Here is a 57,671-nt window from a genome sequence, read left to right on the forward strand (position 1 = left end):
AAAACACATTAAATAAAATTTCCGACATTCTTTATAATCAAACCTCCAATATATTGTTGATACAAGACTACAATGACACTGATATATGTACGCTAAAGAAGAATATTAGAAGTATTCAGGATATGAGAATGAAAGAAAAATGGTTAGAGCTGCTTATAAAGCATGATAGGGGAGTTCCTGATTTATTAGAAAAATCATGGATACATTTCATATATGGCTATAATAATGATGAAATATTATCCATCAATGAATTAGAGCTTCAAGAATTATTGAAAAATATCATACAGAATTTAACCCGCGAAGACTTGAATCTGTATAATGGTTTAGTCGGATTAGGATTAGTGTTAATTAGACTCTCGGAGAATAGTAATTTAGAGTGGCAATAAATAACATGAAAAATATACCAAAGATAATACATCAAATATGGAGTGATAAATATAAGCCACTCCCTCCTTTTTGTTCCGTACTCGCAGAAACATGGAAAGAGAAACATCCTGATTGGATGTACATTTTGTGGAATGACAAGATGATGGATGAATTTGTTCAAAAAGAATATCCTCAATATTGTGACGCATACAATAACTTGACATTTGATATACAACGATGGGATGCTATTCGATTTTTCATCCTTAAAAAAATGGGGGGATTATATATTGACACAGATTATGAGTGCTTAGAGAATATAAAGCCATTGATTGAAAATGCACGTTTTGCCATAGCGCTAGACCCTGATTCTCACTATCATATGATTAATTTTCCACATATCTTGAATCATGCGCTTATGGCAAGTATTCCAAATCACCCTTTCTTGGAGAGAGTGATAAATGAAATCTTTTCAGAAAAAGTGTATAAGACGTCTCCAGAGAATAAATTTCTTTATGTAATGGAAACAACAGGACCACGAATGATATCCCAATTATATTACAGTATTAGTTTAGATGAAAAATCAGATATACTACTGCTCGAACCTAAATATGTCACTCCTTTTGACTTAACACAAATCAATATGCTTAAATCAGGTGTCGAAAATGAAGAATTGGAAGCCTGTTTAGATGAGGCATATGCTGTGCATTATTATTCAAATTCTTGGTTTTAGAAGTGAATTATTTTAAAGTATGGTGCGGTTATATCAAGTTGAAAAAATCTTAATGATACCGCATTTATGGAAAATTAAAGAAAAAAAGTCATTATGACTTTCTAGTATAGTTTTGAGTATAATACCGATAATTAGCCTAATGGAACAAAGACTACGATTAATAGTTGAAAAAATGAAAACCTCTCATGCGGATTTAGGTTTGTTGCAGGGCAAAATGGGGCATGCTTTGTTTCTCTATCAATATGCTCGACACGTTGATTATCGATATGAAAAGTATGCCGAAAAATGTATCGATGAAATTGTAGAAGGAATTCAGAAAATGAATGGCAGCTATGCTGATGGCTTAGCCGGAATAGGAGTTGGGATAGAATATCTGGTGCAAGAAGGTTTTGTAGAAGGGGATACCAATGAAATATTAAGTGACTTTGATGAAGTGATTTGTCACATTGTATCTTTCGCTCCAAACTTGATAGATATACGAATCGGAATAATCGGTTATGGAAAGTATTATCTTTCCCGATTGAATAATCCGAATAACAAGAATAAGGAAAATTCGAATACAAAGCATATTAAAGAACAGTTGCATAAAATAGTAGATTTGTTGTCAGACAACTATATGACATACGAAGACCTTTATTTCGTTATAAATTTTCTTCCAGATATAATAAATCAAGATATTAACAAGGGAAAAGCTCTTGTTTTTCTTAATTATACTGTCGATTTACTTGAAACGATGGTATATGAAGATACATTTTTCGGGAAACAGCTAGGGGCATTTAATCCGCTGACTGTAAGTGTATTATTATTTAATTCTTCCAAAAAGATTAATAATAGAGATTTAGCTGATCGAGCTCTGTTTTTTTTAGAAAAGTATGAACCTGAATATAGGATATATCTTGCAAAAGAATATGCTATCAAATGGGCTTTTTTATATTATACATTATGGAAGGCTTGCGATTGTGATATATATAAAGAGTCATCGGTTCAATGGTTAGATAAAGTTACAGACAACGAATTAAACTTTGAAAATGGAGACTTGATTATATCTGGTCTGATGCTATTATCTATGAACGAATCAATTAACAACGATTGGCTTGACTGGTTTCCTTTAATTTAAAAACTAATTTTATGAATAGTAATAGTATCATACAGTCACTTTGGATAGGGGCTAGACTGTCGGCAATGGAAATACTTTGCATTAATTCTTATCTGGCAAACGGGCATGAATTTCATTTATACACTTACAATGATATCTTAAATATTCCCAAAGGTACAATAATAAAGGATGCTAATGAAATAGTTCCTAAAAAAGACATGTATATTGACAACTTCGGCGGTTATGTCAACCTGTCAAATCAATTTCGATTCACAATGTTATATAAGTTAGGAGGCTGGTGGGTCGATATGGATACAGTATGTCTAAAGCCATTTGACTTTGATAAAAGCTTTGTGTTTTCATCTGAGATAATAGGTCCTCGTACAAGAGTGAATAATACATATATGAAGAGCCAGCCGGGTGCAAAATACTTAAAAGACTGCTTAGATTTTCTACTAGTCAGGGGACACGAACACATTCATTGGGGTGAATTAGGTATTACGCTTCTTTCTCGAATGATCTTTAGGAATCAGCTAGAACAATATATTCAGCAACCCGACTGTTTCTGTCCAATTCCATGCTATCGTATCGACCAATTAATTAGTGATTCAACTTGTGTCTTACCAGAAACGTCTTACGCTCTTCATTTATGGCATAATATGTGGAAAACACAACAAATTGACAAAGACGCTAAATTTCCTGAGAATTCATTATACGAGATGCTTAAAAAAAAGTATGATGTATTTGATCTGATTGAATAGATAAATATTTTCTATTTTTCATCTATTTTTCATGAACAAATTTGTATTCAATAAAAGAACCTTAATACCCTATTGATAATTCTAAAATATCAATAGATATTATACACAACAGCCTTGATGTTCTGATTATAAATATATTACAATTTTACATTTTAAAGTGCTTATCTTTAGTGAGTTTTGAACCCTATTTACTATTGTATCCAATATAGTTTTGCCTTATTTCTAAAACTATCATCTCCTATCTACATGCTTTCCTACCATTTAGGTCCCCCGCCTTTCTTGATTTTCGGAATAGCATTTTGCCTTTTTACTTCTACTTTTTGTTCTTTCGCCAATCGTGGATTACCCCACGATTCCTTATACTCCGAGTCAGAGTTCCTCTCTTTCCACAAATATGGATACGCAAATCCACCACCATACCATTTCACTTTAGCCTTTGTCATATAACCACTTTCTACCAAAATCTTATCTTGAATCCGCATTTCATACTTCCCATATTTGACAAAAGCATCCGGATTTTCATTGCTAAAAAAAGCTTTGTTCTTGTCATCATTCAAGAAAACATAGGATGAAAATTGTCCTTTTCCATCGTTTCGATTCATCTTTTCAAGATAGATATAACCTCCATTTTTCAGGATTTCCCATTGCTCAGAGGTCAGTTCAATACCACCGATAGTTAGCGTTTTTAGTTTCTTCTCAGCTTGTTGTTGTTCTTTTTCTGCCTGTTCCTGTTGTATTTTGAGATTCTTTTCAAACTCTTTTTTGAGATTACCGAAACTGAATTTTCGATCAATCTGTGAGCCTTTGAAAGAAACATTATCATAATTAAACGATATCCCTTCTATTTCTCCAGTTGTACGTTTGTGCTTAAATTTTACATTAATGCCCTTACTTTGCAGGTAATATTGAAATTCCTTTTCACTCGTACAATAGGGTAAAATTGCCTTGATAATATCGTGCAAAAGATACTTTACCGCATCGGGATTGTTTAGCTTCTCTCGTTTGACTCTATCTTTTCCCTCGCCGTAAGTCAAGTTATGTTTGTCTTTTAGCATCTTACAAGTCTTGATATTTCGTTTGTAATCCTGATTGACAGAGATCAGCTTGAGGTCGTTATCGATGCGGTTATAGACAATATGCAGGTGTTCATTATCGGCATTGTGATGCCTGACAATAATATACTGGGTGTTTTTGATTCCCATTTCCTGCATATATTCTTTTGCGAGTTGCACCATAAATTCATCTGCCATCCGGTCTTTATCTTCGGGTGAAAACGATATGGGAATATGCCCGACAGGCTGTTTTATCTCTTTCCTGCCGGAGCGTTGCATGGCAAAGCTGCGGAGAATATTCTTTGTATTATCCGCCCATATTCCTTCCGCTTCAAGGATGGTTGCCGTGTCATTCATCACATAAGAAACACAACCTTTAAACGATTTTCCCTTAATATTCTTAGCGATCATGCAGCAGCTTTTTTAGTTGTTCCAGTATTATAATTACATCCAAAGCAGTATTGGAATAACCATAAGTATTTGCCTGCCGTGCTATCTGATTCAGGTTATTTGCCATACCGGATAGCTTTCGCATCATGTCAAGTTCTTCCAAAGTGAAGCGGGATTTAATACCTCCTTTTAATGTCATTTCCCGCGCATATTGTGTAGCTTTCATACCCAGCTTTTCTGCCTTTTCCTTTATGGAATTGAAATCCGCTTCGGTCAATTTCAGATTAATCGAATTGGTTAGCTTCGCTTTTTCTTTCACGGGGCGACCTCTTTTGGTTTTATCCTTTTTCTTATTTTCCATAAATCATGCATTTAGAATTATGGAAAAATATTCGTTCGTTTCCACTCTTCAGTGACCTCAAAAACCGTGACCAACGGGAGCGGGTTTTGAAGCGAAAGGGAAATTCAAGGTACGCCGGATTTATCTTTTGCGTGGTCACAGCCCCGCAGGGCAAGGTATGCACGGAAGGAAGCCGGAAGAGCCGAAGGCGAATTTCGGGTTACTCGTGCGATTACCTTGCTCCTATGACGAAAAACAAAAAAAGAAGAGACGAAAGTCTCAAAGTTTTTTTGGGTGACGGCATCGTTAATCTCTAAAGTTGGGCTTAGGGCTAAGATGCCCCAACTTTGCAATACGGTCAGTGTATTGCCTATTGCTCTTCAAGGGTAGCTGGAGCAAATAAATGGTAGAAAGTGGATTAAATTTCTCATATCATTGTATAAATTAGATGTATCCGACATGGATACTTTGGCAAATATAGATTCTTAATTTGATAGTTATATCATTGACAATATGATGTGTATAGCTTTGCTTGGAGGTGCTTTTATTTGCCATATAGCCTGACAAACCAAAGTCACTCTTATTGCTCCTATTGGTAATATTACTATCTTTAGTGCATGTATAATGGTGAGCAAGACATAGAACCTACGGATGTGCCGGAATCCTTCCAACTTGTACAACAGAGTCTTAATGACTTTGTAGCAATCAATTATGAAACGGCACTTGGTCTGGTCTCACAGCCACAACTTACCGAGGCGGAAATACTCCACTATAAAAGTAAAGTGCTGGATATCATCCGCAACAATCCTCCTCTGGCAAGTTTGCCCAAATACCTTCGTGACGGAAGAGAAGACTATCTTTGGTACAGTGATTTTTATGATGAGATAAGTAAAGATGTTTATCATCGGTATCGTACATTTATAAAACCAATAGCTACAATAACTCCAAGCAACTATACTACAGAGTTAAGTAAAATCGATTTGCCTTACTTTAGAGAATTGGTAGATTTGGTTAGTCTCGAACGCTTATGTACAAAATATGAGAAACTTCTTCCAAAGCCTAAATTAGATATTCATCAGGAAGAACCACAAGTAAAGAAAACAGTTGTTATTAAGGACGCTAAACCCAAATCTACCAAACGTTCTTATCTACCCAAACTAGGCAAAGAACAATATGCATTATTAGCAGACTGCATAGAAGCTATCAAATTATTTCGCTCAAAAATAAAAATATCTGAACTAAAGAAACTTCTTTCAGGAAAACTCTCCGAGCCACTACAAGTGACCAACCAAAAGACATTGGTCTATCTTTTCGACCAACTAATGGAAGTCGGTTATATCAAAGACACATGGGTATCCGTTGCTGATGGCAATAAAGACTTTATATCCTTTCGCACAGAGGGTAACAAAGAGCGATACGGAGATAGTGCACACTATATTGGTATGCAACAACTACTCAACTGCCGTAACCGCAACAAGCGGGAAAGTATTGTCGGATTGGAAAATATAGAAGACCTGATCGAAGAGCTAAACAAATATACTCTTGAGTAGTTAAAAAAACTTATTCGCCTATATTTTCTATAAATATTTCTATCCTTTATTGAATTTGCATTATCTACTGTTATTCAGCACATTACATTATGCTTGTCGTATAGCCATTATTCCCCAATTACCCCTTACTGAGTATATATCCCAATTGAAACATTTTAATAATCAATAGTATACAAGCCTAACCTGTTAGGTAAAGCTGTTATGCTCACAGGGCAGGGATTGAGAATGGATTATACTTGCACTTGATTTCGGAAACAGCGATATACACAGCCGTATACCGCTTATCCTTTCGAAAGATGTAAGATTATGGGTAAAACCAATCGGATCAGAGATACTTGAGTGGGTCTGTCTTAATTCTATTTTAACAAGTCTTATTTTATAAACATTTAAAACAGATTTTTATGAGTGAAGATATCAAAAAAGATAAAACAGTAAATCAGCAACCTGATGTATCTGTTATGTTTGATAATAGCACATGAGTAGCTAATTCAGCCAGAGGCAAGCTTTCTCGCAAAAAAGACGAAGAAGAGTATACCAATCGATTTTTGGCAACACGAAAAATCAAGGATTATACTCCGGTCTATATCGATGTTCGGATGAAAGAAAAGCTGCAAATGCTTGTTGCCTCATTGCAACATATTGTGCCGGAGATCACTCCCACTATTTTGTTGTCAAATATTCTTGCCGATCACTTGTTGCAAAATAAGGAACTGATAACCCGTGCTGCCAATGAAGGACTCAAACGTTCCCTTGCCAGCACTTTTAATAGTGATAAGGAAGTATAAATTTAAAACTAAAAAAAATGGAGATTGTATGTGTTGATTTGCACACATGGGAATTGCTGAAAAAGCAGATTCACAGGCTCACTTCTGAAGCTAGTGCTTTGAAAGAGTTATATTGTACCAACCCCAGAGACGGCTGAATGGATTCGGCAGATGTCTGCCGTGCTTTGAGCATCTCGAAACGTACACTACAAACGTGGCGAAACAATGGCAAGATACCATTTGCAATGTTGGGTGGTAAAGTCTATTACAAAGAAGAGGATATTTCTGAATTGCTAAAAACCGATATGAAGTATACAAACAAATAGCGATGGACAAATTTATCAATTATGAGTCCGAAGAGTTCAAGGAACTCGAAGGGCAAATAGAGCAAGCCTTGAACGATGTACAGGATGTTCGTGATAAGCACCGTCCGACATTAGCAGATGAACGTTACCTGAGTGGCGAGGAAGTAATAGAATATCTTCATATATCACCTCGGACGCTTCAAACTCTGCGAGATAAGCGAATGATCTGTTATACAGCTATCGGAGGCAAGATACTTTATCCCGAGAAAGAGCTTCAAGAGGTGTTGCATGATAACTACCGATCGCCGGAACTGCCGTTTTAACAATGGAAGGGAGGAATAAAACAATAGATATGCAGATTCTAAGGAGAGGGAGTTGAAGTTGCTACTTACGCATAAAATGAAAACAAGCATTCTTGATGTTAATCAGGGATGCTTGTTTTGGTTTGAAGATATGCGTCATCGTCGGGTCAGTCGTTTTCGTTGCAGGATACTCCTTTACACTTCGAGCAGGGAAACAGGCAAGCCTCGGGGCGAAAATACTATCCATAGGATGGAGATTTTCGTTTCCGACCCGTAGGGCTTCGGGCTTGACTAGTTTGCCTTGTAAGAAGTGACTTTCTCCTGCAACAAAAGGGCTGACTCGATCCTTATTGTTCTTATTCTATTCCACCTTAGCCCATTTGGGGATGATATAAGTCGATGGATTAACAGGATTATTTTCTCTTTTTTTCCGGGGCAACATTTCTTTTTGCTTTTTGGTGATTCGTTTGATATTTCTGAAATCGGATTGAGGACGGTCTGTTTCCAATTTATACTTGTCTCCAATTTTATCTGTCAATACCGCCATATCTTTACTTATCTTGTCATTGGTAATTTTAGCGTAGATTTGAGTCGTGGTTATGCAGCTGTGCCCGAGCATCTGAGAGACCGTTTCGATGGGCACACCTTGCGAGAGGCACACTGTCGTTGCCATTGTATGGCGTGCAACATGCGACGTAACTCGCTTATTTACACCGCATAATTTAGCTATACGTTGAAGGCAACGATTCATATTGTCGCTGTGACTTGGTACAGGAAAAACAAAATTATTTTTAGCCACAAGACGATATTGTTCAATAAGTTGTTTGGCTATTGGCAATAATTTCACATAGAACGTAGCATTGGTCTTTTTACGTTTTGCTATTAGCCATAACTCGCCATCAAAAGAAGTTTGAATATCATCAAATGTCAATTTCTTAACATCCGCATAAGCCAAACCCGTAAATGCCTGAAAAACGAAGATATCCCGAATCTGGCGTTGTTTGTATCTTCTGAGTTCCACATTCATAAATCGCCGAAGCTCGTCTTCGGTCAGGTAGCCTCTATCTCGAGTCTGTGCTTTGAATCGGAAACTGGCAAAAGGATTGACGTGTATATAGCCTTTGCGTTGGGCTATCAGCATAATCTGTTTGAGTTTGGTGACAGCAGTGAGCAGGGTACTACCCATCAGTTTTCGCTCTTCAAGCAGATAATTGTAATAGTCCTCAATAAATTGTGGCTCTATCTCCTTAATCGGGATATCGGAAAGATTATACCTATCCCGAAGAAACATCTCTACTCTCCTGCGATTGATAAGCAGTTGTTCGTAAGACCCTTCAGTACGATCTTTACCTACACGTTTGGCATAACTTTCGTAAAACTCATCGGCAATAGAAAAGAAAGTTCGGAATTCATCCCCGAAACCCAAATAAGCGTTTTTAACTTTCTCGGCAGAAACAAAATTATCCTTATCACAGATATTTTGGTATTGCTTGCCGATTTGGGTTTTGATGTTGTCTAGCTTCTGATTGATTTTCTGAGCTTCGAGACTTTTGCCTGATGCTCGGTTTGCCTTGGTATCCCACAGCTCGGGCTTGATGTTTAGCTTACAGCTAAACTGAGCGATAGTGCTGTTTACAGTGATTCTTCCCATAACTGGGGCTTTGCCCTCTTTCAAATTGTTCTTTTTGAGGTAGAACAAAACCTTAAATGTACTTCTTGCCATAACTCTAATTTTTTAATTGCAAATTTAATTTACTTAGAGTTATCCGATGCTATGCAAAATTACGCAAACTATTGAATAAGTGACGAATAAACTCCAATTGAGCAAAGTTACCCAGGTAACGATTTGGTAACTGAACTCACCGTCATCTTTGCTTTTTTGTGCATTTATTCTCTTTTGGCTAAAAGAACCGTTTTACTTAATCCGCTGATTAAGATTTAATTACCTTCGTTTGCTTCCCCTTTTCTAAATAGCTGCTGTTTCTTTCAGATATTCATTGGTCTTCTGATTGCTGGGCATGGGTAGCAGCTGTTCATCAGAAGATCCTTCCTCAAAGCGGGGGTGATATTTCTTAATGATCTCCAAAGGAATATCCAACAATGGTATTTGTGATATATTACCTGTCTTTTGCCTGAAAATGATGATCCAATATTGATTGTCCCGACGCTCGATACCGGAGGCTGTCAATTGACAGATATCCCTGAATGAAAGCCCTGTCCAGCAGCTAAAGAGGAAAATATCCCTTACCTTGTTCAAACGCTCTGTCATAAAGGTTTTACGGGTGATTAATTCCACTTCGTCTTCGGTCAGGTAAACCGGGTATGTCTTTTCGATGTGAAACCGGAATAGATGAAAGGGATTAATCTGCAATAATCCGATTTTCTCTGCAAAGTTCAGGATTGCAGCAAAACGTTTCATATACTTGATTGATGTATTATTACCACAGTTATATTCTTTTCTCAGATAAGTATAGAAGCGTTCAAGAAATACCAGATCGATGTCCTGGATCAGGATGTCTTTCTTCTTATATCTCTTCCATAAGAATTCTTGTATACGCCTGTTTGTAAGCTTGTAGCAATCTGCAGTCGCTTTTGTTATATTCCTTCCGTTTTTAGAACGGAAGATCCTTACCTGTTCTCTGAACTGATAGCTCAGGAACATTTCATTGCCATTGCTTAAATACAGTTGCTTGAGCCTGATGGGAGAGACTGTTTGCTGCCTGGATGCCAGATCGAAATAAAGAGCTCTTATCCTGTCTTTTATTTCCTGTAAATGTGTATTAAGATTCAGAAAAGGTTCTTTGATGGTTTTGTTTTCTTTCTGTGACCAGGCAGATGGTTCCAGTTCCAGTTTACTGCTGAACTGAACTTGTTTGCCGTTAATTGTGATGCGGATCATGATCGTTGCCAGTCCATTATCCTTTAATTGGGCTTTTCGGATAAAGAACAATACCCTAAATGTTTCTTTCATGTCGGATACCTGAATTATATAATTAAAATTAATCGTTCCTAAAAACAAGCTTTATATAGGAACGATTTAACACCTGTTATTCGAGAATTTTATTGAAATACGATGCTGTTGATACCACAAAAACAGATATCAATTCATTTGAAGTTATAAACCATATTTGGACTCATTTCGAATAAATTACCCAACTTTCGCTTAACTTTTAGTTCATCGTATTTCATCATATTGAGTTAATATTTTAGTTAAAATCAAAAACACGGATATTTGTCATTTGTAACACGTAGGTTATCAGTGCATTAAAAATGAATATTTTCTTAGGGTGTTAGTCCCAGGCAAACTTGAACTATCCACTGTTGTTTTCATTTAGTGCATCTATAGGAAATAGTCTTCTATACGCATCATTTATAGTTTCAGTATTTCAGGTTCAGTGTATTTCATCATTTTCCGTATAAAGGTGCTTTTTCAGGTATTTAACGACTTTTTAACATATGTATTTGTAGTCAAATTTCCACTTTTTCAACCACGTATAAATGGCTATAATACAGCTATTTATGTCATTCAAAACAGTACTGAAGGTTCCCCGACTGCCTGGGACTACGAGATAGATTTAAGTATACGTAAACCATTGAAAATCAATTGATTTTCAATGGTTTGTTGTTTTTATTCCGAACTATACACTTACTTCTATAACTTTCATAAGTAGTATAAAATGAGTTATTTATGTTTTGTGTCCATAAGTAGCCTACGATCTTTTATCTGTTTTGTTTAGCTAATGTTTGGCTAAAACAATTCAATTATAGAGCATCCATTAAAATTTTCCTACCTAACAATTATGTGTCAAAAAATGGTAAAAGACAACTTTGTCTGAGGTATACATTATTTAGACAAACAACTTATTTAGGGCTAGGTATTTCTATAGATCCACACCATTGGAGTGTTAAAAAAGAATTAGTTTTGTCAGGTGACAAAAGCTACTCGTATTATAACCGAATTCTCGAATAACAATACCATAAGACAGGAAGTATTCTTTGAACTAATTGTGCCAAACATATGACTGTCAAAGAGTTTGTAAATGAATTTCGAGATAAGATTTATAAAATTCCAATTTTTACTTTTTTTATTGAGAATGAAATCGATCTGTTGAGATTGTCAAGAGCAGAACAGACCAGACGCTTTCTAACTATTGCAACCTGATCAATAAGATGAAGGAGTGGAAGCCTGAACTTTTATTCAGAGAAATCACTTTGGATTTCATCCAACGCTTTCACGATCACGAGATCAAAGAAAGGAACCAATTATCTATCATTTATAAAAAGCATGCGAATTTTTAATTTTTGTTTGAGCTAGCAATCAATAAAGAAGTCTTTGAAAAGAATCCATACGAAAAGATTTTTTTATAAAAACACTCTTTGGAAAATTACTAATTTCTAAATTCTTTACCACCATCTCTTCTATTTAGTCATCCTTCTTACAGCGGATAGAAAACATATTCCGACGATCATCAGTATCTCTATATGAACCTACTTGGTAACTTTTTTCGTAATAGATATCAAATCCCCACGCTTCAGCATTTGGAGCAGCACTATGACTCCAAAATGTAGCATCTCTCCCGTAATCTCTTATCCTATTTTGATCGGGATCAACACGTCCTGTCATAAAGACATTAAATCCGAAGCCATCTGTCTTGCTAGACCCATACAATTGTCCATAAATTGGATGCGTCCCACCTGATGTATTAACCAGTACCTTTTCAGGGGTCTTCATCACAGACCCATAGGTTTTACCATCATAGCCGTTTTGTTTAATTCTCCATGATTGGTCAGTTATGGATGCATTGGATTCATCACTATATAATGCTGCATTAGCGATAAGTTCTTCTTTCAGGTCATTCCATTCTTTATCACTTGGTATATGCCATCCTTTGGGGCAAATCCCCTGCATTCCTTTTAATTCTTTTGAGCTTGTGTTATTCTGGTTATTGCTGGTCGATAAACCTTCACCTTCATCAATAGGATTTGCCTTTCCGTCATGACGTCCTTTTCTGTGAGTAGCAGCAGCCCATGAATACAATAAACCGTATTTCTCTTGCCAATAATCTGGCTTCCCTGATATATACGGAGTACTATTCAATTTAGGATAGGCGAAAACCGCCTTGGTATAATCTCCGTCCGTATGATTATTCTCAAGTTTTTTTCCACAAGGATCTGTGGTCGTACGCAAGTTTTGAGTCATCCACGTTCCGGCAGTACCGTATGTATGTATAGAATAAACGTTTCCATCACGATCAGTTAATGATGTTGATGTTTCAGACGATATATCAATATAGTTTAAATATTCCCATTGATTACCATCCCACACATAAACGCCTTTGCATATAGCATGATCTTCATTCATATTATAAATAACTAGCGCAACATGATCATTGTTATCCCATACACCTATGGCTCCTTCTATAGTAGAATCGAGAGAGGCGCTGGGGGGAGTTATTTTTGAAGACTTTAAACTTACCCGAGGTAACATCATACCTTTGTTCGCAGTACGTCCTCCTTGGAGAGCTTCATTATCTTCATACTATTTCAATTCTACTTTTCGTATTACTTGAATTTAGGCATTCTCTTAGAGAAATGAATATGGATAAATGCGATAAGCTAGGTCTTTAATGTAGATACACTAATTGGACTATCGCGTGTTTTCTACTTTTTGCATTTACTCAAATGATTTGTCACTAAGTTAATCATTTTTCCCATTCAAAACAAATATTGTTTAAGGACGGAATAAATGAGATGGATTTAGGAAACAATCTCAAAGTAGAGGTAGCCACAGTAAAGAATAACTATGCGGGATCGAAAAGTGTTATCACCAAATTGATGGAGAATTCAGAAAAAATGGAAACAATTCCAGTTCTTACTAGCAGCTCCATGCAATTGCTTGTCAAGGTTATGAATATAAGATTTCTTGGAATAACCTATTAGTGAGATACATAACAGAGTAATTAAATGTATATTATAAAATATAGCTAATATGTGTTTCATTAAAAATATTCCGAGTTTGAAAATATATCAAAATTAACAATTTATTTTAAGAAGAGTCGCTCTAAATTAATCTTACAAGAGATAATGTTTAGAAAGTATGGAAATCATATTTTCTTTTGGATTAGATTTTTTCTTATGCGGGTAAGAGATTGCCTTTCTATCCCTAGATATGAGCTTAGGTGAGTTAAAGATATACGATTATATAGGTCTTTGTTTTCATTAATGAAATTTAAATAACGAGTTTCTGCATCATCAAAAAGGAATCCTTCTATACGACTTAGTTGAACCGTAAACTCCTTTCCTAAAGACATGCTTAAGTAAAACAATAATGAAGGGCATTTCTCGAAACAAATCTGAATGTGATTATGTGAAATATTGATTATCGTAGATGGTTCAAGACATTGAAAAGAATACTTACTTGGTTGTCTGTTAATAAAGGCTGGATAATGGGTAATATAACCCCCTTCTTTTACAAAGCTGTACGTCACATCCTTACAATTTTCTTTTATATAAAAGCATCGTATAAGCCCCTTATAAACAAACCCTATATTTTCCTGAATTGAATTGGCTTTGATATAAAGTTCTTTGTTCTTTAACTTCATAACAGTTAATCCTCCGATAAAGAATCTTAACTCACCATCGGAGACGAAAGGACATTCTTTTTTAATTAACTCTGAATATGTTTTTAGTACTATTTTCATTAGATACTAAATAATTTCAAAATTAATAATAATTTACTTGTAATAACGTCAGTCGTATTTAAAATTTTAGTCTAAAAACTTGTTTAAGACCAAGGATAATTGCTTTTATTAATATATATCAATGGCATTTCCTGATTTGTAATCATTCTTAATAAAAGAACTTTACTGACATTAAATTCTATCGGAAACTTCACCTGTGAAATTACAGTTATATTAAAATTTATATTTTCCCCTGCAGAGAAACAGGCATTTATCATGATGATTAACAGGGAATTCTTCTTAAAAATACCCTTAGCATAAAACTAAAATAACCTTTTATGATACTTAGTTTATACTATTAACAATATAGGGCACAGGCTTTTCGCTCCCTTTATTATCGCTTTTTCCATCATTACCACAGGGGTAGGTCAAGATTGACAAATATAAGGATAGAACTATAATCAAAGATACAAAATTATTCTTTTACACACCTAATAGAAAACGCTCCTCCTCGATAACTACTAGTTAGAGGTAATACGATTGACCTGTCAAGGTACATAGCTATAGAAAGCCCCAGTGATCCAGGTGATGCAGTCCAATAGTACCCGCCATTACCTGCTATATCTCCAGTCATATCTAATCTAGATGCAGCTGCTGGATAAAACCCAAAACCAGAAAAATCCCATCCTTTGTTTATGTCAAAACTTGTAGGATTACTTACAACCACACCTTCCCACGGAGATGCTGTCCCATTTAAGGTAGGCACTTTCCAACCCTCAGGACAGGGATCTGAAACAGATTTAGTTCCATCTTGTCCCCATCGGTTTCTCCAGCTATCTTCAGTTGAATACCAATCAAAATAAGGCTCACCGATCGACTTGATAAAGCTTAAGGGGCTTTCTATTGACTTTATCAGATTATTTTGTGGGTTTGACAGCCCCCCCGAATAATCTTTATCGATAAAAGCAGTACTTCCATTGAGCCTATAAAGTTGAGTTTCTTCATTTGTCCATCCCTGATTATTGGGAAAAGGATCTTTACGTCCCCATTGATAAAGATTACCTCTTGTCCCGATCTCCCCTGAAGTAGAACTCGTAGCTCCCAGATTCCTGTCCATCCAGAAATGGCCGTTAACATGATATGTCCGAATATCGGGAGTGACCCAAATATGCCACGACCAAACCAGTTGTCCATTACTTTTCAGACCAACAACAGCATTGCCATATTGATTCCCTGTGTGTACACTAATAATAGATTCTTTTAATGGGTTTGCATGACTAACACTAATGCTGCAAACTACGTTTCTTGCATCCATCCAAATAACTTCAGCAGTTAAGCTGGTCGATTCCAAACTTTTGGAACTTAGCAAAGAGCTACCATTCTCATCTTTCCAACTAGTCCCATTCCAGACATCAAATGCTTTTTCTACAGAAATCTCTACTACCCCTGCACCACCTATCATGTAAGAATTAGGCTGGGATATCCCATGTCTGCTTGTTTTTACTGTTCTTATAGGTGAAACATTCAGACCTGTCCATATATCTCCATCCCAAACATAAAATCCCGGAGGGTAAACATTGCATACATCATCATTTTTCACATTATAAACTACCATTCCTATTTGTTGTTGTCCGTCTCCCGATGTTACTCCGAGATCGGAAAGATCATTCATCTTTGTAAGTTTTACCCTTGGAAGCATTAGTCCTTTTGTCGAATTAGCACCCTGCTTATCCGTTTGTTTCAAGTCCAATAGAGCTCCATTATTAGGTTTAATGCCAGATCCAATAGTAACTTGAGAAAGTATTGGTTCAGAAAAAAATATTCCAACTAATAATATATATAGATATTTATATTTCATTGTTTTATATTCTTATTTATGTATATGAATAATACCAGAAGCAGCACGACAGAGAGTCGTCAGTACATTATTTGAGTTACCTATAGCCAAACGATAATAACCTTCTTTGGTATTCAATAAATTAAGATTATGAGTCCAGGTAGAGCCTAAGGAGGACATTCCCTTTTTCATATCGATTGCTTTCCATGCACTAAGATCTTCCATAATTCCACTTTCACTATATAGCCACGCTGATGTAAGATTATACCCAAAAGTATTATCCACAATATAGTTACCTGCAAGTCGAGTAGTCTGCGCATCATCAGTAATTATAATTTCTGAAGTATTAAATCCATTTACTGAAGTATTGACTGTAGGCGTAATTAATCTGACCTCAAGGTCATCTATAAACCAATCGTTACCAAAAATACTATCTTCTCTATTTACCGCTACAAATTGTATTTTATCCTTTCCAATAGGAATAGTGGTTTGAATACATATTTGTTCCCATCTCCATTTATCTTGAGTCTCTACATTTTGTAATTGAGTATAGACACTTTCGAGTATAACTCCATTTTCGTCTTGTATCTGAAGTTCAAATTTAGGAGTTGCTTGTGGTTGATCTTCTATTGGATTTTTTTTAGAAATAGATGCCGCCCAAAGGCTAAGAACAACCCTCACTCCAGGACAGAGGTTACTTATCCCAGTACGATATAAAATGGTATTTTCATGACCCGCACCGGGGTCGATATACATCATATAGCCTCTAGTAGGATCATTTAGTGAAGTATGATCCCATGCTTGATAATGAGTTTCTTCATTAAGTCTATAGTCTTTAATTAAAGTATAGAATCCACCAAATGGAATTACCTCTCCTGATGCATACGGAAGTGCCGTGTATCCTTTTAATGTACTCTCTAATGGAGAATTCGGGTCTGAGACCTCATTTCCTCCAAAATCTTCTTTAAATAAGATTGTACCACCCGTAATGCATGGGGAGCCTTCCTTATTCTGCGCTTGAGCTATACCAATTGTAGAAAAAACGAGTATTAGTAGGATAAATAAATTTAAAAGTATATTCTTCTGTTTCATACATATTTTGTTTAGGAAACGGTCGTAACCGTTAATCAGAACTGTCTAATTTATCTTTCTTCTTTTACAACTAAAAATTATGTAATAATGTAAAGTTTGTATTATAGATGTTTTTTGTTTCATATAATTATCGAACAAAATTAAAACATCTCAAGATATAACATCTGACACAAATGTGTCATATTTGTAATCTTAGTTGATAGTTGTGTTGTCAACTTAAATCTGGGACTTGTACTTTTTGATCTCATCCTAAAGGATTCATTTCAATCCGGCTATGGAACTGGACCTTCTCTCCGTCAATAGTATTCAGAACCATTATTGAGACGAGTCCATTTTTCTTCATTTGAGATTTTTTAATAAAATAAAGGATGTTTAATGTGCTTCTTATAATATTCTGATTTTAATGATAATCAGAAATATAATTGTCAAAAGAGAATAGGCCTGAATTTGAGATACAGGATATACTCTGCTCAATGAACATACTGAAGGGGATAAGTTATAATTTCAGATCGGAGATAAACTGTACAGCATTGAATCATAAATATAAGATGTGAGAGATATTCATTCAACACGAATTATTAAGACTGCAGGTCTGCTGATTATAAAAGAAAATAAGTTGCTGTTAGCATATAGTAACAATAAAAAAGCTTGGTATTTGCCTGGAGGAAAGATTGAAGCAGGAGAATCTCCTCAGTAATCTTTACAGAGAGAAAGATGGGAGGAGCTTACTCTTAAAATTGAAGTTAAGTCACTAAAATACTATTGTCATATTACCGCACCTGTATACGGAGAAGACGCAAATGTAAGGATGGAACAAGATTGTTTTCTGTATGAATTACACGAAAATATAATGCCTAATAATGAAATAGGAGCTGTCTGTTTTTTTGATAGCTATAGCTATGAACAAGAACCAGCACAAGTTATAGGTGTGTTTGAAGTATTTAAAAGGCTAAAAGCTGATGGATTAATAATCTAAGTGAATGACTTTTATTTGAAGACAAAGACATAAGCATGTAAAGAAAAGAGAAGATGAAGAATTAAATCGTGACTATTTCATCTTACCAGAATTTGATGTTGAAATAAGTTATCTAGAAATAATATTGTGTAATGGCAGAAAAACCAGATATTTTGCTCAGGATTGCTCTATTTTAGTCTTTTAGCAATTACTAAGCTAACATTTCTTGACCTTTTTAACAAACAACGTTCGAGGGACGAAGGTGACTCAATTTTAGATTAGTCCAGACGACTTCATTTTTAATTTTTAATGATAATCTGATATATAGCCTAAAACAATCATAAGTAATATTATTTCAGATAGATATCACAAAATTCAAATTTAATATAATCCAATGATATACGGAGTTTAAAATGGATCTTTAGGTATAATATACGATAGTCATTAATTTTTTCTTTCTATAATTTCACACCTCTACTTTGTGCGAAGGTGTTACTATTCTTTCCGGAATATTGCGTTCCCTCACAGCTATTCAGGTAAATATATCAATAATGCGGGCTTTTGTCGCTCTTCGTTAACATGCTTTAGGATATGTTGACTTGAGCCAGAAGCTAGAGATTTTTATGATTGAAACAAATATGCAGTTTAATGATATTTATCAGATACTAACAGAATTGGCTAGTCAAAAAAAGAAAGAGAACAAGCTTCGTAAGAGAATTGGATATGTGAAAAATGGAGAATATTGAGATCTCATTGGGGAGACTCAAATGGGATATAGACTCAAAGTCACAGAATAAGAACTTCAGGTACGAAGAAATAGCTTTTTGCAAAAAGCTGTTTCTTCGTACCTGAAGTTACTGACGATAGTTATTGGGTAAACATATTTCATCGCTATAAATACTCATTTTAGAAAGAGCAATTCATACATCGTCCATTCAAATGTATATAAGTCAGGTATTATCTGTGTAATTTCTTTTATTCACACTGTAAGCAACCCTTCATGTTCTACCTATTTCGACAGTATACCGATAGATATGGTGTTAACATATCTATCGTAGTCCATGAATTGTTATTTATCGCAGTAAATATAAACCTCCTTAAAGCAAATTTACTTTCTTATTCAAATGGGGTTATTCTCATTACATTAAGATAATAGAACTTAGCACTATTATTGTTATTAGGCCCTGCTGTTACCTTAAGTGTAATTATACCATCGCTATTTGCTTTCAATGGAGCTGTCGAAACCGTATTAGAGTCGTTACTGGATGCGTTTAGATACACAGTTTCTTCGGTGGCACCTTTTAATATATAGGCGGTTTCCCTATTATCCGTTACAGCCTTTCTCGAACCGAAAAATGTGAACACATATTCTTGATTAGGGTTTAACTTGCTGATAGAAAAGGCTCCTTCGTGTTTGTCGGCTTCACCGTAAAATGCGTATTTTGCGGCAAGATTTGGGATCCAATCAATCTGGCTTACCTCTACTCCTTGATCGTTAGTGCCCGTGAATCGTGCAATCAGTTCAATATTGATGCCAGTCTCTGCACCATCCATATCAGCTATATTCATCAGACGGCTTCCAACTGTAGTACCTCCTGTGAAACTTTGGTAAGAGGCAGAAATTTCCGTTTTATTAAAGTTTATATAAATTGGCTTTTGCAATACAAATTCATTCGGACCTTCCGTTTGGAAGTCTGTCAACTCTGTTATAGCCTCCGGCTTTAAAATAGCTGTATGAGCTGCAGTTTTAGCTATATCTGTGTAAAAATTAGTCATCCCTGTAGGTTTGTAAGTGTTTAATGTAACATCTCGCTCAAACAACTTCTCATACCAAGTACAGGCTGCTGTGAACCGTCCTATGCCTTTGTCCAGATGATACCCGTCTCTGGTAAAACTATCTCCCACAATACTGGTCCTCCCATTCTGAATAGCAGTTCCTGCAGGAATAATTATATCTATATCCACCAGATTTCCGGCTCTCGATACTGCATCGATTATTGCTGTATACATCTTCATCTGATCGTTCTCATAATTGACAAAGCCACTGTGAGTGGAGTTTGATGCATAAGCCCATGTTTGATGTAGAATATATTTAATATTCGTATTAGTTGCTTTTTCTTTTACATAGCTTACCAACTCAGGCAAAGATGCCTCGAAGTTTGAATATATTCCTGAATTTTGACTTACTTCCTGAAAACTTATATAGTCCCAATTTTCATCAGCAACTGCTTTTGAAATATTCCAGTTCTTGTCTACAGTACGTATTCCATCTTCATCTATCTTTCGGTATTCATAGGCCGATTTATTACCTTTTGCATTCTCTAAATGTGTTTCAAGGGAACAACCTCCAATATACATATTTCCTATAATAAGAGTTTTACCGTCTTCCTTAGCCAAGTCGTACAGGTAGTTTTCAACAGCATCTTCTGAAAAACTATTGCCGATTGCCAATATCCTGACAATACCTTTCCCTTCGTTAACTTCAACAAGGCATTCCGACTTCAAGCTTGTATTATTAACACTTACGCTAATCATAGTTTGTCCTGCAGATACACCCTCTACAATACAGCTCTTATCCGGATTAACACTAATTTTAGCTATTTCAGAATTGTCCGACTTCCAGATTATATCCTCCTTATTTATGACCTGGCTGACAAAAGATAGTTTCAAATTGATCCTGTCTTCTACATTTAATTTTACTACTTCTTTGTCAATACGAATATTTCCAAAATATTCTAACTTCGAAGCATCATTTTCACTGCAACCAACGGATAATAAGAAGGATATGAAGAATATCCCTAAAAATAAATTTAATAATTTACGTGATTTCATATATTCTAATTATAAAGTTATTACTTAATAAATCTTGTCTGGTTTAGATGTGGGCTATTGAATCCAAGCAACTTAAGCCCCTTTTGAATGTCAGGATGACTCATAAATAAATTCCAAAGTAATTGTGAGCGGTAGTTCTCTATCATTACTACGATAGGCCCCTGATCAATTGCCAAATAGCGTTTAGGATACCAATTTTCCGACTCACTATAGGCATCGTAGAAGCCAAAAGTTCCTAGAAGTGTATCTCTTTTACTATAAAGGTACCGCATAACATCCATTGATTCGTCAGGAGTGTAAACAATAGAAGAAAGGGCTGCAGTGGGAGCGATAACGCCAAGATCCTGTTCTTCATTTGGTGCATGCGCGTTATAGCCATTTACAGAATAACTGGCAGTCAGCCCCCAGCTATCGCTACCATATCCTTTGTACCCCTTTGGATTTCGGATGCAATACGCCCTATTGATTAATGTATAATTTTTAAACTCGGCAAAATAGTTTTCTGAGTATTTATCGCTCAACTCCCGGGGATCTAATCCCAGAAATGAATAATGTATCCAGAATAAAGGTCCTATGCCAAATTTATTATTATAGTTTATTCCAATAGGATATTCTTCTATTGTGTGTTGGCCTAAAATCTCCCCGTTTCTAGCCCATCCTTTATGATAAGTTTCGGTAGGTACCGGATATGTTGGAGAAGATACTGCCAGTATATAAGCAATAATGCATTCGTCAAATCCTCTGATAGGATGATTCATTCCAAACTCATGCTGAGGACTCCAATGCCAAAAGAGAACATCTTTACCGTTACGATACCAATCCCAGTTTGCTTCGCTCCAAAGTTTATTGATTCTTTCGGCTAAAGCTTTTTCGGTATTGTTACCGTTTATGAGGTATTGGTGTGCAGTTAACAGGCCTTGCATCATGAAAGCCGTTTCTACGACATCTCCTCCATTATCTTTATCACTAAATCCTTTTGCTTTTCCTGTATTCCCATACCACCAATGTGGAAATAAGCCATGGAAAGTATCTGCCTTCTCAAGAAAAGAAACTATCTTATTTAACCTTTCAATTCCTTCATCACGGGTAATGAAATTCCTTTCAATACCTACCAGTATTGCCATTACTCCAAATCCACTTCCGCCACTAGTTACTACATCTTTGTCATTTTCAGGATATACTTCGTCCATGTGGATTCTCTCTCGAGCCATTCCACTATTATTTTCAGATCCTTCCCAGAAATAATTGAAAGTTTTATGTTGAACTAGGTTCAATAGCTCTTCATCATTGAGTGCTTTCTGATTGTTGTTCTTTGTATTAGAACAACTTACAAGTAGTCCTGAAAATAAAGCAAGTAATATAAAAGACTTTATACTATTCATGTTTCATTTGGTTATTGATAAGTAAATTTTACTGTTTTAACATCCTTGCTCGAAGGACCTATCATAGCTTCGAATACTCCGGGTTCAGCAATATACTCCAAATCGTAATTGTAGAACTTGATAGCTTCAACATCTATTGTAAATTTTATTTTCTCAGAAGAGCCTGCCTTTAGAAATACTTTTTTAAAACCTTTCAACTCTTTTACAGGACGGGTAATACTTCCTTCTACATCTCTTAGATATAGCTGGACTACCTCAGCCCCATCATATTTTCCTGTATTAGATATTTCAACCGATATTTTAATCTCATCTTTTTCGGTAAGAATATTCTTGTCTAATATTATATCACCATACTGAAAAGTTGTATAACTTAAGCCATAACCAAAAGGATATAGCGGATCGTTGGAAACATCGATATAGTTACTTCTAAATTTCTCGAACCAATTACCCTCTTTCAATGGTCTTCCTGTATTTTTATGATTATAGAAAAGGGGAATCTGCCCTACATTCTGTGGAAATGTAGCTACTAGTTTTCCACTAGGATTCACATCGCCAAACAATACGTCAGCAATCGCTTGTGCAGCTTCGGTTCCTCCAAACCAGACATTCAAAATAGCAGGTACGTTTTGGTGTTCCCAAGTAAGAGTTAGTGGACGTCCTGTAAACAGAACCAGAATTACAGGTTTCCCTGTTTTCAATAATTCGGAGAGAAGTCTCTGTTGAACATCGGGAATATTCAGGTTTGTTCGCGAGCTCGATTCTCCGCTAAACTCGGATGTTTCGCCTAAAGCAGCTATTATCACATCGGCATCTTCGACTATCGATAGTGCTTCATCCCTTATTACGGCTTCAGAACGAGAATCACGTCCTAGTTCCCTGCCGAACATCGAGGCATATCTCTCAAGCTCTTCGGATTCGGTGAGATTACTACCTTTTGCATACAATACATCAACATTGTTGCCACCCACATCATTAATTCCCTCGACAAGTGTCATCGGAACATCAAGCTTAGCTGCTACACTCCAAGTTCCTACCATGTTTGAACGTGTATTGGCTAAAGGACCTACAACGGCTATTTTTCCCTTTTTACTTAGTGGAAGTGTGCTGTTGTTGTTCTTTAAAAGCACAAAACTTTCAGAAGCTAACTTCCTTGCAAAAGCACGATGTTCTTTGGTGTAAATATTTTTTTTTGCCCTATCCTCATCACAATATTTATATGGATTATCAAATAGTCCCAAGGTGTATTTAGCTTCGAGAATCCGCCGGCAAGCGCTGTTAATATCTTCCTCCGATACTTTTCCTTCTTTTAGGGATTGCATCACTGTAGAGTTAAATCCCTCTGTTACCATATCCATATCAATGCCTGCTTTAAGTGCTTTCTCCGATACTTTTTGCAGGTTTCCTATTCCATGGTCTACCATTTCTAATATGCCTGTGTAGTCCGTCACAACAAAGCCTTTAAATCCCCATTGCTTTCTCAATACGTCTGTCATCAGCCATTTATTAGCTGTGGCCGGAATACCATCAACCTCATTAAATGAAGCCATTACACTGCCAACTCCGGCGTCAACTGCTGCTTGATAAGGATACATATATTCATTAAACATACGGTTCTTACTCATATCGACTGTATTGTAGTCTCTTCCTGCTTCTGAAGCGCCATAGAGTGCATAGTGTTTGACACAAGCCATGATGTTTGAATTAGTACTATACATATCGTTTTCTTTTCCCTGATAGCCCTGAACCATTGCTTTGGCTATTTGTGCTCCCAGATATGGATCTTCTCCATTCCCTTCCGAGACACGACCCCAACGGGGATCTCTTGAAATATCAACCATTGGGCTGAAAGTCCAGGAAATACCATCGGAGCTAGCTTCAACAGCTGCTATTCTAGCCGATTTCTCTATAGCATCCATATCCCAAGAGCAGGCTAAGCCTAATGGAATCGGAAAGACAGTTTCATAACCATGTATCACATCCATTCCAAATAACAAAGGAATACCTAAACGGCTTTCTTCAACAGCTATTCGTTGAACTTCCTTTATTTTTCGGACTCCTTTTATATTAAATAGTCCTCCTATTTGACCATCTTTTATTTTTTGAGCTATGTTACTACTTTGGGTTTGTCCTGTTGTAATGTCTCCCGAACTAGGTAAATTAAGCTGGCCTATTTTTTCTTCAATAGTCATTTTGTTCATTAATTCATCAATGAACTGATCTTTTCTTATTTTACTACTCTTTTGAGCATATAATAAGTTTATAACGGAACAAAACAATAGAACGCCTATCAATATTTTCTTCATTATCTTTATATATTATATTCTATAATAAAAATCTAGATTTTATCTTAAAACGACATTAATCTTGTATACACTAGTTTTGGTTTGCATCTCTATTAAATATTCTCTTCCTCTTAGTATATTATCATCAAAAAAGGAAAATACATTTTCTCCTTTAGTTGACTCTTTCTCTTTTTCGCGTACTATTTTATTGTTTGCATCTTTTATAGTAAATTTTACCACTTCTCCATTTTCTACAAAATAATCAAGCTCATAAACGTCTCTGTCGGGATGTATCAACATATTATATACTTTGGTATATTGATCAATTACCGCTAAATGGAATCCCTCTTTGAAGCCGGGAGTAGTTTTTATATCTGCCAATCTGAGTCCTTTCTGTATATTTTCATTCCCCATTACTAAGTTCCATATCAGTCCGGTACGATAATTTTCTATCATCACTACGATAGGTCCCTGATCTATTGCTAATACCCGTTTATCGGCAATATTTTCGGAGGGACAAAATGCATCACTAAAACCATATTTATGTTTTAGATAGCCTAGCTTGTTCAACCCCAAAAGAACCTGAGTAGAGTAAAATGGAGTATAGGGGTAGGCTCCTAATGCGGCTGTAGGCGCTATAACTCCATCATCAATAAGCGGGGAGCGCGGTTTATATTCCCCTTGCGACTGAGTTCCTATTCCATAGCAGGCTGTCAAACCCCATGATGAATCGCTATAAGCATATTTTTCAGGTGCATTATAGATACAGTAGTGCCTGTTTATAAGCGTGTGATTTACATTCTGATACCAATAGTTGATATCATTGTCTTCCAACTTCTGAGGATTAAGCCCGAGCATGGAATACTGAGATAGAAACAATGAACCTCCATAGTCGGGTCCAAGCAAAAGTGTGTAATTATAATAAGTACGGTTAGGATGATAAAAAGCTCCATTTTGTTTCCAACCTTTTTTATAGACTTCTATATCTATATTATGTGGAGTTGGTGCGGCTAATGCCATGATATAAGTAATAAGTCCTTCATTCCATCCATTTATCGGTAAAGAAAACTGATTGTTTTCAGAAGACCACAACCAATATAGAGCATCGCCACTGTTAGTATAATGTTTCCAGTCGACACTACCCCACAATTCATCAATAATACGCGAGATATTGTTTTCTGTATTTGAACTCCCTTTGTAATATTCTTTTGCTGCAATTAAACCTTGCATCAACAGGCCGGTTTCGACAAGATCTCCGGTTTTGACTTGTTCTCCAAAATCAGCAGATAATCCATCTGGAGTATACCAATGGGACCAGGCACCATTGAAACGTTCACAGTTTTTCAAAAACTGACAAATTTTAAGTGTTCGTTCGCCTGCCTGACTTCTCGAAATCCATTTTCTTTCAGAGCCTATAATTAGTGACATTAGTCCGAAGCCAGTCCCCCCGGTAGTAATTATATTTCCCCTTTCAGTACCTTCATAAATCATGCCTGTGGCAGGTTCGGCCCCTTCATAAAAGAAATTAAACGTTTTGCGCTGTATCTCATCTAACACAGGATAAACATTTCTTGGCAGATAAGTTTCATCGTTTTTTACCAAAACAATTGTTTCTTGCTCATTCCCATCGGAACAGGCTGTGACAAAAATAAACGATATAAATAAAAGAACTATGATAGATTTTAGCTTCATCTGATAGCAAATTTTATCTCAATTAGATGAGAAATTTAGGATTGTCTAGCTGGATAACCAGCTAGACAATCCTTCTTAAAAGCTTAATAGCCAGGGTTTTGTGTTAAGATACCATTAGAGTTGTCTATTTCAACCTGAGGAATAGGGTATAATTCATGTTTTCCTACTACAAAGTTAGGGATGAGATCTTTCGCCAAATCCCAACGAACCAAGTCGAAGAAACGTTCAAACTCCATAGCCAATTCGATACGACGTTCGTGGCGGATTTTATCCCGTAAAATATTTTCATTCCTATCTGTTACTTTAGGCAAGACAGTATTGTCCCCACCTCTGGCACGTTCACGTACCATCTCCAATTTAGCCAGAGCATCATCAACGTTTCCGAGTTCATTCGCAGCTTCAGCATGCATCAAAACGATATCGGAATAACGTATTAGCCTTATATTTACCCATGTTCCTTGATTCCCGCTTTCACGCCCGTATGCCGATCTTTCCGATGGCAGTGTATATACTTTTTTGTTGAAAAATTTATTGTATGAATCACCGGAAGCCTGTATAGTTTCACCGTTTAGTATTTGCCCATCAGTTAAGACTGTAGCCTCTTTACGCGGATCGCCTGGTTCGTATGCAGCTATGAGGACAGTACTAGGGGAGTTGAATCCCCATCCAAGATTAGGAGTACCCCTTACGCCTTGTATCTGGGCATATTGTGAAGTTCTATTGATTTTTGAATTAGGCTGGTGTTCAACATCGACCTCAAAAATAGATTCGGGTCCAAACTCTTGTGCTTCTATAAAGATTTTATCATAAGGAGTTGATAGATCATTATCTCCTGAAGCTATAATTTCTCCGGTATATGTAATTACTTCACTCCAATTCTTCTCATATAAAGCCATTTTTGCAAGAATAGCTCTTGCTGTATTCTGAGTGACTCTACCAAAGTTTTTAGTACTAACCATTTCTTTTCGCGTCATCAAGTAAGGTATTGCCCAATCTATATCTTCTTTGGCTTTGACTTTTATTTCTGGTACGCTCATTCGCTCCGGCGACTCTTCTCCCGGAGAAAAGACACGGTCTACATACGGCACGGCACCGAAAGCCTGAGTCAATCTGAAGTACATGGCTCCACGCAAGACTAAAGCTTCAGCAACGATACTGTTTTTTACATTTTCCAAAGAATCCGGAATTGCAGTTGCCAGGCTTATCGCTCTGTTAGCATTGGATATAACATTAAAAGTTCCCTGATAATAATCTTTCAAAGCACTATTGTCGGTAGTAAAACTCATAGTAGAAAATGGGACTATGTTAGCACCATCAGATGGGTTGCTCCCTTTCTCCGCATCCGGTGTTGTATAGTTATGCATAGCCAGTCCAGCCCAACAAAATGAATATGCTCTAAGTCCGTCGTATGCTTTTTGCAACTCGCCTCTTGCCAATAAGTCTGTTCCTGTTACCCCTATATCAGTATTCTTATCATGTAACCACCCTTCGGGATAGCGATCCAGAAAAGAATCTGAACACGAAAAAAAGACAAATATTGTCAGTATGTATAATAAATTTTTCATAATAGCTTTTTAATTTGTTATTTCTTAGAATGATATCATAACACCTCCGGTAATTGTCATTGGAAGAGGATAAGTACCTCCATCATCAACTGCACCTTCCAATATACTACCACTAACTTCAGGAGTATAGCCCGAGTTCTTCTTAAACGTCAATAAGTTTTCTGCATTACAATAAACTCTTAAAGAGCTTACACCTAGTTTGCTTAGCACAGATGTAGGTACGTTATAGCCCAATTGCACTCCTCTCAATCGGATATACGAACCATCTTCAAGCAAGTTGGTCGATGGGGAATGATTATGGCCTCTGGCTGCATTAATCATAGGTTCGGAGTTTGATGTCTCTACTCCATGCCAACGATCGATCATATCTTCGTAATAATTGAATTGAGCAAAAGTAGGCAACTTCTTCTTATTTAATATTTTATTTCCAGATACCCCGTTGAAATTCATGTTAATGTCAAAGTTCTTGTATTCGAATCCTATAGAGAAACCGTATACGAAAGTAGGAATAGATGAGCCAATAAATGTCCGGTCGTTGCTGTCTATTTTTTCATCACCATTAACGTCTTTAAACCGGATATCTCCTGGTCTAGACACCCATGCCGACGGATAATATGCCGCTATTTCTTCATCTGTCTGGAAAATACCATCTTGAACATAACCATAAAATGATCCTATAGGATGCCCTACGGATGTACGATGATATACATGAGATAATGATGCGTTATTGTTACCTAAAGATACAACTCGGTTTCGTATAGTCGAACCATTAAAACTGGTATTATAAGCAAAATCACCTACTTTATCTCTCCATGAAACATTAAATTCTATTCCGCTATTACTAACCGACCCTGCATTGGTTACTTTATAGTTCGGTCCTATAGCTGCCGGAAGAGGAACCGTTGCTAATAAATCACTATTCTTTTTGTAGTAGTAACCAACATCGGCAGTCAGACGTTGTTGGAAGAAATACCCCTCAATTCCGACATCCACCCCAGTCATTACTTCCCAGTGTAAATTTTCGTCAGCCAGACCGTCAATTGTAGGCAAGTAAATAGTATTACCATCTAATATTATTGAACTACCCTGAGGGTCTATACGTCTGTAATTTTGAAAATCTCCAATCTTATCATTACCAAGTTTACCCCAACTGGCTCTTAACTTAAGAAAGTCAATTTTTTCTTTAAATGATTCCATGAAATTTTCTTCTGATATAACCCAGCCGGCTCCTATAGAAGGAAAGTATCCCCATCTATGGTTTGCAGCAAATTTTGAAGATCCATCGGCACGGAAAGTAGCTGTAAGTAAATATTTATTATCATAAGAATAATTTACACGAGAGAGGTAAGAGATGAAAGCTGATTGCCCAAAACTGTTGCCAACGCCTAGTTTTTTTGCTTTCTCGTCTAATGTCCATAAATCTTCCGGCAGATTTTCTTCATTGTTGAATATAGAGTCTGTGTGGGCTGAAAAGCCTTTGTGCTTGTTCTCGTAGGCTGTATAGCCAGCCATTGCTCCGATTTTATGTTTATCTATAGTTTTGTCATAATTCAATATAAAGTCGGCTTGGAGTTTAGTATACTCGTTTGTTTCTTTTTTTGCTGTAGCAACAAGATTTCGTTGGCTAGTTTCCTCCAGTCCGGGATAATTAACATCATAGATAGGTGTATAAGTCCTTGTGTTATTGATGCCAACATCGAAAAAGCCCGTAGCTTTAAATTTAAAATCTTTCAGGAAGCTGATTTCTGCATAAATATTTCCTACGGCCCTATATCCATAAGGCTCTTGTGTTCCTTTTCGTGTTTCCATTGTAGCTACAGGATTTCCCACATTACTTTGTATCCCGGGAGGAGGGGTAAATATTCCACCAAGCTTACTATAGTCTCTATCTGCTTCTGCACGATATGGGCTGTAAGTAGGTAATGCACGCGCGGCATTAGGTAAAACACCGCCGTACATAGGCTCTGTTTCCCATCGACTTAGCCCTACATTAGTGCCTAATTTTATAGCTTTATTTACTTTAATATCTCCTGCATAGTTTAAATTTAATCTTTCATAAGAGTTGTATCTAACTATACCATCTTGTTTATAATAGCCTGCCGAGATCATAGATGTGCTTTTGTCGTTCCCTGTGCTTACCGACAAATGATGATTGGTAATAATAGCTGGATGGAAAATCTCTTTTTGCCAATCCGTCCCCTTTCCAAGAAGATCTCCTTCCCAAGGGCTTGGGATAGCCGGAGGGGCAGCATCTTTCCCACTAGCTATTGCCTTTTCATATATAGCTAACTCATCGTAATATTCATTCATCAGGCGTTCATTATAAAGTACCGTAAATTCTGTCGCATCTGTAAGTTTCAACCTATCTCTGTTTGCCAGATATTGAACTCCGACATAACCATCGTATTTTACTTGGGTTTTACCCGCTTGTCCTCTATTCGTAGTTATTATGATAACTCCATTTGCACCCTGTACACCAAAAATTGATAATGACGATGGATCCTTCAGTACCTCCAAAGATAGGATGTCGTTCATATTCACAAAGTCAATATTGTCAACAATCATCCCATCTACCACAAATATAGGTTTAGTATCGGCATTTAGTGTTCCTACTCCTCTCAGTCTTATTTCAGGTGCTGCTCCTGGCGTTCCACTATTTACGATATTCAATCCAGGGACTTTACCTTGCAGTGCACTAATAGGATTATTGGTTGGAACACCTATCAGATCTTTTGTACTAACAGAAACAATAGATCCAGTAAGGTCTCTCTTACGTATCTTCCCATATCCGACCTCGATCTCCACAGCACCAAGTGTTGTAACATCACCTTCCAGAATGACATTTATAATTTCACTATCTCCCACTTTTATAGTTAAACTCTTTCTTCCGATATAAGAAAAATGAAGCTCATCTCCTTTTTGAGCAGAGATTGAGTATCTACCATCAATATCTGTTATTGTTGCCTGATTTGTGTTTACCACTTTTACAGAGACTCCAATCAAAGTTTCATTCATTTCATCGGTCACAACTCCTGTAATTGTTTTTGTTTGAGCAAAAACTTCACAAGGGAGTAGCACCAATACCATAGATAATAGTACTATCCGTATTACTATCTTACATTTTCTAAATTTGCTTTTTTTCATAGATGTGAATAAGTTTTTCATATTATATTAAGATTACCATAGTAATTTATGGGACATGTTGAACATGGTTATGTCTTGTTGAGTTAACAACAAGGAGACATTTGCAAAACAAATTTTTTTTTGTTGAATTGTTATAAAAAAAATCTCACGGAATACACCTTTTGAGTATCAATCGCAATCACGATCATCTCACAAAAACATGTAATTACTTAGTTATTAGTAAATAAAGTGTGTGTATGTTTATATCTATACGCTATTTTACTCTCAATAAGTATATTATAAATCCAATAAGAAGTCTGTTAAATGTATATTACTAGGGATATTTAGCTTCTTCCTTATTTTTGATCTGTTATTTTCAACTGTCCTTACAGATAAATTTAGCATTTGTGCAATTTCTTTAGAGTCATAGTTTAGCCTAAGGCACATGCATATTTTCAAATCATTAGGTGTAATATCAGGGGATATTTTTTTTAATTTCATAAAGAAATCGGGATGTTTTTCTTCGAATGTTATCAGAATAATTTCCCATTGATCTTCATTCTTTTCTCCTGTTTTTAGTAGATTTTTGAGTTTTCTATATAGTTCCGATATATCTTTTTTATCTTTTCCATAGTATTGGTTGTTAATTATCTCTCTGATATCATCTACCAATTTATTCTTTTGTAGAATAAGGTTTGCACGAGTAAATAATTCGGCATTCACCTGATTTATCTTTTTTTCTAATTGTAAATTTTGATATTTCAATCGATTCCTTTCTCTGGAACGTATCTTTTGTATATGAAGGTTCCGGTGATGTCTTAGAACTAATTTCCAAATTATCCAAAATAATGTGCAGGCAATGATAAAGTAGGAGATTATAGCTATTGTTGATTTGCAGAAAGGTTTCTCTATGATTAAATCTATTTGGTAAGGCTCGGAAGTCTCCTCCAATTGATTAATTGTGCGGACAAATAGTGTATAACGACCACTGGGTAATCGTTCAAAACTTATAATGTCCGATTTATGTGATTTTGACCAATCGCTGTCTATTCCTTTCAACTTAAATTGGAAATATTCATCTTGATAAAAAGAGTTGGGGTTAAAAACTTTGACTTGGACTAAGTTGGCATAAGAAGATTTTATAGTTATAATTGAGTCTTTATTCAACATGAGATTGTTGTACTCTGTATTCCCATTCCTGTCTGTTCCCGAAATATTTAGTATAATAGGAGAAGTGGGCAAACTATAGGTAGGTTTCCTATCCATTGTGTGAAGTAGGAATCCATTATCAAGACATATTAAACTTAATGTGTCATTGATGATACTGACGTTTTCGAAACGCTCTACCAAAGAGAGTCTATGGTTACCCAGAAAATATTGATCCATAATTAGAGCTTTTACCCCATCATAATATAATAGATAGACAGATTTATTGGTGATTATCCAGTAATGATGCTTTTTCTGTTTAACAATATTTTGTATACTTTTTACGGATGCTAGGCAATTATTCAAAATTGTGTTCGGTTCAATTTTATTTGATATTTCATCATATGTATAAAAAAGGCTGTCATTCGATAATACAATTCGGCTCCCTATCTTTAACATATTTATATTTTCGTGAAAATTGAATTGCTTATCACCTCCAAAATATGTATTAGCAGCTATACTAAAGTCCTGATTTAATCTTAATTTATAAACACCTTTATATGGAATTTTCAACCATAGATTATTTAAATAATCTGTCATCACGTATTTGACAGGAATATTTTGTATACCCACTTCTATTCTTTGGTTGCCATCAATAATTAAACACTTATTATACATTGAGGCTATAGATACATTTTTTTCGAACAGATGCTCTTCTTGAAAATTAAATACACCATTGTTATTTTCGCTGAATATCGAAGTTCTTAACTTCTTAGATATTTCTATAATACCTCTATTATGAGCACAGAATAAACGTCCATTACTTTCTGTCAGTTTCCAGGCCTGCCCCTGCGTATTATCTATTAATTTTATGTTATTTAATGATTTTGAACCGAAAAAATCTTTTTGCGAAATGTAATAAATACCTTGGTTCGTACATAAGAACAATCTTCCATCCCATATCTTCGCATCGTATATTGTTCCGATTTTATTTTGTCCAAATGTAAAATAATCTAGATTATCCCAGTATTGCATATTTCCAAGTCCGCTATCGTAACCAATCCAGACCGAGCCCAATTTGCTTTCAAAAAGAGACAAAATAGTATTATTCATCAATTGATTCCCTGTCGAGAAGTGGTTTAGTATCTGCCCATTCACATCTGCTTCGTAAATACCTTCTAAAATTGTACCTAGCAGATATTTCCCATTTTTTGTTCTAATGCCACAATTCAATTCTCCTACTTGTACAGCATCAGATATTGGGGAATCCCACTTTATCAACTCTTTATTATTATAAATAAAGATTCCAGAATTAGAAGTACCTATGAGATACTTATTATCTTGATAAGGCAGGATTACTCTTACATCTGTATTTTTTAATTTATCAGTACCTACCAACAATTCCAACTCAAGTCCATTTACACGATATAACCCACCTTTCATATATTGTACCCATAGTTCGTCTCCAGCTGGAAGCAAAAATAATACCGGCTTCGTTATATTCACCTTTTCTACTCTTGAATCTTTATATCTGAATATAGATTTAAATGACTGAAAATAGATTGCGTTGTCGTGCTTCCAACTTTGCCAGAAATCACCATACATAATATTTTTTTCAGGTACATCTTTACTTAAATGTGTATACATTAACTTTCCGGAATGTTCTCTGTCCCATCTGCCAAACCCTTCAACATTTCCTGTGTAAATGCAATTATGGTTCTCTACACATATCGATTTGATTGGTTGATTACCTGGTAAACGGTATAAGTTCCATTTTATGCCATCAAATTCGAGAAGACCGCTTTCATTTGCAACATAGATAAAACCTTTATCATCTTCTTTTATATTCCAATTCTTACTAGCTGCTCCATACAATTGCTTGTCAAGGTTATGAATATAAGGATTTTTGGAATAACCTATTAGAGAGACACATAACAAAGTAATCAAATGCATATGTTTAATATAAAATATAGATAATATGTGTTTCATTAGAAATATTTTGAGTTTGAAAATATATCAAGATTCATTACTGTCCCATTAAAATCTCAAATTGTTCTTTGAAATATTTGAAGTTTATTTAGTTGTCCCTCAAAAACTCACTTTTGCAACTAATTTATAAAAACAGATTGCCTGTATTTCTACCCGGATATAGACAATTTTTTGTTTATATTTGTTGATCATCCTCTTAAAGTTGAAAACTGAGGCTGCCAATAGCACATTGATAGCATCTCCAAAGTCCCCTTTGTAGAAGTTTCCGGACAATCTATGGTCCTGTTTTAGATGTCCGATAATTGGCTCTATAGCTGCCCGACGGTTATGTGATTCTTTCCGTTTCTGCTGTTGATAGGTATTCAATTTCTTTGAAAATGGCTTAGCAATATGAATGCTAGTCTCTACTATAACAGTTTTACCTTTATAGCCTCTGCTCGCAAAAACATTTTTGGGCGGCTTTTTCTTAAGTCTTTTGTATTGTTCTAAAGCTTTAGGTAATGTAGCAACATATTCATTCTTAAAGGATAAGGCTCCCACTGTTACTCTTGCACTTTGGGTATAAAGGGTAGAAGCCATCTTTCCGGACTCATGTTTTTTATGTTCTTCTCCTTTTGAAATGCAATGTACAGGAGGTTCATGCAGGCTATGAATCTTATTCTTATCACTTCTTTTTTGATTAAAAACTCTTGTGAATAAATTCAATGACTCGCTATAATTGTAATTATCTGGTAATTTACGTTCTAACTCTTGAGCTAATCGTCCTACGATTGTTCTAATTTTGCGACCGCCTGCACAGGATTTTTTCTTATTCTTGGGATGATTGCTGAAACGAATATCAACATACAACTTTTTCAATGTGTGAGTGTAAGCCTGACGGGGTATAATATTTTCCTGGTTGGTTATTTTCTTACATTTGGCTATGATTTTTCGATGCAACTTATTATCTGTCGGATAAGTGATATTTTTCTCTTGAACTGTCGTGTCAGCTGAAATATCTGGTTCATTACCATCTTTACCATTGATGTGGATACTTTCACACAGAATCAATTCGCATCCTTTGACGCCAATACGTTGTCGAAACATTACTAGTTCAGTTGTCACACATGGAATTTTCACAATAAACTTGTTTTGACCACACAAATACTTGTAGTAAATGTTTTCACTCCATTGTTCAACTAGTCTCTCATCCGATAAATTACGGATATATTTAAGAATCAGCAAGACAACCATCAGGCGAATTAGCTTGGATGGGACTCCTTCATCTGCACTATAAAACTTTGAAAACTCTCTTTCAAATATATCCCAATCTACCTTGAATGCTAAAATATAGAGTGGATGTTTTTGGTCTAAACTACCTCCCAAAGAAAAGAATAAACTTTGTTGGGCATCATTTTTACTTGGTCTAAGCATAAAAAAATTGCAATAATTAATGTGTAAAGATAAGGATTCTTCCAGATTTATACGAATGTATCTAAAGACAATTTACTATTAATTAGTGTTTTAAATGCTAAATAAGGAATGACTAGTTAGTTATAGAGGTTTTTCGAATCAACGGACTTGAATTTATAGCTTTGCAATCAGATTAATCTGATTGTACATGTTTCAAGATAAATTCGTTTTTATTCAAGAAACCCATGTAACTAACTAAATATCAAATATCTAAAAGAGTGATTTGTGATTTTAACGGGGCAGTAAAGATAAAGAATCAATAAAGATTTGGCTATCCCATATCTGGTGAAAGAGAATTATTTTATAATACCTGACAAAAACGGATTAAGGATTATTCCTTTATGGTAATGCCTCTAGTCTATACTTATTTTTTCGTCCGCTGTTTTTTTGATCTTTTATACGGAATGAGAAGTCTCAGTTACTTGTTGCTCTTTCTATTTTAACTAATATTCTGTTTTTGCCGGGATTAAGATTTAATACTTGTTGATATTCATCTGTAATCAAACTTTCACTGTCTTGTTTTTTGAAGATAGATGTACCATTGCAGAAGATTTCGAGTTGTTCGGTAAAGCCAAAATTAGCAGTAATCATTTGTTCTTTTGACGATTCTAAAGTACAAAATGCATAGGCTACGGATTTGTTTTTAGTTTCTAATAGAATATTTAACGAAACCCTGTCGGATAGCGGAGATGAATATTTCATCCATTTGATATTTTCACCTTTCTCATTGAAAAATGAGAATCCGGGAAAATGAGAAGTTGAGCTTTCTCCGTCCATCCCTTTCAGAAAGTCTATTTCAAAAGATGTTCCGCTTTCAAGACCAAAAGCAAGAGAAATCAGCCAGTAAGTGAAATATGAACCTTCAAGTTCCCTGATGTCGAGACGTATATCGGCAGGAGCAATCAGAGGTAACCCTTGATTGAAATATCCGACAGATCTGTTGAAAGAGCTTATCAAATCGTCATAATCTCTCAATACATGGTTGAAAGGATCCATTGCAAAGTCGTTCCAATAATCGCGGTTTTCGTTTTTCCAAATAGAATCAGAATCCTTTTGTATTTTAGCTAAACTAGCTCTACATTCGGTTATATTTATGTAAACATTATCTAATAAGGTTTTGGTTTTACCTCTGTCTTTGTATTGAATTTCAATTGCTTCCGTATATAAGGTGGTTGCTTCTGCTGAATTAAGTTTGGCTTTTGCCAGATATTTATATTCATCCGATACTATTCTGAATGCTTTATATTCATGTGTGTAATTTTTCGCTGTCTGATTCTTTAGTATCGAATTGACTTCGAGGCATGCCTCATAAATATCTTCCCAATCGGCTAAACTATATTTATTATACTTTCCTCTTTCGGGGATAATCGTTTTCTAGAAAACAATCTCGCTCATATTATCGAGAGCTTCTATTTCACACATTTCGGTCAATCTGTGGATTGCCGAAAATAATTCTTGACCTTCGCTTTCGTATATTGCTTTAGATAGTCGATGGTCAAAATCGCTAAGTTCCCTGTCGTTCGGATTCCATGAATGTTCGGCCCCATAGGCTATACCGTACCAATCGCGATCGAAGGTATGTAATCCTCCATCATCCCAAACGGTATTGAGCACGCCCATCGCACCTTTCTCGGCTCCTTCTTTTATAAACTTTCGGATATTAGGAATCGCCATTTTGTAGTCGGGAGAAATTCGGTACGAGTTCAATACGCCTGTACATATCATAAAGTCAAATCCTTTTTCTACAAATGGATCGATCCATTTAGCATAAGAGTCGTAGTCGCTATATTCCCAAGTCATCATCACCGCATCTTTTGGGAGGAGGTCTAACACTTCGGGGTATTGTAGCACAATGTCTCCCCACATCATTATCCGCTTACCGTTATCTTTAAGAATATTAAAGAGTTGATTTATATAATCGACATATACTCGTCCTGCACCAAGCTCTTTCACTTTCTCTGCAGACGGGCCTCGTCCCATATCGAAAGTTTCATCGCAATTCACATGGGAAAATTGTGATTCGAATGCAGGGCTCATTTCCGAGTAAATATCTTTCATAAACTTGATGGTTTCGGGCTTGGTGGGGGCATATATGCTATTGCTTTCGGCTATATTCCTGAATTTAGGATTGAGTAAAACCTTTTCGGCATGCCCAAGCGATTGAAAATTTGGTATTAGTTCTATATAGTATTGTTTTGCATAATCGGACAATTCCTTCTATTCTGCAATAGATAATGCTCCGGTTGGAGGTGCAAATTCGGGGTGTTTTTCGGAGCGTACGACATATTCTGTGTAATATGTCAGAGTGTTGATTTTCAGTTCAGCGATCCGCCTGATCTGATATTTCATATACTCTAAACTCGGTATAGGGCCACGACTGATGTCGTCCATTACTCCGCGATACTTTAATGCTGTTTATCTATGATATGTATTCCTTGTAGCTTATTATTCTTTGCTCCACGTATCAATTGTATTAAAGATTGTTTACCATAAAACAGACCTCTTTCTGTATTTGCTGCCAACACTACTTTATTATTATCTATAAAAAGTTCGTAGCCTTCATCGCCAAACTCTTCTTTAAAAAATCCTGATTTATTGAAAAGGACATCCAGACTTTTATCTTGACCGCGAATTCCCATATAGAACGATTTGAGATTTACATCTCTATCTCTCAAAGATTTCTCGTAGTCGGTGTTTTTATCTAAAGAAAACTTCTTATTCGTTGTTTTTATTTTATAAGGCAATGGAACTATATCTACAGCAGAAAGGTTGAATGATATAAATATAATTAGTAAGAATATGCTAAATATACGTCTCATGCTTTCTTGTGTTTTCTGATTTTTATAATAATCGGCATCTTCGCCCATATCCGTTCCTTGACAAATGCCGTTGACTGCACCGCTTTTTTCGATCTGTGCAGATACTGCATTCCACGTTTTTATTAATTGAGGAACATATTGTTGCGAAATCCATTTGTTATTAATTACTCTTTCCAAAGCCAAGCCGAACATAGCGTTTCCTTATTTTTCGTTACTTTATATGCTTCCAATAGTCCAAATATAAGTTGTCCGGTATGCCATGGTTCTTCGTACGGATACCATTTCCTTTCGATTGTATTGTAATCGCAGCGCGATTTTCCTTCTTCATCCAGTAGTATTGTGGAGGTATAAGTAGCGCATTCATTCAGTGCTTTTATAAGCTCATCTTTTGATGGAGCTTTAGACGTTTGAGCAAACAGTCCGTAACAGGCAAAGAGTAATAATAGAGAGGTTAATTTTGTTTTCATTCCGGTTGTCTATTTAGATTTATTTATTCAGAGAGTTAATGCTAACAAGTATAATGAAAAGAAATAAAGATTGAGAAATATGGAAAATAGACCTTTTTATCATAAGCTTTATGCAGATATGATCCGTGAGAAATATCCCGATCTGGAACAAAGTTGTGCTAATTATTTAAATAAAAAGAATCGGACGACTTTAGACGTGATTGAAATCAATACAATCCTATTTGCCAAGAAACAGGAAGTGATAGCTTTCAATCAACGGCACCGAGTTTATGATCAGGAATGTATACTTCGAGAACAAAAAGAAAATATGCGTTATGCTTAATATCAACGGCGAGGATAAGAAATAACTATATTTTTTCAAATGAACGTCAAAAAACGGGTGTAATCTATAAAATTCCGATTCTGTCCCCTGTGGTTGAAGAACTACTCCGGTTATACGTTCAGAAATCGACTGAAAAGATATTCCAACCTTTGACTAATCAAGCTACAAACCGTAATTTGAAAGAAATAGTAGAAGATCTGGGTATTGCAAAGACCATGACTTTCCATACAGCAAGGCATACGTTTAAAGCAATCACTGTCAGGAAAGGAATACGAGACTGTGTTGCCGAGCGTATGATGGGGCATTCCGAAGGCAAGGATATCAAGGATATTTATACGCACTTGTAGGATGAAGACCTTATAAGGGAACCACTTGCTAAATGGGTCGTATAAACTGCAGTCATATATTTGTGAAGACCTGAAGGTATAGGATACAATTTTATTATCTGAATGAACGATTTAGACACACAAAAACTAATAATTTAAACGAATCATAATATATCTCTATATATGAGTATATAGAGATAGAAAAGCATGAACGATGAAAAAAATTATAATAAAATAAATCGAGTGAGATTTATATTTGTTTTTAAACTGAAGTATTCATTTGAGACAGTTGCCTTTGATGTTGTTTTGAATAAGGCAGTGATTTGAATTTTGCCTGGCACGAGTTGGAAAGACAAGTCAGAGTAGAAGGAACTGTAGAGAAGATATCCGAAAAGGATTCTGATTCTTACTTCGAAGTTCGTCCTGCAAAAAGTAAGCTAGGCGTATGGGCTTCCCCCAAAAGTCAAGTTATACCGGATATAGCCTATTTGGAAGCAGTTGATGAACGAATTTGAAAAGCGTTTTGCCGGGAAAAATATTCCTCGTCCCGCAAATTGGGGCAGGTATATTGTTAAACCTTATTTAGTCGAATTCTGGCAAGGTCGCAATAATCGTTTACACGATAGGATACAATATCCTTTTGAGAATAATAATGAATGGAAAATAGAGCGCTTGGCTCCATAACTTTATTTGATATATTTATATTATTGTATTTATAGCTAAAAACTTGCTGATAGTGACTCTGTTTCAGATTATTCGGTTAAAGTCTAAATAATCTTTTACTTAGTAAACTGAAGCTTATATTCAGTCGGAGCCATTCCGGTAATACGCTTAAATATTTTGTTGAAGTGACATATTGTATTAAAACCACATTCAAAGGCTATTTGCGATATATCTTTTGAATCTGTTAATAATAACTTACATGCGAGTCCGATTCTCAAGTTCAACACATATTCTGTAAAAGTTTTACCGGTTTGCTTTTTAAAATACCTGCAAAATGCAGATGTATTCATCGGAATCATTGCAGCTACTTTTTCTACATTTATTTCATTATTATAATTATAAGAAATATACGATAAAATTTTATTTAGTCGACTGTCTGTAAATGTTGATAATGAAGAACCTAATCTAAGGCTCCCCAAAATAGATTCATTATCATATTTCGCCATTAAATCGAGAAGCGAGATAAGCCTAATTGTTCTGTCTATACCACTATATGAAGGTAAGGTACGTATTTCTTGACTGATAAGCTTAATTCTTTTGTCGGATTTATTTGCAAAAAGAATACCTCTTTCTGACTTTTGTAACAATAGTTTGATGTGTTTAAAATCAGTGTAATTATTAATAGTATTGAAGAGGAAATCCCTTGAGAACTGTATAACTACTCCTTTTACGCGTAAATCGTTTTCTTCATAATATTCTTGTAAGCTTCTCATATAGTGGGGTAGATTGCTCCCCAAAAAAATGATATCCCCATCATCAAATGTACTCATACTATCTCCGACAAATCGATGTCCTTTCCCCTCTTTTACATAAATTATTTCATATTCACTGTGAAAGTGCCAAGGATATGTAAAGTGTTTATAATTATATCCTCTTGCAATGATAGGAGTATCATTGTTTGTTAATAATCGTTCGTACATCATATTCTTTCCCATGATAAAACAAAGATTAAATAAGGTTTAACATATTACAAATATAGCGCCTAAATTGTATTCTATCAATAGGTCCCTTTAGTTATATTTTAATATCCACATTTGGACATAATTGATACCTTATTGTAAATAAGAGCAAAAAAAATATTATTATCTGCAAAAAAAGGATTACATTTTTAAATTCAGTTTGCTTATATTTGTATAGTTATAAATAGCCTTCAATCACCTTAGTCTTATTTTCTTAAATTCTATTCGCTATCCTCCAAATTGGACTATTAAGATAAAAATCTTTTGATATTAGATATAAGAGCTCATATTACATTTAATATAAATATGAAAAATACGAATCAATTATGACAACTAGGAGATCTTTTTTAAAGCAATCAGTCGCTTTGGGCGCAGGTGTTATACTAGCACCAACTATTGTCCCATCTTCATTATTTGGAAAAAATGCACCTTCTAATAGAATAAATATAGGTGCAATTGGAGTAGGACGAATTTCTCGAGATCATGATATGCCTGGAGTTTGGAAACATGATGATGTCAGGATAATTGCAGTTTCGGATGTTGATGCAAACAGAATGAATCAAGGTAAAGAGCTCGTTGAACAGTACTATACAAAAAAAATAAACAAACCTTATTCAGGTGTTTCTATGTATCAGGATTATCGAGATTTATTGGCAAATAAGGATGTTGATGCTGTATTAATTAGTACTCCCGATCATTGGCATGCAAAAAACGCTATTGATGCTGTGCGTGCAGGGAAAGATGTATATTTACAAAAACCTACATCGTTAACAATAGAGGAGGGACGTATGATGAGTAATGCGGTAAATGCTTCTGGGCGTATATTGCAAATTGGAAGTCAACAACGTTCTATGGAGCAATTTCGAATAGCTTGTGAACTTGTTAGAAACGGACGTATAGGAGACCTTAAAAATATAGAAATACGATTGCCAGGAGACCCTGCCGGAGGTAATCCGGAAGAAATGCCTATACCTAAAGGTTTCGATTATGATATGTGGCTTGGCCCTACGCCATATAAGTCTTATACTGAAGATCGAGCTCATCCACAACAGGGATATGGCCGTCCCGGTTGGTTAAGATGTGAACAATTTGGGGCAGGTATGATTACAGGTTGGGGAACACATCACTTTGATATCGCTCATTGGGCAATGGGAACAGAATATTCCGGTCCTATCGAAATATCAGCCACTGCAGAATTTCCTACTTCTGGCCTGTGGAATGTACATGGAGATTTTTCAACCGAAATGCTTTATGGCAACGGAGTAATAGTGCGTGGAACAACCAATACAAAGGAAAAACCCAATGGTGTACTTTTCGAAGGTACAAAAGGTTGGATATTTGTTAGTAGAGGTGACTATAAAGCATCTGCAAATGACCCTACTACGACAGGTACTTCAAAAGCACTTCAAGCCTCAGACTCTAAAATATTAACGTCTGTTATTGGTGAGAATGAGATTCACTTATATAGAAGCTCTGATCATCATACCAACTGGCTTGAAAGCATACGTACACGTAAACCAAATATTACACCTGCCGAAGTTGCACATCGATCATGCTCTGCTTGTCTATTACAAAATATAGCAATGAAGTTGAATAGAAAGCTTTATTGGAATCCGGTAATGGAACGTTTCAAAAATGATGATGAAGCCAACTCAATGTTATCACGCCCATATAGAGCACCATACAGTATATAGATGAAAATTAGTAACGAGCCAGTTTGTTGGTATTAAATAATTTACATATGAAGAAGATATTGATATTTTTCTTCTGTATGTTTTCGCTATGCCTTTTTTCGAAGGATTTGATGAGATTCAGTGTACATACAGGTAATTATGACAGGGAAAATAGTATAGTCTGTGCAGATATATCTCTGCTCAAAATGAATAATAAAAAGGGAGTGAGACTTTATGAAACTATTAATCAAATAAAAAAAGAAATTGCATGTCAACTGATACAAGAAAGGGATAGAAGCGATCTATATTGGATATTGGATGGAATAACAGTCGCAGGGAAAACAAGATATTTTGTTTTAGAAGATACAAAATATAAAGAAACTAATAATGTAATGACTATTGAAGATACGAACGAGGCGCTAATTCTTAAAAGAGGAAATAAGAATATACTTCAATACAATTATACGACTATTTATCCACCGCAAGGAGTGGATTCATCTTTCCAAAGGAGTGGATTCATTCATCCTGCATATTCACCAGCAGGGAATATTCTGACAAAGATACAACCCAAAGATCATTATCATCACTATGGTATTTGGAATCCGTGGACTCGTATAGAATATGACGGTGAAATTTATGATTTATGGAATCTCAGAGACAAAAAGGGAACTGTACGCGCTAAAGATATAGCAGCCAGATTAGAAGGAAATGTTCTGACTGGATATTTAGCTAATCTCGATCATTACATTTTTACTGTTGAGGAAGAGAAAGTAATAATGAATGAAGAGTGGGATGTGAAAGCTTGGAATATAGACAATGATTTTCTATGGGACTTTAAATCGAATTTACATCCTTCAACATCATTGCCTGTGATTATAAAGGAATATCGATATGGAGGTCTTTCAATTAGGGCAACCGAAGAATGGAATAAAGGAAATTGCGAAATGCATACCTCCGAAGGCAGGTCTCGGCAGGAGATTGATAGAACAAAAGCCCGTTGGATATATTTAACAGGACAAAGTAGTAAGGGACGTTCAGGTATATTATTCCTATCACATCCCGAAAACTATAATTATCCGGAACCTCTTCGCATATGGGATGAATCAGCAAATGGCGGTAGAGGCGATGCATTTATCAATTTTGCACCGACTAAAGATCAGGATTGGATATTGAAACCGGGGAATAAATACACTTTGCAATATAGAGTATTGCAATATGATGGTGAAATGACACATGAACGAGCTGATAAACTGTGGAGGGATTTTGCATTTCCACCAAAAGTCGAAACCAGTTTATAAATCAGAATATCCTTATACTGGTAATTAGAACTTTAGGCATTAAATAAAAAATATTGTTGAATTATAAGAAAATCACATCATATAATAAACAATGCTATTAAAAATGAAAATCTATGAAAAAAGTATTATTAATAACTCTTGCTTTTTTAGGAATAAACGCTTTGCAAGGGCAAGAACAAACCCTGTCGGCCACAAAAATAGGAGAAAGAATAGATATACATGTTGGTCACAATTTTTTTACCAGTTATCAATTCAGATCTGACGAAAAATATCCATTCTTTTTCCCTGTTAATGGGCCTAAATCAGGAGGTACAGTAACATCTATGCGAAATGCAGAATATCCACACCATAGTTCCTTATATTTTGGTTGCGATAAAGTAAATGGAGGTAATTATTGGCAAGAAGGTTTAGATAGGGGACGAATAATTTCTATTGGGGCGTGTATAAAAGAAGCCAAAGGTACTAAAGTAATTATAGAAGATGAATGTATTTGGAAACGCCCCGATGCTGATGCACCTATAAAAGACAAGCGAGTAATAACTATCTCATCCCCATCGAAAGATTTATATCAGATAGATTTTGATATAGAAATGGAAATGCTGATGGACGTAAGCATATTAAAAACCAACCATTCTCTATTCAGCGCGCGTATTGCAACCGATCTTACGGTAAAACAGGGAGGGGTTATGATTAATTCCGAACTTAAACAAGGAGAAAAAAATACATTCGGTGTGGCTTCTCCATGGATTGATTGCTGTGGTGAACGGAAAACGGGAACAGAAGGAATTGCTATAATGCAACACCCATCAAATAAATGGTACCCTTCTCCTTGGTTTACACGTGACTACGGATTTATTTCTCCTACCCCTATGTATTGGCCCGAAGATGGGAAATCAACAGAATTAAGAAAAGGAGAAATAATTAAGTTGCGTTACCGGGTCGTAGTACATGCCGGAAATACATCAGAGGCAAATATTGCAAAGTTATTTGAAGAGTATAAAAGACAATGAATGAATAAGATGTGATGAATATAGATATGAAAGAGAAAGTAGCTGTAATTACGGGTGGAGCAGGTGTTTTAGGAGGCAGCATATCTAAAAGCCTTATTGTAGAAGGAGTAAAAGTAGCAGTAATTACACGTAGTGAAGAAAGTCTGAATAAAGCTACCAGAGAACTTTCTTCTTTAGGTGAGTTTTTAGGTATCCAAAGTGATGTATTAAATATAGAGTCTTTAAAAACGGCTCGTGCTGAGATATTACAAAAATGGGGTAAAATAGATATTCTTGTGAATGTAGCAGGAGGAAATATGCCGGGCGCAACCTTAGAAAAAGAACAGACAATCTTTGATATGAAAATAGATGATTTCGACAAGGTTACCAATCTGAATCTGAATGGCACAATATATTCTTGTCTAATCTTTGGAGAAGCTATGTCGAAGCAAAAAGAGGGATGTATCATTAATATCAGTTCTATGGCTTCTATCTCTGCAATAACGAGAGTTCCGGGCTATTCGGTCGCTAAAAGTGGAGTAGATATTTTTACTAAATGGTTGGCAATGGAAATGGCAATGAAATTTGGAGAAAAAATACGAGTAAATGCAATTGCACCCGGATTTTTTATAGGTAAACAAAACGAGCGAGTTCTTTTAAACGAGGATGGGACATATACAGATCGGAGCTTGAAAATATTAGCACATACTCCAATGGGGCGGTTTGGTGATATTAACGAGTTGAATGGCCTTATACATTTCTTATGTTCAGAACAAGCCGGTTTTATAACAGGTAGTATAATACCTGTAGATGGAGGTTTTAGCTCATTTAGTGGAATATAATGTAGAAGATTTATGGCATTAGAAAAAACATGGAGATGGTTTGGGGAATCAGATAGTATTTCTCTCCCCTATTTAAGGCAAATGGGAGTGGAGGGAGTTGTGACTTCTCTATATCATATACCAGTCGGCGAAGTATGGCAGAAGAATGAAATAATGAGATTGAAAACCATAATAGAAGGCTATGGCCTTAGATGGAGTGTCATAGAAAGTTTGCCTGTTTCTGAAGGTATAAAAACACACTCATCTGATTATAGATCTCTTATAAAAAATTATAATAGATCAATAATAAATCTAGGTGATTGTGGTATCGATACTGTCTGCTATAATTTTATGCCTGTGCTTGATTGGGCGCGAACGAATTTGTATTATAGAACTGAACAATGTAGCGAATCAATGCTGTTTGACTACCCAACTTTTGCGGCTTTCGACAGATTTATTTTGAAACGGAAAGAGGCTGATAAAGATTATCCTGAAGAAATATTGAGAAAGTCTGAAGAAATATTCAAACTTATGTCTCAAGAAGCTCAAGGTGAATTAGCTTATAATATAATTATTAAAACGCAAGCATTTGTTCATGGAGTAGTAGAACAAAGTAATAATTATGAAGAAAAATTTCTTCAACATTTAAAGGTATACAAACATATTGATGCTAACCAACTAAGAAATAATCTTTTCTCCTTTTTACACGATGTTATTCCGATCGCAGAGAAAGCCGGGGTCAACATGTGTATACACCCCGATGATCCTCCATTTCCTTTGTTAGGATTGCCTCGTATAGCGAGTACATTGGACGATTTTATAAAAATAATACAGCAATATGATTCTGTAGCTAATGGAATAACTTTTTGCACTGGTTCATTATCCTCCGGCAATGCCAATGATGTAGTAAAAATGGCCCAAAAGTTAGCTCACAGAGTAAATTTTATCCATCTGCGGAACACAGTACAATTACCTGATAATAGCTTTTATGAATCGGGACATCTGTCAGGCTGTGTAGACATGTATGCTATTGTGAAAATATTACTGGAAGAACAGATAAATAGAATAAATGACGGAAGAACAGATATTCGCATGCCTTTTCGGCCAGATCATGGGCTAAGAATACTAGATGATTTTAATAGAGAAGCAAATCCTGGTTATCCGTTAATAGGCCGTTTGAAAGGATTAGCCGAAATAGATGGTCTGCAAACCGGAATTGAGAGAAACTTACTTCATGTTTAATGTAACAATTTAATGAAAAATAACTATGATAACCTATAATCTAAACAAAATGGCAATGTTGATATCTGTAACATTCCTTTTATCATCATGTAATTTTACTGATAACAAAAAAGCAGATGAAATAAAGCTAATCACACTTGACCCCGGACATTTTCATGCAGCTTTAGTACAAAAGAAATCTTATCCCAATGTATCAAATAATGTTTATGTATACGCACCCGAAGGAGATGAACTAGATGAGCATTTGAAAAAAATAGAAGCATACAATAATCGTTTAGAATCACCTACCCAATGGAACGAAATTGTATACAAAGGAAATGACTTTTTCGAAAAGATGGTTTCAGAAAAAAAAGGGAATGTGGTGGTTATCGCGGGTAATAATAGAAAAAAAACAGAATATATCCAAAATACCTTAAGAGCTAAAATTAATGTGTTAGCTGATAAGCCTGTGGCGATAAATACTTCTAATTTCAAACTTTTGAAAGAGTGTTTTGATATTGCAAAAGAAAACAATGTCTTACTCTATGATGTTATGACAGAGCGATATGAAATAACCACAATACTTCAACGAGAGCTTTCTTTGGTATCAGATATTTATGGGAAACAACTGGAAGGGACATTACAAGAACCTTCGATAATAAAGGAAAGTGTACATCATTTCTATAAAGAAGTATCAGGGAATCCTTTAAAACGTCCTGCCTGGTTTTTTGATGTAGAGCAGGAAGGTGAAGGGATAGTGGATGTCACTACTCATCTTGTAGATTTGGTTCAATGGGAAGCTTTCCCTGATATTATAATTGATTATAATAAAGATATTGAAATAATAGATGCTAATCGCTGGTTTACTTCAATATCTAAAGGTCAGTTTGAACAAGTAACAGGATTGGACTACTATCCGGACTACTTGCACAAACACATTGTTAACGATACTCTCAATGTATCCTCGAATGGTGAAATTATATATAAAATAAAGGGAATAACTGCTAAAGTTTCTGTTACATGGGAATATACTTATCCAAAAGGTGGTGGCGATACCCATTATTCTATAATGAAAGGAAGTAAATCAAATTTGATTATTCTTCAAGGTAAAGAACAAAAATACAAACCTGAATTATTTATTGAAGCTGCTAAGGGTATTAATTTAATCTCATTTGCAGAAACTTTAGAAAATAGTATATCAGGTATAAAAAAGAAATATCCAGGCATTTCTTTAACAAAAGTTCTTGATAATACTTGGCAGATAAATATTCCGGATTCATACAGAGTAGGTCATGAAGCTCATTTTACTCAAGTTACTGAGAATTATTTGCAATATCTAAAAGATGGGAAGCTGCCGGATTGGGAAGTTCCCAACATGATTGCTAAGTATTATATAACAACAAAAGCATTAGAAATAGCTAAAGGTAAGCAATCACAAAAGCATGAATAAAATCAGTAATAATACAGGGGGATATAGATAGGTAATTTCCTGGTAGAGCTATTGCTTCCATTATCGGTATACTATGTCCGGAGAATTTAGTGGTGTTCTTGTACCTCTTATTGTAGGAAAACACCTTGACTATTATCAATATTTTAATAATATCTGGACGATATCGACAAAGTAAAGGATGGAAAAGTAAATAAACAGGTTGCACTACATTTGTTAGCAAAAGCATGTATTTCTTTACATAAATAGGACGAAGCTATTGCCGCTGCGAGTGCTGTGATAAACTATCCGGCCATGGGGTTGATGACGGAACGGTTTGGTAGTGAAGCAACGAAAAAAGGTGGAGTTTATGTCGATTTATTCAGATCCAGTAATTTGAATAGGCAAAGTGGTAATAAAGAAAGTTTGTGGGTATTTCAATACGATTATCTGAATGCAGTATTTTCAACAACAGATAAACGGGCAAGGGAAATCATTCCTTTTTATCAAAACATTCAGATAACAGCCGAAAAAGAAGAGGGACTGCCTGTTAAAACTACTGTATTTCTAGGTGTTACGGATATGAAAAGAGTACGTGGAATAGGATGGATGCAACTGACCACCTATTTCTTTAATGAACTTTGGGAAGGCGATTATGATAATGATATAAGAAATTCAGAATATAATATGGTAAAAGACGGTTATTCAAGCCAGATCGATCCAATTCGTTACTGGTATCTAATCATCACTAAGTTTTCCAGTATCGGAAAGGTTCCTGAACTGTTATATGTAAAAGACGCCAATGGTGACGGCATTTGGAAAACATCTGCCATTAAAGAGTGCGGACCAATCATATAAAGACGGCTATGCATATAGACTCGCAGAGACTTACTTGTTGAGGGCGGAAGATTATTTAGGTGCTGGAGATAAGGAAAAGGCGGCTGCGGACATAAATATATTAAGAGAAAGAGCAAATGTAAAACCTGTAAAATCAGTGTAAATCGATATTGATTATATTTTGGATGAGCGCTTGAGAGAATTGTATTTTGAAGAATTCAGGATGGTGAAACTTACCCGTATGGGTAAATTAGTTGACCGGAACCGCCGCTATAATCCCAAGACAGGACATACCATTGAGGATTATCATAATCTCTGGTCGATACCTTATGCTGAAATCGAGCGGAATGTATGTAGTGAAATCACACAAAATACAGGATATAAATAATGAAAAGGATACTTTTAATAAATATAGGTTATCTTTATATTAGTCACTTTAAAATAAGGAGTTACAGTATGATGATTAGAAATAGAATGAAAGCTTTACTTATGGTAGGATGTACTTTGTTCCTTTCGTGCTCTGTCACTAGTAAAATAGACAGAGAAGCACTTGTTATGCGGCATAACCCTGTACTAAAGTCTGTCGATCCTTTAACCTCTTTGTCCGCAGGAAATGGAAACTTCGCATTTACGGTCGATATTACTGGTCTGCAGACTTTCCCAGAGCATTATGCTCAGGGAGTTCCTCTCGGAACACAATCTTACTGGGGTTGGCATAGTTTTCCCAACGATAGTAATTACTTGTTTGACGAGACTTTAGAGACTTATGATTTTGGACATGGCCATTTAGAATCCTATCCCATACAAGTCAGAGAAAGTGGTCGTCGGCAGAATGCCGTAAACTATATGCGTGCCAATCCCCATCGGTTGCATTTGGGAACAGTTGGATTGGAATTATCTGATAAAGAAGGGGAACCTGTTTATATAGAAAACCTTTCCGATATAGATCAGCGACTTGACTTATGGACCGGAATAATTGAGAGTCGGTTTTCTATAACCGGCACCCCGGTAAAAGTACAAAGCTTCTGTCATCCGGAAAAAGACTTGATAGTAGCACGGATTAATTCTGATTTGATTTTCCAAAAACGGCTGGGATTAAATCTGCGTTTTCCTTATCCAACTGCAAAAGATACGGATGATGGATGTGATTGGAATAGCCCGGATAGGCATAAGAGTAAAATAATCCGATGGGAGAATAGTGAGTTGGTGATAAAACGGGACATAGACAGTACGTGTTATTATATTCAGATTTGTTGGGAGGGGAATATGGAGGTTTTAGAAAAGGAACCGCACTATTTTGTTTTATTACCATCAAGCAAAGAGGTGAAGTTTACAGTTGAATTCCTGCCTTCTTTGCCAGACGCCCCACATCCGACCTTTGCCGAAAGTAAAAGAAGGACAGTTCATTATTGGAAACACTTCTGGAAAAGCGGAGGAGCGGTAGATCTTTCAGGAAGTACAGATAAACGGGCTGAGGAACTTGAGCGGCGTATCGTCTTATCTCAATACCTGACTGCAATTCAATGCTCCGGTATTGAACCTCCTCAGGAAACAGGTTTGACCTATAATAGCTGGTATGGAAAATTCCATTTGGAAATGCACTGGTGGCATGCCGTACATTTTGCTCTATGGAATAGGTTGGACTTGTTGGAGCGAAGTCTGGATTGGTATGCTAAAGTAGAACCTGTTGCTAGAAAAACGGCAGAGCGTCAAGGTTTTGAAGGAATACGATGGATGAAAATGACCGACCCTTCCGGGCAGGATTCTCCATCCTGTATAGGACCCTTTCTTATCTGGCAACAGCCTCATATTATTTATCTGGCAGAATTGATTTACAGACAAAAGCAATCTGAGGAGGTATTGGTAAAATATAAACACCTTGTGTTTGAAACAGCAAAGTTTATGGCCTCGTTTGCCTTCTGGGATTCTGTAAATCAGCGTTATGTTCTTAAAGGAATGATCCCTGCGCAGGAGACGATGCGCCCAGAGGAAACGGTAAATTCTCCTTTTGAATTGTCTTACTGGCATTATGGCCTCTCGGTTGCTCAACAATGGCGGGAAAGAACAGGTTTGGAACGTGAGCCTAAATGGGATGATATTATTAATCGATTATCTGTATTAGCAGAAAAAGACGGTCTGTATCTTGCTGCGGAATCCGCTCCGCAAACATATCAGGACTCTCGATTCACCTCAGATCATATGGCTGTATTGGGAGCTTATGGGATATTGCCTAAATGTGATTTGTTTCAGGGTGAAACGATGAGAAATACGCTTAATTGGATATGGAGTAATTGGAACTGGGATCATACATGGGGCTGGGATTTTCCTATGGTAGCTATGTCTGCTGCTCGTTTAGGAGAACCGGAAAAAGCTGTAGGAGCCTTATTAATGAACAAAAGGACAAACACCTATCTCTCTAATGGGCATAATTATCAGAATGAGCGATTACGGATATATCTACCGGGAAATGGAGGCTTACTTACTGCGATAGCAATGATGTGTGCAGGTTGGGATGGACAGACAGGGGATACACCTGGATTTCCTAAGAATGATGAGTGGAATGTAAGATGGGAAGGTTTAATATCCATGCCGTAAATAGGAATATTTTGTAATAGAATAATTCGATTTAACTGACTTTATATAAGTTGGATAAATCCAATTTATTTGTTATCTTAGAAGACACTCAACATAAGAAAGCATTTCATTCCTTTATGATTAATATTTCTATATGGTAACTAAACTTTATAAAAGTATATGCTATGAAAGAACATCAAAAAGCTATACAGCTAAAATATTTACCGATAAATGAACAAGATGCCTCGTGGGGGCTAACAACCAACTCAGTTGGATTTCAAAGTATCTCTCGTGGAGAGTCCTATCCTCCGAGAAATCATCCGACAAGATATTTATTTTCAGCTGACAGGGGACGTGTTCTTGAAGAATTTCAACTCCTATATATTGTAAAAGGTAGAGGTACATTTAAGTCAAAAGAACTGAAAAAAACAGAAATTAAAGAAGGGCATATGTTTATGTTATTTCCTGCTGAATGGCATACTTACTTTCCTTGTAAAAAGACAGGATGGGATGAATATTGGATAGGATTTAGTGGCAAGAATATAAAGAGTATTGTAGAAAATAAATTTTTCAAGACTCAAAAACCAATCTTCAATGTAGGTATTCAAGACGATATTGTCAGTCTTTATAAACAAGCCATTCGTGTTGCTATAGAACAAAAATCCGGCTATCAGCAAATGCTTGCGGGAATAGTAAATTTATTGCTAGGCTATGCCTATTCTTACGATAGATTTTCAATATTTGAAGATCTACAGGTCGTAAATCAGATAAATAAAGCGAAAATTATGATGGCCGAAAACTTTAATATGGGTATAAACCCTAAAGAGATAGCTGAAAAAGTAAATATGAGCTATTCATGGTTTCGGCGAATTTTTAAGCAATATACAGGTTTTGCTCCGGCACAATATATTCAAAAAATAAAAATAAACAAGAGTAAGGAATTACTCACTAATTCAAATCTTAGGATAAAAGAAATAGCCCTTGACGTTGGATTCAGTAATACTGAATGTTTTTGTACTATTTTTAAAAAACATACAGATTATACACCAAATGAATATAGAGAATTCACTCAAGGTAAAAATTTATGAGACGACACAGTCCAGAATAATGTGTAAATGAAAACTACAGGTTGAAAAACTTGTAGTTTTTCATTTATTAATAACTTTAAGAAAAGTGTTTATTATGGACATTCCGAAAGATTTTTTAAGCAAGGATTTCCTGAGTCAATTCAAGACACAAGAAGATGTAGAAGCCTTCATCAGCGAGCTTCATATGAAAGTTTATGAGCAAATGTTCCAGGGAGAGATGGATTCTCACTTAGGTTATGAGAAAGGCTCCAAAGAAGCTATTAACACGGGTAATTCGCGTAATGGGAGCTATCCTAAAAAGATTCAGGGCAAACAAGGAGAAGCTATCATTGAAGTTCCGCGGGATAGAGAAAATGATTTTGAACCTGTAATTGTACCCAAACATCAAAGCCGGGGTTTATCTATTGAGAAGCTGGTTATCTCCCTATACGCCAAAGGCATGAGTGTATCGGATATAGAATCAGAGATGCATGAGATTTATGGAGTGAATCTGTCAACCTCCGCCATATCCCATATTACCAACAAAGTTACCCAATCCGCTGTTGAATGGCAGAACCGTTCATTAGAAAGCTTATACCTGATAGTCTGGATGGATGGTATCGTTTTCAAAGTCAGGGAAAACGGTAAAGTCATCAATAAGACAGTCTATCTGTGTGTTGGCCTTAATAAGGATGGTTTTAAAGAAGTACTTGGCATGTGGGTTGGTAAAACTGAATCAGCTTCGTTCTGGATGGGCGTTCTTACAGACTTAAAAGCCCGTGGAGTAGAAGATATACTTATTACCGTAACCGATAATCTAAGTGGCTTTACAGATACTATAAAGAGTGTATTCCCGGAATCGGCAACTCAAATCTGTGTGGTACATCAAATCCGCAACTCTTGTCGTTATGTGGTATGGAAAAAGAAGAAAGATTTTACATCTGACTTGAAGGGAGTTTATAATGCTCCAACCAAAGGGGCAGCCGGTTCCGAACTAGACCTTTTCGAACAGAAATGAGGTGCTAAATATCCTTATGCTATCCGCTCCTGGCGTAACAACTGGGATGAATTAACCTCATTTTATGATTTTCCTCTTGAAATTCGTAAGATTTTTATACCACTAATCTAATTGAAAATCTGAACGGTACAAGCAGAAAGTATACTAAAAATAAGCTTTCATTCCCTACAGATGATGCTTTGAAGAAGTCTGTGTATCTGGCGATCTGTGAAATAGAGAAGAAATGGACTCAACCTGTTTGGAACTGGGGAATTATTTTTAATCAGTTTTTGGTTATCTTTGGGGAAAGAGTGAACCGGTAAAAAAAATTCCTTCAAACTCCCCCGTTTTTTTTGGGGGGGAGATTTGAAAGAATTTATATGATAAAACTTCGACCTTGTAGTTGGCGTTTACACAAAACTATGGACAGTCCCATTTATCGCAAAATTTACTCTCTAGTCAACTCTCCATGTGCTCTCCTATTTTTTCCTTGCCTTTTGGTCAGGTTATCACCCAAATCTTCTCTCGCTTTTTCTGCAATCTCTTGTAATTCTTTTATGATCTCAGGATACATTGCTGCTACGTTATAGCGTTCTCCAGGGTCTCTTCTCAAATCGTAGAGGCAAAGTTCTGTTACTTCTCCAACCTTATATGCTCCTCTGAACCCATCATTTTTAGGTAAAACATCTTCATATGAACGATGCTTATGAGGAAATACCAATTTCCATGAGCCTTTTCTGACTGCCTCCAAATCGTTTTTTTTATAATAGTAGTAAAACTCAGTTCTGGGTGTTTCGTCTTTTCCAAAAAGGATCGAAGAAATATCAACACCATCAATCTTTTGCTTTGGTAACGGGGCTCCAACAATTTCACATATAGTGGGCAAAATATCAATACTGCTAGACAATTTGTTTGATATACTACCCGCTTCAATTTTGTGAGGCCAACGCACAATACAAGGTACCCGAATACCACCTTCGAAATTACATCCTTTTGCTTCTCTTAGTCCACCGGTATTTCCGGCATGATTTCCAAAATTGATCCAAGGACCATTATCACTTAAAAAAATAACAAGAGTATTGTCATCGATATTTTGAGCTTTAAGTGTTTTCATTATTTCTCCTACCGACCAGTCTACTTCCATCATAACATCCCCATAAAGTCCTTGCTCACTTTGCCCTTTAAACTTATTTGATACACCTAGGGGTACATGCGGCATTGAATGAGCGAAATAGAGAAAGAACGGATTATTCGTATTACTTTTTATGAATTTTACGGCCTGTTCTGTATAGAGGGTTGTCAGTTTTGCTTGATCTTCCAAATTTGCCACAATCATCGTGGTATCTATCTGATGAGAGCCTCGCTTCGACTCGAGCAGAGGAAGTGGTGGCACAGATTTTCTTCCGGCCGCTGGTTTTATGGGTTTTCCGTCATATCCTACCGTCCACATATCATTAGAATAAGGGAGTCCAAAAAATGTATCAAAACCATGATTATGAGGTAAAAATTCTTCTTGGTGACCTAAGTGCCACTTCCCCACTATCGCAGTAGCATAGTTTTCGTATTTCAAGAGTTCCGCTATAGTCTCTTCATCACTGTGCAACCCATATTCTGTAAAAGGAGAAAGGGCTCCATAGAATCCAATACGATTGGGATAGCAACCGGTCATCAATGCGGCACGCGATGCAGAAGATACTGCCTGACCTGCCAAAAGATCGGTAAAACGCATTCCTTCCTTAGCCAGAATATCTAAATTAGGCATTTTATATCCTAAGGCACCATAACTTGTGAGATCTCCATAGCCCAAATCGTCCATGAAGATCAGAATCACATTTGGTTTGTTCCTCTTTTCTGTGGCAAAAATATAGTAACAGTAAAAAAAGACAAATACGAATAATCCTATTTTTTTCATATACTTGTATTGTTTTATAAAATTTTATCGAATACTACTCCTCTGATTATATTTCTGAGTATTCTCCATATATATAAGTGAAAATTATTTTTTCTTTTTCTTAGCTTTCAGAGCTTCCTGAATTCTCATAAACTTATCATGTTGCTCCTCTGTGAAAATTTCCTTGACTTTTGCTTTCCATACACTATCTGCTTCTAGCATTAATTTTCTCCTTTCTGGGATTGGTGTTTTTTTTGCCTCTAATTCTTCCTGAGTTTTCCAAAACTCTAAGGCTGCATCATAGATTTGCTTTCCTTGCTCCTCTGATAACTTATATGTTTTTATCATTGAGGTTTTACGTTCATGAGCTTTATCTTCGGATCTTTTTTGCTGTGCATAACCCAAGTGAATAGTAAAGACAGCCATTGATATTATCAATAAAATAATTTTAATCTTTTTCATCGTATTATTTTTTATAAGTGTAGAAAATTTAGACTTCTTTATTTTTGACAAAGAGCCTTTATTTTTAGTTAGAACGAAGACTATTTAATACTTCGTAGTCGTAGCTCGCAGAAGCTTGAGAATCATCCAAATCTGTCATTTTGATTAGGAAGATATCAATTGCCACGCTTGGCGGCATTTCATCTTCAGTTAAAGCTCCATTACCAAAGCCGTTTATAGCTTTAGACATTGCAATCATTGCGTTAGATCCATCTGTATTGTCCCCTAATAATAATTCTATGCGAATTCCATAGTTATTATTGACCCCATATACATAAGGAAGAATCTTTCTTTGTGGATAGCTGCTATAACCCGGTTGCGCATACGCATAGACAAGGTAGTTCTCATCTTTTAATGAAATATTACCTGTACTTGTCTCCGGAATTATATAAGACATAACAATATTACCGTCACCTAAGTCAGTTTCTACCCAATCGGCTATTTCTATATTGAAAGTGTATTTCAATACATTTACATTGCCCCTACCATCGTCCCCTTTATCTCCTACCGGACCCTTTTCTCCTGGATCACCTATGATTCCGGCTGGTCCGCGTAATCCTTCCTCCATGCATGATGAGAAAAAGAAGGACATAAATAGAGAATAGAACAAAATTTTTATTACTTTTTTCATTTTGATAATCTATTTAAGTTAGACTTTTTAATTGCTTATAAAATATTATATTTACTGTTTTTCCAAATCTTTCACTCTTATATTCCGAAACATAACCTCGGAATCATGTCCTAAGAAAGCTATGTGTCCCTTTTCGTATAAGAGTCTAGGGTTTCTTTTGAGACGTTGGCTAGGTAAATCTCCGATGTTACCATCTAAAATCAAAACACCATTCAGTATAATTTTGATTTTCAACCCTTCTACTCTCACTTCTTGCTCATTCCATTCTCCAATCGGCTTCATCCCTTCTCTTTTGGCGGGAATATCCATATACAGAGATCCGTGATACTGAGCCGGTTTTAGGTGCGTATATATGGGGGCATCGTTATCTATAATCTGTAACTCCATTCCATCGTATCCTCTATTTGTATTCATCAATTTATGTCTGATCCCTATCCCATTGTTAG

General features: G+C 35.8%; 52 protein-coding genes and 4 pseudogenes (1 of these 56 running past the window's edge). 30 read left to right on the forward strand and 26 right to left on the reverse strand.

Annotated elements, in window-relative coordinates:
- The 4 genes from JGH11_RS02880 to JGH11_RS02895 form a co-directional block, all read left to right on the forward strand.
- Positions 1–386: hypothetical protein (locus tag JGH11_RS02880; RefSeq protein WP_236263834.1), on the forward strand; the 386-nt coding region annotated here is incomplete at its 5' end.
- 5 nt (positions 387–391) lie between these two features.
- Positions 392–1,096, forward strand: a complete 705-nt coding sequence (locus JGH11_RS02885) for a glycosyltransferase family 32 protein (RefSeq protein WP_201110065.1) — start codon at positions 392–394, stop codon at positions 1,094–1,096.
- Positions 1,097–1,268: 172 nt separating this feature from the next.
- Positions 1,269–2,213, forward strand: a complete 945-nt coding sequence (locus tag JGH11_RS02890) for a lanthionine synthetase LanC family protein (protein ID WP_201110066.1) — start codon at positions 1,269–1,271, stop codon at positions 2,211–2,213.
- Between the two features lie 11 nt (positions 2,214–2,224).
- Positions 2,225–2,953, forward strand: a complete 729-nt coding sequence (locus JGH11_RS02895) for a glycosyltransferase (protein ID WP_201110067.1) — start codon at positions 2,225–2,227, stop codon at positions 2,951–2,953.
- Positions 2,954–3,207: 254 nt separating this feature from the next.
- On the opposite strand, the gene JGH11_RS02900 is transcribed toward JGH11_RS02895, so the two are convergent.
- Both JGH11_RS02900 and JGH11_RS02905 read right to left on the reverse strand, forming a co-directional pair.
- Positions 3,208–4,416 (reverse strand): relaxase/mobilization nuclease domain-containing protein, encoded by a 1,209-nt coding sequence (locus JGH11_RS02900; RefSeq protein WP_201110068.1) that lies wholly within the window; start codon positions 4,414–4,416, stop codon positions 3,208–3,210.
- Positions 4,406–4,756, reverse strand: coding sequence for a MobC family plasmid mobilization relaxosome protein (locus JGH11_RS02905; protein ID WP_201110069.1), 351 nt, complete (start codon positions 4,754–4,756; stop codon positions 4,406–4,408). The genes JGH11_RS02900 and JGH11_RS02905 overlap by 11 nt, the downstream gene beginning before the upstream one ends.
- A 596-nt stretch (positions 4,757–5,352) precedes the next feature.
- Here JGH11_RS02905 and JGH11_RS02910 point away from each other — a divergent pair.
- The 5 genes and pseudogenes from JGH11_RS02910 to JGH11_RS02930 all read left to right on the forward strand — a co-directional run bounded on the left by JGH11_RS02910 (position 5,353) and on the right by JGH11_RS02930 (position 7,933).
- Positions 5,353–6,285 carry a hypothetical protein gene (locus tag JGH11_RS02910; protein ID WP_201110070.1) on the forward strand — a complete coding sequence of 311 codons (933 nt, stop codon included), beginning with the start codon at positions 5,353–5,355 and terminating at the stop codon, positions 6,283–6,285.
- 518 nt (positions 6,286–6,803) lie between these two features.
- Positions 6,804–7,070: pseudogene (locus tag JGH11_RS02915) on the forward strand (DUF3408 domain-containing protein); the annotation flags it as partial.
- Between the two features lie 137 nt (positions 7,071–7,207).
- Positions 7,208–7,375, forward strand: coding sequence for a helix-turn-helix domain-containing protein (locus JGH11_RS02920; RefSeq protein WP_201110071.1), 168 nt, complete (start codon positions 7,208–7,210; stop codon positions 7,373–7,375).
- 2 nt (positions 7,376–7,377) lie between these two features.
- The gene (locus JGH11_RS02925; RefSeq protein ID WP_201110072.1) at positions 7,378–7,677 is read left to right on the forward strand and encodes a helix-turn-helix domain-containing protein; all 300 of its coding nucleotides are present in this window, start codon (positions 7,378–7,380) and stop codon (positions 7,675–7,677) included.
- 76 nt (positions 7,678–7,753) lie between these two features.
- Positions 7,754–7,933, forward strand: coding sequence for a hypothetical protein (locus JGH11_RS02930; RefSeq protein ID WP_201110073.1), 180 nt, complete (start codon positions 7,754–7,756; stop codon positions 7,931–7,933).
- Positions 7,934–8,017: 84 nt separating this feature from the next.
- Here the strand turns inward: JGH11_RS02930 and JGH11_RS02935 are convergent, their stop codons facing one another.
- Both JGH11_RS02935 and JGH11_RS02940 read right to left on the reverse strand, forming a co-directional pair.
- Positions 8,018–9,379 (reverse strand): site-specific integrase, encoded by a 1,362-nt coding sequence (locus JGH11_RS02935; RefSeq protein WP_201110074.1) that lies wholly within the window; start codon positions 9,377–9,379, stop codon positions 8,018–8,020.
- Positions 9,380–9,622: 243 nt separating this feature from the next.
- Complete coding sequence (locus tag JGH11_RS02940) at positions 9,623–10,627, reverse strand: site-specific integrase (protein ID WP_201110075.1); 1,005 nt, start codon at positions 10,625–10,627, stop codon at positions 9,623–9,625.
- 831 nt (positions 10,628–11,458) lie between these two features.
- Between JGH11_RS02940 and JGH11_RS20505 the strand changes: the two genes are divergently transcribed.
- Complete coding sequence (locus tag JGH11_RS20505; RefSeq protein WP_201110076.1) at positions 11,459–11,626, forward strand: Arm DNA-binding domain-containing protein; 168 nt, start codon at positions 11,459–11,461, stop codon at positions 11,624–11,626.
- A 143-nt stretch (positions 11,627–11,769) separates the two neighbouring features.
- A complete protein-coding gene (locus JGH11_RS20510) occupies positions 11,770–11,955 on the forward strand; it encodes a phage integrase SAM-like domain-containing protein (RefSeq protein ID WP_370567554.1) in 186 nt (61 codons plus the stop codon).
- Positions 11,956–12,079: 124 nt separating this feature from the next.
- Here the strand turns inward: JGH11_RS20510 and JGH11_RS02955 are convergent, their stop codons facing one another.
- Positions 12,080–13,147 carry a fibrobacter succinogenes major paralogous domain-containing protein gene (locus JGH11_RS02955; RefSeq protein ID WP_201110077.1) on the reverse strand — a complete coding sequence of 356 codons (1,068 nt, stop codon included), beginning with the start codon at positions 13,145–13,147 and terminating at the stop codon, positions 12,080–12,082.
- Between the two features lie 260 nt (positions 13,148–13,407).
- On the opposite strand from JGH11_RS02955, the gene JGH11_RS02960 reads away from it, so the two are divergent.
- Positions 13,408–13,596 carry a hypothetical protein gene (locus tag JGH11_RS02960; RefSeq protein ID WP_201110078.1) on the forward strand — a complete coding sequence of 63 codons (189 nt, stop codon included), beginning with the start codon at positions 13,408–13,410 and terminating at the stop codon, positions 13,594–13,596.
- A 164-nt stretch (positions 13,597–13,760) separates the two neighbouring features.
- Here the strand turns inward: JGH11_RS02960 and JGH11_RS02965 are convergent, their stop codons facing one another.
- The 3 genes from JGH11_RS02965 to JGH11_RS02975 form a co-directional block, all read right to left on the reverse strand.
- Positions 13,761–14,357 carry a Crp/Fnr family transcriptional regulator gene (locus tag JGH11_RS02965; protein WP_201110079.1) on the reverse strand — a complete coding sequence of 199 codons (597 nt, stop codon included), beginning with the start codon at positions 14,355–14,357 and terminating at the stop codon, positions 13,761–13,763.
- A 454-nt stretch (positions 14,358–14,811) separates the two neighbouring features.
- The gene (locus JGH11_RS02970) at positions 14,812–16,194 is read right to left on the reverse strand and encodes a hypothetical protein (RefSeq protein WP_201110080.1); all 1,383 of its coding nucleotides are present in this window, start codon (positions 16,192–16,194) and stop codon (positions 14,812–14,814) included.
- 12 nt (positions 16,195–16,206) lie between these two features.
- Positions 16,207–17,265 (reverse strand): hypothetical protein, encoded by a 1,059-nt coding sequence (locus JGH11_RS02975; RefSeq protein WP_201110081.1) that lies wholly within the window; start codon positions 17,263–17,265, stop codon positions 16,207–16,209.
- A gap of 550 nt (positions 17,266–17,815) precedes the next feature.
- Between JGH11_RS02975 and JGH11_RS20080 the strand changes: the two genes are divergently transcribed.
- The 3 genes and pseudogenes from JGH11_RS20080 to JGH11_RS20090 all read left to right on the forward strand — a co-directional run.
- Positions 17,816–17,962 (forward strand): NUDIX domain-containing protein, encoded by a 147-nt coding sequence (locus JGH11_RS20080; protein WP_236263836.1) that lies wholly within the window; start codon positions 17,816–17,818, stop codon positions 17,960–17,962.
- 111 nt (positions 17,963–18,073) lie between these two features.
- A complete protein-coding gene (locus JGH11_RS20085) occupies positions 18,074–18,241 on the forward strand; it encodes a hypothetical protein (protein WP_236263837.1) in 168 nt (55 codons plus the stop codon).
- Positions 18,242–18,708: 467 nt separating this feature from the next.
- Positions 18,709–18,966: pseudogene (locus JGH11_RS20090) on the forward strand (ORF6N domain-containing protein); the annotation flags it as partial.
- Positions 18,967–19,336: 370 nt separating this feature from the next.
- Here the strand turns inward: JGH11_RS20090 and JGH11_RS02985 are convergent.
- The 13 genes from JGH11_RS02985 to JGH11_RS03045 form a co-directional block, all read right to left on the reverse strand.
- Positions 19,337–21,052, reverse strand: a complete 1,716-nt coding sequence (locus JGH11_RS02985) for a DUF4886 domain-containing protein (protein ID WP_201110082.1) — start codon at positions 21,050–21,052, stop codon at positions 19,337–19,339.
- Positions 21,053–21,072: 20 nt separating this feature from the next.
- Positions 21,073–22,434 carry a glucoamylase family protein gene (locus JGH11_RS02990; protein WP_201110083.1) on the reverse strand — a complete coding sequence of 454 codons (1,362 nt, stop codon included), beginning with the start codon at positions 22,432–22,434 and terminating at the stop codon, positions 21,073–21,075.
- Between the two features lie 11 nt (positions 22,435–22,445).
- A complete protein-coding gene (gene bglX / locus JGH11_RS02995; RefSeq protein ID WP_201110084.1) occupies positions 22,446–24,737 on the reverse strand; it encodes a beta-glucosidase BglX in 2,292 nt (763 codons plus the stop codon).
- Positions 24,738–24,776: 39 nt separating this feature from the next.
- Complete coding sequence (locus tag JGH11_RS03000; RefSeq protein WP_201110085.1) at positions 24,777–26,408, reverse strand: glucoamylase family protein; 1,632 nt, start codon at positions 26,406–26,408, stop codon at positions 24,777–24,779.
- Positions 26,409–26,491: 83 nt separating this feature from the next.
- Entirely contained in the window at positions 26,492–27,973 is a 1,482-nt protein-coding gene (locus JGH11_RS03005) for a RagB/SusD family nutrient uptake outer membrane protein (protein ID WP_201110086.1), read from the reverse strand.
- Between the two features lie 24 nt (positions 27,974–27,997).
- Positions 27,998–31,117, reverse strand: coding sequence for a TonB-dependent receptor (locus tag JGH11_RS03010; protein ID WP_236263838.1), 3,120 nt, complete (start codon positions 31,115–31,117; stop codon positions 27,998–28,000).
- Positions 31,118–31,393: 276 nt separating this feature from the next.
- Positions 31,394–34,195 carry a triple tyrosine motif-containing protein gene (locus tag JGH11_RS03015; protein WP_201110087.1) on the reverse strand — a complete coding sequence of 934 codons (2,802 nt, stop codon included), beginning with the start codon at positions 34,193–34,195 and terminating at the stop codon, positions 31,394–31,396.
- Positions 34,196–34,330: 135 nt separating this feature from the next.
- Entirely contained in the window at positions 34,331–35,644 is a 1,314-nt protein-coding gene (locus tag JGH11_RS03020) for an IS5 family transposase (protein WP_201110088.1), read from the reverse strand.
- Between the two features lie 453 nt (positions 35,645–36,097).
- Positions 36,098–36,679: a hypothetical protein gene (locus tag JGH11_RS03025; protein ID WP_201110089.1), complete on the reverse strand. Its 582-nt coding sequence runs from the start codon at positions 36,677–36,679 to the stop codon at positions 36,098–36,100.
- A 378-nt stretch (positions 36,680–37,057) separates the two neighbouring features.
- Positions 37,058–37,894, reverse strand: coding sequence for a family 20 glycosylhydrolase (locus JGH11_RS03030; protein WP_201110090.1), 837 nt, complete (start codon positions 37,892–37,894; stop codon positions 37,058–37,060).
- Positions 37,895–37,900: 6 nt separating this feature from the next.
- A complete protein-coding gene (locus JGH11_RS03035) occupies positions 37,901–38,074 on the reverse strand; it encodes a hypothetical protein (protein WP_201110091.1) in 174 nt (57 codons plus the stop codon).
- Positions 38,075–38,088: 14 nt separating this feature from the next.
- Complete coding sequence (locus JGH11_RS03040) at positions 38,089–38,694, reverse strand: glycoside hydrolase family 20 zincin-like fold domain-containing protein (RefSeq protein ID WP_201110092.1); 606 nt, start codon at positions 38,692–38,694, stop codon at positions 38,089–38,091.
- Positions 38,667–38,969, reverse strand: a complete 303-nt coding sequence (locus JGH11_RS03045) for a hypothetical protein (protein ID WP_201110093.1) — start codon at positions 38,967–38,969, stop codon at positions 38,667–38,669. The genes JGH11_RS03040 and JGH11_RS03045 overlap by 28 nt, the downstream gene beginning before the upstream one ends.
- Positions 38,970–39,048: 79 nt before the next feature.
- On the opposite strand from JGH11_RS03045, the gene JGH11_RS03050 reads away from it, so the two are divergent.
- From JGH11_RS03050 to JGH11_RS20100, 4 genes are all read left to right on the forward strand, one after another.
- Positions 39,049–39,291: a hypothetical protein gene (locus JGH11_RS03050; RefSeq protein ID WP_201110094.1), complete on the forward strand. Its 243-nt coding sequence runs from the start codon at positions 39,049–39,051 to the stop codon at positions 39,289–39,291.
- Positions 39,249–39,638: a tyrosine-type recombinase/integrase gene (locus tag JGH11_RS03055; protein WP_236263839.1), complete on the forward strand. Its 390-nt coding sequence runs from the start codon at positions 39,249–39,251 to the stop codon at positions 39,636–39,638. Before JGH11_RS03050 ends, JGH11_RS03055 begins: the two co-directional genes overlap by 43 nt.
- 302 nt (positions 39,639–39,940) lie before the next feature.
- Positions 39,941–40,132: a hypothetical protein gene (locus JGH11_RS20095; protein WP_236263840.1), complete on the forward strand. Its 192-nt coding sequence runs from the start codon at positions 39,941–39,943 to the stop codon at positions 40,130–40,132.
- Entirely contained in the window at positions 40,119–40,301 is a 183-nt protein-coding gene (locus tag JGH11_RS20100) for a pyridoxine 5'-phosphate oxidase C-terminal domain-containing protein (RefSeq protein WP_236263841.1), read from the forward strand. The genes JGH11_RS20095 and JGH11_RS20100 overlap by 14 nt, the downstream gene beginning before the upstream one ends.
- A gap of 95 nt (positions 40,302–40,396) precedes the next feature.
- On the opposite strand, the gene JGH11_RS03065 is transcribed toward JGH11_RS20100, so the two are convergent.
- A complete protein-coding gene (locus JGH11_RS03065) occupies positions 40,397–41,275 on the reverse strand; it encodes an AraC family transcriptional regulator (RefSeq protein WP_201110096.1) in 879 nt (292 codons plus the stop codon).
- A 350-nt stretch (positions 41,276–41,625) separates the two neighbouring features.
- On the opposite strand from JGH11_RS03065, the gene JGH11_RS03070 reads away from it, so the two are divergent.
- From JGH11_RS03070 to JGH11_RS03115, 11 genes and pseudogenes are all read left to right on the forward strand, one after another.
- Positions 41,626–42,993 (forward strand): Gfo/Idh/MocA family protein, encoded by a 1,368-nt coding sequence (locus JGH11_RS03070; protein WP_236263842.1) that lies wholly within the window; start codon positions 41,626–41,628, stop codon positions 42,991–42,993.
- A 47-nt stretch (positions 42,994–43,040) separates the two neighbouring features.
- On the forward strand, positions 43,041–44,270 hold the full coding sequence (locus JGH11_RS03075; RefSeq protein ID WP_201110097.1) for a PmoA family protein: 1,230 nt from the start codon (positions 43,041–43,043) through the stop codon (positions 44,268–44,270).
- Between the two features lie 113 nt (positions 44,271–44,383).
- Entirely contained in the window at positions 44,384–45,280 is an 897-nt protein-coding gene (locus tag JGH11_RS03080; protein WP_201110098.1) for a PmoA family protein, read from the forward strand.
- A gap of 26 nt (positions 45,281–45,306) precedes the next feature.
- Positions 45,307–46,101, forward strand: a complete 795-nt coding sequence (locus JGH11_RS03085; RefSeq protein ID WP_236263843.1) for an SDR family oxidoreductase — start codon at positions 45,307–45,309, stop codon at positions 46,099–46,101.
- A gap of 12 nt (positions 46,102–46,113) precedes the next feature.
- The gene (uxuA, locus tag JGH11_RS03090) at positions 46,114–47,322 is read left to right on the forward strand and encodes a mannonate dehydratase (protein ID WP_201110099.1); all 1,209 of its coding nucleotides are present in this window, start codon (positions 46,114–46,116) and stop codon (positions 47,320–47,322) included.
- A 25-nt stretch (positions 47,323–47,347) separates the two neighbouring features.
- A complete protein-coding gene (locus JGH11_RS03095; RefSeq protein WP_201110100.1) occupies positions 47,348–48,751 on the forward strand; it encodes a putative oxidoreductase C-terminal domain-containing protein in 1,404 nt (467 codons plus the stop codon).
- Between the two features lie 291 nt (positions 48,752–49,042).
- On the forward strand, positions 49,043–49,585 hold the full coding sequence (locus JGH11_RS20105; RefSeq protein ID WP_236263844.1) for a hypothetical protein: 543 nt from the start codon (positions 49,043–49,045) through the stop codon (positions 49,583–49,585).
- Positions 49,530–49,952, forward strand: a pseudogene (locus JGH11_RS20110) (RagB/SusD family nutrient uptake outer membrane protein). The gene JGH11_RS20105 and the pseudogene JGH11_RS20110 overlap by 56 nt, the downstream one beginning before the upstream one ends.
- An 86-nt stretch (positions 49,953–50,038) precedes the next feature.
- The gene (locus tag JGH11_RS03105; RefSeq protein WP_201110119.1) at positions 50,039–52,159 is read left to right on the forward strand and encodes a hypothetical protein; all 2,121 of its coding nucleotides are present in this window, start codon (positions 50,039–50,041) and stop codon (positions 52,157–52,159) included.
- Positions 52,160–52,323: 164 nt separating this feature from the next.
- Positions 52,324–53,226 carry an AraC family transcriptional regulator gene (locus tag JGH11_RS03110; protein ID WP_201110101.1) on the forward strand — a complete coding sequence of 301 codons (903 nt, stop codon included), beginning with the start codon at positions 52,324–52,326 and terminating at the stop codon, positions 53,224–53,226.
- A gap of 94 nt (positions 53,227–53,320) precedes the next feature.
- A pseudogene (locus JGH11_RS03115) lies at positions 53,321–54,525 on the forward strand (IS256 family transposase).
- 125 nt (positions 54,526–54,650) lie between these two features.
- Here the strand turns inward: JGH11_RS03115 and JGH11_RS03120 are convergent.
- The 4 genes from JGH11_RS03120 to JGH11_RS03135 all read right to left on the reverse strand — a co-directional run.
- Entirely contained in the window at positions 54,651–56,114 is a 1,464-nt protein-coding gene (locus JGH11_RS03120; RefSeq protein WP_201110102.1) for a sulfatase, read from the reverse strand.
- A gap of 84 nt (positions 56,115–56,198) precedes the next feature.
- Positions 56,199–56,555, reverse strand: a complete 357-nt coding sequence (locus tag JGH11_RS03125; protein ID WP_201110103.1) for a hypothetical protein — start codon at positions 56,553–56,555, stop codon at positions 56,199–56,201.
- A gap of 64 nt (positions 56,556–56,619) precedes the next feature.
- Positions 56,620–57,225 (reverse strand): collagen-like protein, encoded by a 606-nt coding sequence (locus JGH11_RS03130; RefSeq protein WP_201110104.1) that lies wholly within the window; start codon positions 57,223–57,225, stop codon positions 56,620–56,622.
- A gap of 51 nt (positions 57,226–57,276) precedes the next feature.
- Positions 57,277–57,671, reverse strand: partial view of a DUF1080 domain-containing protein gene (locus JGH11_RS03135; RefSeq protein ID WP_201110105.1) — the 3' portion only. It continues 301 nt past the right edge of the window; only the last 395 of its 696 coding nucleotides appear in the window; the start codon falls outside the window, past its right edge; its stop codon occupies positions 57,277–57,279.

The sequence above is a fragment of the Dysgonomonas sp. Marseille-P4677 genome (genome assembly GCF_016652235.1).
Taxonomy (GTDB): domain Bacteria; phylum Bacteroidota; class Bacteroidia; order Bacteroidales; family Dysgonomonadaceae; genus Dysgonomonas.

What these genes read in the sequence shown, in the direction of transcription:
- JGH11_RS02885 (WP_201110065.1), top strand. Translation starts at nt 392, where the DNA reads ATGAAAAATATACCAAAGATAATACATCAAATATGGAGTGATAAATAT.
- JGH11_RS02890 (WP_201110066.1), top strand. Translation starts at nt 1,269, where the DNA reads ATGAAAACCTCTCATGCGGATTTAGGTTTGTTGCAGGGCAAAATGGGG.
- JGH11_RS02895 (WP_201110067.1), top strand. Translation starts at nt 2,225, where the DNA reads ATGAATAGTAATAGTATCATACAGTCACTTTGGATAGGGGCTAGACTG.
- JGH11_RS02900 (WP_201110068.1), bottom strand. Translation starts at nt 4,416, where the DNA reads ATGATCGCTAAGAATATTAAGGGAAAATCGTTTAAAGGTTGTGTTTCT.
- JGH11_RS02905 (WP_201110069.1), bottom strand. Translation starts at nt 4,756, where the DNA reads ATGGAAAATAAGAAAAAGGATAAAACCAAAAGAGGTCGCCCCGTGAAA.
- JGH11_RS02910 (WP_201110070.1), top strand. Translation starts at nt 5,353, where the DNA reads ATGTATAATGGTGAGCAAGACATAGAACCTACGGATGTGCCGGAATCC.
- JGH11_RS02920 (WP_201110071.1), top strand. Translation starts at nt 7,208, where the DNA reads ATGGATTCGGCAGATGTCTGCCGTGCTTTGAGCATCTCGAAACGTACA.
- JGH11_RS02925 (WP_201110072.1), top strand. Translation starts at nt 7,378, where the DNA reads ATGGACAAATTTATCAATTATGAGTCCGAAGAGTTCAAGGAACTCGAA.
- JGH11_RS02930 (WP_201110073.1), top strand. Translation starts at nt 7,754, where the DNA reads ATGAAAACAAGCATTCTTGATGTTAATCAGGGATGCTTGTTTTGGTTT.
- JGH11_RS02935 (WP_201110074.1), bottom strand. Translation starts at nt 9,379, where the DNA reads ATGGCAAGAAGTACATTTAAGGTTTTGTTCTACCTCAAAAAGAACAAT.
- JGH11_RS02940 (WP_201110075.1), bottom strand. Translation starts at nt 10,627, where the DNA reads ATGAAAGAAACATTTAGGGTATTGTTCTTTATCCGAAAAGCCCAATTA.
- JGH11_RS02955 (WP_201110077.1), bottom strand. Translation starts at nt 13,147, where the DNA reads ATGATGTTACCTCGGGTAAGTTTAAAGTCTTCAAAAATAACTCCCCCC.
- JGH11_RS02960 (WP_201110078.1), top strand. Translation starts at nt 13,408, where the DNA reads ATGGATTTAGGAAACAATCTCAAAGTAGAGGTAGCCACAGTAAAGAAT.
- JGH11_RS02965 (WP_201110079.1), bottom strand. Translation starts at nt 14,357, where the DNA reads ATGAAAATAGTACTAAAAACATATTCAGAGTTAATTAAAAAAGAATGT.
- JGH11_RS02970 (WP_201110080.1), bottom strand. Translation starts at nt 16,194, where the DNA reads ATGAAATATAAATATCTATATATATTATTAGTTGGAATATTTTTTTCT.
- JGH11_RS02975 (WP_201110081.1), bottom strand. Translation starts at nt 17,265, where the DNA reads ATGAAACAGAAGAATATACTTTTAAATTTATTTATCCTACTAATACTC.
- JGH11_RS20085 (WP_236263837.1), top strand. Translation starts at nt 18,074, where the DNA reads ATGGAACAAGATTGTTTTCTGTATGAATTACACGAAAATATAATGCCT.
- JGH11_RS02985 (WP_201110082.1), bottom strand. Translation starts at nt 21,052, where the DNA reads ATGAAATCACGTAAATTATTAAATTTATTTTTAGGGATATTCTTCATA.
- JGH11_RS02990 (WP_201110083.1), bottom strand. Translation starts at nt 22,434, where the DNA reads ATGAATAGTATAAAGTCTTTTATATTACTTGCTTTATTTTCAGGACTA.
- bglX (WP_201110084.1), bottom strand. Translation starts at nt 24,737, where the DNA reads ATGAAGAAAATATTGATAGGCGTTCTATTGTTTTGTTCCGTTATAAAC.
- JGH11_RS03000 (WP_201110085.1), bottom strand. Translation starts at nt 26,408, where the DNA reads ATGAAGCTAAAATCTATCATAGTTCTTTTATTTATATCGTTTATTTTT.
- JGH11_RS03005 (WP_201110086.1), bottom strand. Translation starts at nt 27,973, where the DNA reads ATGAAAAATTTATTATACATACTGACAATATTTGTCTTTTTTTCGTGT.
- JGH11_RS03010 (WP_236263838.1), bottom strand. Translation starts at nt 31,117, where the DNA reads ATGAAAAAAAGCAAATTTAGAAAATGTAAGATAGTAATACGGATAGTA.
- JGH11_RS03015 (WP_201110087.1), bottom strand. Translation starts at nt 34,195, where the DNA reads ATGCATTTGATTACTTTGTTATGTGTCTCTCTAATAGGTTATTCCAAA.
- JGH11_RS03020 (WP_201110088.1), bottom strand. Translation starts at nt 35,644, where the DNA reads ATGCTTAGACCAAGTAAAAATGATGCCCAACAAAGTTTATTCTTTTCT.
- JGH11_RS03025 (WP_201110089.1), bottom strand. Translation starts at nt 36,679, where the DNA reads ATGGATCCTTTCAACCATGTATTGAGAGATTATGACGATTTGATAAGC.
- JGH11_RS03035 (WP_201110091.1), bottom strand. Translation starts at nt 38,074, where the DNA reads ATGGACGACATCAGTCGTGGCCCTATACCGAGTTTAGAGTATATGAAA.
- JGH11_RS03040 (WP_201110092.1), bottom strand. Translation starts at nt 38,694, where the DNA reads ATGTTCGGCTTGGCTTTGGAAAGAGTAATTAATAACAAATGGATTTCG.
- JGH11_RS03045 (WP_201110093.1), bottom strand. Translation starts at nt 38,969, where the DNA reads ATGAAAACAAAATTAACCTCTCTATTATTACTCTTTGCCTGTTACGGA.
- JGH11_RS03050 (WP_201110094.1), top strand. Translation starts at nt 39,049, where the DNA reads ATGGAAAATAGACCTTTTTATCATAAGCTTTATGCAGATATGATCCGT.
- JGH11_RS03055 (WP_236263839.1), top strand. Translation starts at nt 39,249, where the DNA reads ATGTATACTTCGAGAACAAAAAGAAAATATGCGTTATGCTTAATATCA.
- JGH11_RS20100 (WP_236263841.1), top strand. Translation starts at nt 40,119, where the DNA reads ATGAACGAATTTGAAAAGCGTTTTGCCGGGAAAAATATTCCTCGTCCC.
- JGH11_RS03065 (WP_201110096.1), bottom strand. Translation starts at nt 41,275, where the DNA reads ATGGGAAAGAATATGATGTACGAACGATTATTAACAAACAATGATACT.
- JGH11_RS03070 (WP_236263842.1), top strand. Translation starts at nt 41,626, where the DNA reads ATGACAACTAGGAGATCTTTTTTAAAGCAATCAGTCGCTTTGGGCGCA.
- JGH11_RS03075 (WP_201110097.1), top strand. Translation starts at nt 43,041, where the DNA reads ATGAAGAAGATATTGATATTTTTCTTCTGTATGTTTTCGCTATGCCTT.
- JGH11_RS03080 (WP_201110098.1), top strand. Translation starts at nt 44,384, where the DNA reads ATGAAAAAAGTATTATTAATAACTCTTGCTTTTTTAGGAATAAACGCT.
- JGH11_RS03085 (WP_236263843.1), top strand. Translation starts at nt 45,307, where the DNA reads ATGAAAGAGAAAGTAGCTGTAATTACGGGTGGAGCAGGTGTTTTAGGA.
- uxuA (WP_201110099.1), top strand. Translation starts at nt 46,114, where the DNA reads ATGGCATTAGAAAAAACATGGAGATGGTTTGGGGAATCAGATAGTATT.
- JGH11_RS03095 (WP_201110100.1), top strand. Translation starts at nt 47,348, where the DNA reads ATGATAACCTATAATCTAAACAAAATGGCAATGTTGATATCTGTAACA.
- JGH11_RS20105 (WP_236263844.1), top strand. Translation starts at nt 49,043, where the DNA reads ATGGGGTTGATGACGGAACGGTTTGGTAGTGAAGCAACGAAAAAAGGT.
- JGH11_RS03105 (WP_201110119.1), top strand. Translation starts at nt 50,039, where the DNA reads ATGAAAGCTTTACTTATGGTAGGATGTACTTTGTTCCTTTCGTGCTCT.
- JGH11_RS03110 (WP_201110101.1), top strand. Translation starts at nt 52,324, where the DNA reads ATGAAAGAACATCAAAAAGCTATACAGCTAAAATATTTACCGATAAAT.
- JGH11_RS03120 (WP_201110102.1), bottom strand. Translation starts at nt 56,114, where the DNA reads ATGAAAAAAATAGGATTATTCGTATTTGTCTTTTTTTACTGTTACTAT.
- JGH11_RS03125 (WP_201110103.1), bottom strand. Translation starts at nt 56,555, where the DNA reads ATGAAAAAGATTAAAATTATTTTATTGATAATATCAATGGCTGTCTTT.
- JGH11_RS03130 (WP_201110104.1), bottom strand. Translation starts at nt 57,225, where the DNA reads ATGAAAAAAGTAATAAAAATTTTGTTCTATTCTCTATTTATGTCCTTC.